The following is a 57,671-nucleotide window of genomic DNA, read 5'->3' as shown; positions in this document are numbered from 1 at the left end:
AACAAAACCCAGGAGGGCAAGAACGTGCAGAAGATTAAAATGAAACGAACAAAAATGGATAAATTTCTGCGTAAGTTTGAAATTGTAAGACTCTTGATTGCTGTTGTTATTGCATTTGGTGTCTCGTTTGGAATTCTAGCAATGTTTACACCCCATCCAGTGCAAGCCATTATTGATTTAATTATTGGTCCACTAACATCTGTACGTCGCTTTAGTACGGTTATTGAAAAAGCAATTCCGCTCACATTTGCAGGTTTAGCAGTGAGTGTTATGTTTAGAGCCAATCAGTTTAACTTAGCAGCTGAGGGTGCGCTTTATTTTGGTTCTTTGGTTGCAGCAACCATTGCCATTTTTATGGGTGGTCATCCTATCTTTGTAACGATCGTAGCAATATTGAGTGCTGGGTTGGTCGGAAGTATTATAACCGCAATTCCAGGATATCTAAAAGTTAAGTGGAATGTCAGTGAATTGGTGGTATCCATCATGTTAAATACGATTATTTTATATTTTGGAACGTATCTCTTCAACCATTATATTCGGGATATTAATTCTGCCTATGCAGCATCCTATCCATTCCGTGACGGCGTCGGTTTGCCAGTACTCTTAAAAAACACACGCCTTCACCTAGGAATCGTGATTGTCGCAATCTTCGTGATTGCGGTTAACTTCTTTATTAATAAAACAAAATGGGGCTATAAAATTACAGTTACTGGTAATAATGAAGAATTTGCGAAAAGTGTAGGAATGAATACACCACGAATTATCATGTTAGCTCAACTTGTTGGAGGATTTGTTGCAGGTATTGGTGGTGGTGTTGAAATGCTTGGGTTGTATACGCGTTTTCAATGGATGGCGTTGCCAGGATTTGGTTTCGATGGTGTTGTTTTAAATATTATTGCTAAAGGTAATCCAAAATTCATTCCACTTGCAGCAATCTTTGTTTCTTACATCCGTATTGGTGCTGACTATATGTATCGTCAATCCGGTGTAGCACCTGAAATTGTCGCAATTATTGAAGGAATTTTAATCATTCTCATTGCCGCAAACGCATTCCTTGCAAAATGGCGTCATAAGATGACCGTTGATATTTCAACGCGTGAGCTAAGTAAGGAGGTTGCATAATGGAATACATTCAAATGATCTTTACCACTTCATTTTACGATACCATTATTCGTGTTGCGACTCCATTATTACTTGCGACGATGGGAGCTGTCATCACTTCAAATGCTGGGATTACAAATATTGGGCTTGAAGGGGTAATGCTTACATCAGCACTTGTCGCTGTATTGTCCAGTGCATTTGGGCTTGGACCTTGGTTTGGTCTCCTGATTGCTGTCATTACGGGAATCCTAGCATCATTATTTATTGGATACGTTTCACTGAAACTCAAAACGGACAGTGCATTAACGTTTATTACTTTTAATGCCATGGCTTCCGGTGGAACCATCTTCTTTATGTATTCGATCACAGGAGATAAGGGCACAACCAGTTCCTTAAATTCAGGGGTACTACCAAATATAAATATTCCAATCATTAAGGACATCCCTGTATTGAATACGATATTTTCGGGACATAATGTCGTTGCCTATATCGCGGTGATTGCTATTATTGCTGTATGGATTTTACTTTATAAAACACCAATGGGACTTCGAATACGTGCAGCAGGCGAGGCACCGCAATCTTTGGAGTCCGTAGGTCAAAGTGTTTTTAAAACAAAAATGATTGCACTTGCCATTAGTGGGATTTTAGGTGGAATCGCCGGTGCTTACATGTCAATGGGCTATGTAAGTTGGTTTTCGAAAGACATGCTAGCAGGTCGTGGATTTATTGCGATGGCAGCTGATGCAATGGGGAAATCAACACCTCTTGGCGCAAGCTTAGCGGCAATTCTCTTTGCTTTCGCAGAAGCATGGTCTTACGCTTTACAATTAACCTCCATTCCGACGGAATTGGTTCAAATGATTCCTTATGTTGTGTCTGTTGTTGGACTGGTAGTATTTAGTATTCGTGTTAAACGCGAAAATGAAAAGAAAAAAATGAGATTAGCACTTGAAGGGAGCATTAAGCATGAAGCGCAAAATAATTATTGACTGTGATCCAGGTCACGATGATGCAATGGCCATTATGTGGGCACTTGCATCACCTGAATTAGATATATTAGGTATTACTACGGTAGCAGGAAATCAAACGTTAAGTAAGGTTACAGAAAACACACTTCGTATTCTAACCTTATTAGGACATCATGAGATTCCGGTTGCGGTCGGTATGAGCCAACCCCTTGTACGTAATTTAGAAATTGGTGGCGAATTAGTGCATGGTGATTCGGGACTTGAAGGACCCGAACTCCCTGAACGTGGTTTTGATCCAATTAAAGAGGATGCTGTTTCATTTATAATTCGTACTCTTGAAGCAAGCAAGGAGCCAATTACATTGGTTCCTCTAGGACCTTTAACGAATATCGCATTGGTTTTACGTATGAGACCTGATTTAATGGACAAGATAGAATTGATCGCGTTGATGGGTGGTGGAACGGTTGGAAACTATACGCCAGCTGCTGAGTATAATATCTGGGCAGACGCTGAAGCTGCAAAAGTTGTCTTCAACAGTGAGATTGAGATTTTAATGGCCGGTTTAGATGTTACGCAAAAAGCATACGTAACACGAGAAGAAAATGAAATATTAAGAGCCCAAGGAAATAAAGGATCTGTATTCGCAGCGGAGTTGATTGATTATTTTAGTAAATATCATTATGAGGTTGAAGGTTTTCCAGGTTGCACACTCCATGATCCAACTGTAATTGGAGCACTTGTTCATCCTGAAATGTTTGAATCCATTCAATGTAATGTGGATGTTGAAACACAAGGAACGTTAACCTATGGAATGACCGTTGTAGATACGATTAACTATCAAGAAAAAATCTTTGGCGTAAAACGCCCCCAAAATGTCAAATTCTTAAAGGGTGTCAACCGAGAAGTCTATGTTGAAAACTTCTTTAAGGCAATGAGTCGATTATGAAACATAAAAAACTACCGATACGTATCTTGATTGCAGCAATTGGATTGATGATTTCAGGAATCGGTGTCGGAATCTTTATTTTTAGTCAATTAGGTGTTGACCCAGCAAGTGTTTTTCAACTGGGTCTCGCCAAACAACTTGGGATCCGTTATGGAGATGCATCCGCTTTGATGAATCTGGTTATTCTAACCATCGTTTTCATCATTGATCGCAAGTTTATTAACATTTCATCTTTTTTAGCGATTTTTTTAATCGGATACACAGCAGATTTTACCAGTACAATCTTAATGGGGATTTTACCATCAGATTTTTCAGTTGGTATTCGGATGGTGTTGATGATTATCGGATGTGGGATTATGGCATCGGGAATCCCCATATACATTCGTGCTAATTTAGGTGTCGGTGCAGTTGATTTGATTTCCGAAATTATTTCGGATAAAAGTGGTGTCGCTTATCGTATGGTTCGCATTATTGGCGATTTAACCTTGGTTATTGTAGGTTATTTTTTGGGCGGGACAGCAGGCGTTGGTACCATCGTGGCAGTTGTTATGACGGGCCCGATTGTACAATTCTTAAGACCCCATACCAATAAGATGGTAGATAGGATAATAGGTGAATATGATGAATAGAGTGATATTGGATATAGATTCTGTTGGCGATGACATTTTAGCTGTAATCTTTGGTGTTTTAGATCCGAAAACGCATCTTGAGGCGATCACGACAGTTTGTGGAGCAAGTGGCGATATTGAACAGGCTACATGGGTTGCATTGAATACGGTTGCCCTTACACACCGTCACATTCCTGTGTATGCAGGTATGGCTCAACCGATGAAACCTGTTTCCACTGAACACGGAGATCCTGTTAACTTCCATGAGTTACTCCGGGATAAGTTGGGTTCACGTTTGGATCGCTTCAATGAAGCGCAAACAAAACCAATTCAAGAAGCAGAAGCAATGAATGCTGTCGATTATATCATTGAAACAGTGAAAAATAACCCCAATGAAATTACGATTGTGACAACGGGACCAATGACAAATCTCGGCGTGGCATTACAAAAATGCCCGGAAATTGCGTCCGAAATCAAGCAAGTTATTGCGCTTGGGGGTAATTTCCAAATTGCCGGAAACATCACACCTTTATCAGAATACAATATTTGGGCAGATCCTGAAGCCGCAAAGATTGTACTTAATGCAGACATCGATGACATCACTTTAGTACCACTTGATATCTGTGAAAACAATGATTTCGCAGCGTCGATGCTTTCAAGAGATGATTTATACGATCTCGAAACGTACGGAAAACGTAATGATGTAATCGAGTACATGATTCACAAATTTCCAGTCTATATTGATATTTGGCGTGAGTTCTTTGATTTATCTGGATTCCCTATGGATGATATCATCACGCTAGCATTGGTTGCACACCCACACTTGTGCACTTATTCCGACCCCGTTCATGTGGATGTTGAATTGGAAGGAAGCTTGGCACGCGGTGCAACCGTCGCTTACTTTGGTAAGCAAATTATGTACAATCCATTGAAAGAACATCGCAATGTTCGCATTGCACAATCTGTCGATGGGAGAGCGTTTATGAAACTGTTTGTAGACACAATCATTGATGACTCTCATTTGTAATTAACCTCTAAGAATAGAATGATTCTCAAAAAAGACTGGTGCTAAAGTTAGAGTCCCCGCATGGTGGGACTCTAATAAAAAATAAGCTGGGATTTGTGACTCGCGGTATTGTACCGGAGACATGAATCCCAGTTTTGCTTGAATTCGAGTGTTGTTGTGATGTTTAGTGTATACACGATGTATAGAGCGAATTTTGATTATTTGAATTGTGCACTCACTCATAATCTTTGGGAGTTGAGTGGCTGTATTTGATACAAATTCAATATCTTGAATTGTTCTAAGTGTATAAGCGATAATTTGGCCGTCATATAAATCCATAATCGACGACAAGTAAAAGTTAGTTTCTCCCCAAGGAAGATCAGTAATATCTGTGGATAGTTTTTCTAGTGGACGCGTTGCTTTGAAATTTCGATTCATAACATTATTCGCGACAAGAGCTTCTTTTCCTCTATAGAGATTTTGACGTTTTTGCTTAACGCGACACTGAAGATTGAAATGTTGCATAATTCTTTGAAGCGTGTTCTTTCCAATAGGATATCCATCTCTTTTAAGTATCCCTGTAATCATGCGATAGCCGTAGTTGAAGGTTGTATCATTACAGAGTTTAATGATTATCTCTTCATTTTCAGTAAGACTTGTTTCTACTGATCTTTGTTTCCAACGATAATAAGTTGATTTTGAAATGTTGAAGAGCTCTCGTATTGATTTGACTGGAATGATACTTTTAAATTCATCGACAAGTTCTAGGAATACTTCGCATACCACTTCCTTTCCATCTTCTTGTACTTTTTTAGTATCTTTACTTGCTGCTCCAAAATCTCATTACGTATCATCAAAGATTCTTCGGTGGTAGATCCTTCAGGGCCTAAGCCATTACTATATTGTTTCCCAATGGGTTGTGACAGTCTATGATGTTCACCATCTCGATACCAATACCCCCATGTATATACCTGTGATTCACTTTTGATATTTAATAACTTTTGAATTTCTTTAACACTATACCCTTCTTGTCTCAGCCTAATTGCTTCCAATTTAACCTCAAGAGGATAGACACTTTTTTTGTGGAGACCCATTAACAGTGGTCAGTTTCCAAATTTGTTATGATTTTCTGTCTATAAAATAATCGTCGTGAATAAGGTGTTTTTTAGCTCTGAAGTTATTGGATTTGATGAAATATGCTTGAAAAATTGTGATATAAATGAAAATAAAATTTAGTTAAAAAAGATTTGTGTTATGGTAGTGATAAATAAGGAGCGTGATATTTAACTGTAGGATTCTCAATAATCGTAGAATTATAAGTTATTACCCCTTTTAATAAATGGGGTAAAAATTTTATATCGATGTTTATTATTGCTTCAGAAGTCATGTTAGTAGTTGATGAGGAGAAAATTATGAAAAAAAGAAATAGTTTGTTTTTACTTACGCTTTCGTTTTGTCTGTTAATTTCACCAATTTTCGCTTTTGCGGATGAGACTAAACCTATCAATGAGTGGTTTAAAAGACCCTCTATTGCTCAATTTGTTGCTGATAAATTATCGTTAACAACGTCAGATCTTGTTTCACAATCACAGTTAGATGAGATTAAGACATTTAATCCAGCTGTTGGTGAATTAGTTGATATGGAGTCTTTTCTTGAGATTGCAAGTCTTAGAAAACTAGAGAATATTTATCTACGGAAACAAAGTCTAAAGAATTTTGAAGGAGTAGAAAATTTCAAGGAGCTCGATAGTCTTATGGTGGTCGAATCGCCAATTGAGAGCATATCAGGAATTGAGCAATTACCCGTGCTAACTTTGTTGTCTATTGGATACAATTACTCACCTGTTTTTATAGAGAATCCAAGTGCTCTAGCTCCAATTGATGGAGTGCCATCGTTAGTAAATATCGACTTAAGAATGTTAGATCTGACAAATGATCATTTAAGTAAGCTAAAAAACAATAATCAAAACTTGAGAAATATAAATTTACATGGAAATAATCTTACGAGTTTTGAAGGTCTAGATGTATTCCCGAATCTAAAAAATCTTAGAGCTTCACAAAATAATCTGACAAAAATGGATGGTATAGAATCTTTAAAGCAATTAGAAATGCTTGATATAAATAATGAAAACTTTGATAAAAGTTATGGTAATGGAATCGTTGATTCGTCGCTTTTTACTATGTGTGATGAGAGTTGCCTTTATTATGACATGGACCGTCATAAAGTAATATTAGATATGGAAAAAGGAATCGATGATAAATATTATATTGATTTAAATCAGTTCATAGTTCCAAGTGTAAGTAATAATGCAGTCAAGAAGTTCCATTTTAAGCTTACCAATATTGCTGCTGGTAAATATGACGAGGGTAAAAATATCGTAGAGTTTACTACTGAAGAAATAGAAAATATTAATTTTTCCGAAGATTTTCTAGAAGTAACTCTAAAAGATCAAAATAATCAGAGTTATGGTAGAATTTTTATTTATAGTGATAAACCTAATGTGAAAAGAGATGTATTCAAAGTTGTGTATCGAGATGGTATTCAAGATGAACACAGCTTTAAAGACCAGGTGTATGAGGGTATTGAAGAAGGGAGTCTTACCCCTAAATATGTTGGAACTCCACAAAGAGAGGGTTATCGCTTTAGGGGTTGGAGTCCAGAAGTATCCGAAACTGTTACAGAAAATACTGTATATGTAGCACAGTGGGAAAAGAATATTGAAGTGAAAAAGACATATGAAGTAGTATACCGAGATGGTATTCAAGATGAAGACAGTTTTAAAGATCAAGTGTATGGAGGTATTGAAGAAGGAAGTCTAACGCCTGAATATGTCGGAACTCCACAAAGAAAGGGTTATCGCTTTAAGGGTTGGAGTCCAGAAGTATCCGAAACTGTTACAGAAAATACTGTATATGTAGCACAGTGGGAAAAGAATATTGAAGTGAAAAAGACATATGAAGTAGTATACCGAGATGGTATTCAAGATGAACACAGCTTTAAAGACCAAGTGTATGAGGGTATTGAAGAAGGGAGTCTTACCCCTAAATATGTTGGAACTCCACAAAGAGAGGGTTATCGCTTTAGGGGTTGGAGTCCAGAAGTATCCGAAACTGTTACAGAAAATACTGTATATGTAGCACAGTGGGAAAAGAATATTGAAGTGAAAAAGACATATGAAGTAGTATACCGAGATGGTATTCAAGATGAAGACAGTTTTAAAGATCAAGTGTATGGAGGTATTGAAGAAGGAAGTCTAACGCCTGAATATGTCGGAACTCCACAAAGAAAGGGTTATCGCTTTAAGGGTTGGAGTCCTAAAGTGTCCGAAACTGTTACAGAAAATACTGTATATGTAGCACAGTGGGAGTTAAGCGTTAGTATTGCGAATCCGACAGCACTTCCTCCAACAGGTTTATCAAATAACAATTTATTTTTAATTGGAATTGGATTAGTGCTCACATCGTTAGCTCCATTAAGTATCAGAAAAAATCGAAATTGAACTCTTAAATCAAAGGTAGACAAGTAATCAATCTTGTCTACTTTTTTCAAAAAAAGGTAATACATAATATTGCTTCGTATGTTGGCAAAAAAATATAGTTACATGGGTTTAAAGATCTTGATAGGATACAGAGTATCTTTTTTATTTTTTGTATTGAGGTGTATTCGTGAAAGATTAAGGAGAGTGTAGAGATGCTTTTCACTATATGAGGATAGCGTTCAAAACTAGATTCAACTCATAGATTATATTCTTTTTAAAAATAGACTGATAGACTGATTGTAAATGGTCGTAAAGAAGAGATAAAAATCAATTTAAGCCTATAAAACTTATAATGAAATTTTAGATTGAAAGAGGTAGTTATGAAAGAAAATATATTTTATAAAATCAATTTTTATTTTAAAAAATGGTTTGCAATTAAATTGTCTAAGAGTATTTTTAAAAGTTTTGATTGGCTATTTTATTTACAAGGTAGTGAATTCAGAGAAGATGTATCGCCAAAATATCAAGGACAGTTTTGTGCGACAGAGTTATACTTTGATATACAAAAGCGAATAATAAAACACATTCTAAGCGCTGTAGAACGTCTATCAAAAATTAACATTGCTATTAGTTGTGAGTAGAATACAAATCATGTTTTATTTCGAACTGTTTTTAAAGCTTATTGTAAGTTTTTTTTCTGTCCTTGTTTTTTCAAAATTACTTGGTAAAAGAAATATTTCACCAACCAGTCCAAGTGATCACATAAACAACTATGTACTCGGTGGACTCGTTGGTGGTGTTATATATAATTCAGAAATAGGCGTTTTTGACGTTATATTAGTTTTTGTACTTTGGGGAAGCTTCATTAAAATTCTTGATTTTATTAAAACTTGGGTAAAAAAAATTCGAAAAATTATTGATGGAGAACCAATATTACTTTATTATAACGATAATTTTATAATAACTAATCTTAAGAAATCAAATTTGTCTGTCGCAGATTTTTATTACAGCATGCGAATGAAGGGTATTCAAACAACCTCAAAAATTTCCAAAGCAGAATTATTACCAAATGGACAGATTGTTTTTATAGAATCGAAGGTAGATGAACTTAATTATTTGGTAATTTCAGATGGTAAATTTAATAAAAATGAAGTTGAACTGGCAGGACTACAGGAAGAATGTATACTAAATGATATTGGGATTCAAGATGTGAAGGAAATAAGCTCTTGCGAGTATACTAACGGTACATATCGTTATACCAAATATTGATTATTATACGTTCAATCTGCACGGCATGTTTTATAATGAGGTTTTTTGTAAATTAGTGTTGGTGAGATTACCCGACATATGTAGAGTCAAAACCATCGTCATAGGAATATGATGATGGTTTTTTATATCTTAGTGTACCCGTATGGTTGTAGTGGTCAAACTTTTTTGTAACTCTGGTGGATAAATAGATTTAAGTATTTCTAATTTCATTTGGAATTCTATAATCATTTGATGCATGTGGTCTAATCTAGTCATACCATCTAAACAAATATTATGATATAGCATTTTCAAGTTGTTTGTCACTATTAAATTGGTAACGGTTGATAAGCACAAATTTCAAAGTTCTAAAGAATCGCACTATTCCTTAATTATCATAAGGGCATCCGCCTTTGCTCATACTTTGAGTCACTTCATTTTCTACACAAAATTCTTTGAAATTGTATGAAGCAAATTGACTTTCTTGATCATTCTAAAGACTTAAATGCTTTGGTTGTTCATTTTAGGTTAATAATGCTTCGGTCTGAGAGGTCTAGAATACTGCAGTTCTATTGAGACTTTACATTCAAACCTTGGATATATGTGAAATCAGTACACTAAAATGTTTTTTGTTGCTCAATATTTAAGTCTTGAAGCGATTAGGAAAAAGTTCGTGCTTTGTTCCTTCGACGTAGAGTAGATGATTCTTAGCCGGTACGCAGTAGATCTGAAGCTCTTGATTCATAAATTTGTGAACTGTGGTTTTGCTAAGTTTAAGCCCTTGCCGCCTGTTGAATGAAAAAATCTTTAATTCTATCTTAAACCAATTTCTTCTTTTGATAATAATCACTGCTGATATTATTGAGATAGTTATATTAATCATCGGCATCAACACCACACTGCTAAAATAATTAACATAAGCCAAGGTGGCACTTATACTGATTAATGAAATCATAAATTACTTGCCTATTTTCTTCGCGGAATCCGAGAGTTTTTGTTTGAGTTTACGGTTCTCTTCCATCAATACGAGTTCACTTTTTGCTTCAGGCGTTGTTGGAAATTTTTGGGGTAATCACGAATTGAGTTGTTAAATATTCAATATACCATTAAACGCTCTCTTTCATTTGAGGTAAAAACATTGCTTTAAGTTTCTAAAAGCAGTTTGTGAACTTAGGATGAATGAAAACGAAATCATAGTGATATCGCAGCAGATAAGTCGATATATTTTATGTGTTTGATAGAATTGGTTTGTAATGTCATATTTTTCACTGATTTAGGTTGCTATATTAAGGGAGGGGTTACCTATAAAGTCTATGAATATGCAATAAAGAATAACTTAATCTTATAGAGTACATTAAGGAGGAACAATGAAAAAAACGTTAAAAAAATTTTTACATATAGCTTTTTCTTTGACACTAATTTTAAGTAATGCTTTTATTACAAATATCAATGCTTCGACAGTGAGCGATGGTGATATTATTACTCTAACGGACCCAAACTTTAATAAATCCAACGGGTATAATACTAATATAGAGAAATATATGACTATAGAAGTTGCAGAAATAAATGAGAATCAATCTAACATTATATTATCTATAAATCGAGAAAACGGTATTTTGGCGTATACGCCCTATAATAGAAGTACTAAAACTTATGGTGAAACTGTAGAGTTCTCGAACACCAGTCTCAATGTTGAACGTAAAGTCTATTCTAGAACCAATCTTGATGTTGATCACAAGGCAGGTACGTACAAATATACTCCTGATCAGAACAGAACTGGAAACATCTATAACGGTAAATTTAGATACGATGGTTCCAACATTGCTTATACATATGGAAAAGGGTTTGCAGGAATACCAAAATTTGTGAATGTAACAGCTAAATTTATGAGTGATGGAAAAGAAATCAAGCCAGCTGTGACTAAAAAAGGAATCCAATCACAGTCCTACATTTTTTTAGAAAACTATCCAATCGAGGGATATTCACAAACAACTGTTAGCGGAACAAAATCTGGAAAAGTTGGAAAAACAGATATTACAGTAATTTATAATTATGCTGAAGACTACGATGCAGCCAAACATAATATTGTAATTGATCCAGCTAGTTCAGGAGACACGAAAATAATTGGAACTGGATTTCCAGGTGATACAATTGTATTCACGGATTCTTCGGGAGAAAAAATCGGTGAAGGTGTCGTTGATTCAAATGGAGATTATGACATTACAGTAGATAGACCTTTAATTGGTGACGAAATTATAACAGGACAACCTATTACAAATGGCATCAAAGGTAATAAAGAAAATCTTGTTGTTTATAATCGTGAGAAGCATAAAGTAACGATTGAACAACCAGTAGAAAATGATATTATTGTAAAAGGTAAGGGAATCGCGGGTGATTTATTAATTCTAAAAGATGGCAATGGAATAAATATTGGCGAAACAACTGTCAATGATGATGGGTCTTACACTATTAATGTATCTCGTCCTCTAATTGGCAATGAGGAAATTAAAGTTATACCTTATACGAATGATATAGAGGGTATGGAGACGAAATCTACCGTTCTCGATAAAGATGCCCATAAACCAACGGTGAATAAGCCAGGCTCGGGTGAAACCAATGTGACTGGAAAAGGAACACCGGGTGATGAAATCATCATTACTGATGGTAAAGGTAAAGAAATCGGAAAAGGTACGGTTGATTCGGAAGGTAACTTTGATGTGAAAACAGATCGACCATTAGAACCCAATGAAGTGATTACAATCACACCCCAAACGGATGGGAAAGCGGGAACACCAACAGAAGAAACCGTTCTCGATAAAGATGCCCATAAACCAACGGTGAATAAGCCAGGCTCGGGTGAAACCAATGTGACTGGAAAAGGAACACCGGGTGATGAAATCATCATTACTGATGGTAAAGGTAAAGAAATCGGAAAAGGTACGGTTGATTCGGAAGGTAACTTTGATGTGAAAACAGATCGACCATTAGAACCTAATGAAGTGATTACAATCACACCCCAAACGGATGGGAAAGCAGGGACACCAGCAGAAGAAACCGTTCTCGATAAAGATGCCCATAAACCAACGGTGAATAAGCCAGGCTCGGGTGAAACCAATGTGACTGGAAAAGGAACACCGGGTGATGAAATCATCATTACTGATGGTAAAGGTAAAGAAATCGGAAAAGGTACGGTTGATTCGGAAGGTAACTTTGATGTGAAAACAGATCGACCATTAGAACCTAATGAAGTGATTACAATCACACCCCAAACGGATGGGAAAGCAGGGACACCAGCAGAAGAAACCGTTCTCGATAAAGATGCCCATAAACCAACGGTGAATAAGCCAGGCTCGGGTGAAACCAATGTGACTGGAAAAGGAACACCGGGTGATGAAATCATCATTACTGATGGTAAAGGTAAAGAAATCGGAAAAGGTACGGTTGATTCGGAAGGTAACTTTGATGTGAAAACAGATCGACCATTAGAACCTAATGAAGTGATTACAATCACACCCCAAACGGATGGGAAAGCAGGGACACCAGCAGAAGAAACCGTTCTCGATAAAGATGCCCATAAACCAACGGTGAATAAGCCAGGCTCGGGTGAAACCAATGTGACTGGAAAAGGAATACCGGGTGATGAAATCATCATCACTGATGGTAAAGGTAAAGAAATCGGAAAAGGTACGGTTGATTCGGAAGGTAACTTTGATGTGAAAACAGATCGACCATTAGAACCTAATGAAGTGATTACAATCACACCCCAAACGGATGGGAAAGCAGGAACATCTACCAAAGAGACGGTATTTGATAAAGATGCCCATAAACCAACGGTGAATAAGCCAGGCTCGGGTGAAACCAATGTGACTGGAAAAGGAACCCCAGGTGATGAAATCATCATTACTGATGGTAAAGGTAAAGAAATCGGAAAAGGTACGGTTGATTCGGAAGGTAACTTTGATGTGAAAACAGATCGACCATTAGAACCTAATGAAGTGATTACAATCACACCTCAAACGGATGGGAAAGCGGGGACACCAACAGAAGAAACCGTTCTCGATAAAGATGCTCATAAACCAACGGTGAATAAGCCAGGCTCGGGTGAAACCAATGTGACTGGAAAAGGAACCCCAGGTGATGAAATCATCATTACTGATGGTAACGGCAAAGAAATCGGAAAAGGTACTGTTAAGTCAGATGGAACGTTTGATGTGAAAACAGATCGACCATTAGAACCTAATGAAGTGATTACAATCACACCTCAAACGGATGGGAAAGCGGGGACACCAACAGAAGAAACCGTTCTCGATAAAGATGCTCATAAACCAACGGTGAATAAGCCAGGCTCGGGTGAAACCAATGTGACTGGAAAAGGAACACCGGGTGATGAAATCATCATTACTGATGGTAAAGGTAAAGAAATCGGAAAAGGTACGGTTGATTCGGAAGGTAACTTTGATGTGAAAACAGATCGACCATTAGAACCTAATGAAGTGATTACAATCACACCCCAAACGGATGGGAAAGCAGGGACACCAGCAGAAGAAACCGTTCTCGATAAAGATGCCCATAAACCAACGGTGAATAAGCCAGGCTCGGGTGAAACCAATGTGACTGGAAAAGGAACCCCAGGTGATGAAATCATCATTACTGATGGTAAAGGTAAAGAAATCGGAAAAGGTACGGTTGATTCGGAAGGTAACTTTGATGTGAAAACAGATCGACCATTAGAACCTAATGAAGTGATTACAATCACACCTCAAACGGATGGGAAAGCGGGGACACCAACAGAAGAAACCGTTCTCGATAAAGATGCTCATAAACCAACGGTGAATAAGCCAGGCTCGGGTGAAACCAATGTGACTGGAAAAGGAACCCCAGGTGATCAAATCATCATTACTGATGGTAACGGCAAAGAAATCGGAAAAGGTACTGTTAAGTCAGATGGAACGTTTGATGTGAAAACAGATCGACCATTAGAACCCAATGAAGTGATTACAATCACACCCCAAACGGATGGGAAAGCGGGAACACCAACAGAAGAAACCGTTCTCGATAAAGATGCCCATAAACCAACGGTGAATAAGCCAGGCTCGGGTGAAACCAATGTGACTGGAAAAGGAACACCGGGTGATGAAATCATCATTACTGATGGTAAAGGTAAAGAAATCGGAAAAGGTACGGTTGATTCGGAAGGTAACTTTGATGTGAAAACAGATCGACCATTAGAACCTAATGAAGTGATTACAATCACACCCCAAACAGATGGGAAAGCGGGAACATCTACCAAAGAGACGGTATTTGATAAAGATGCCCATAAACCAACCGTTGACAAACCAACAACGGGTGATAGTAATCTAACTGGAAAAGGAACCCCAGGTGATGAAATCATCATCACTGATGGTAAAGGTAAAGAAATCGGAAAAGGTACGGTTGATTCGGAAGGTAACTTTGATGTGAAAACAGATCGACCATTAGAACCTAATGAAGTGATTACAATCACACCCCAAACGGATGGGAAAGCAGGAACATCTACCAAAGAGACGGTATTTGATAAAGATGCCCATAAACCAACGGTGAATAAGCCAGGCTCGGGTGAAACCAATGTGACTGGAAAAGGAACACCGGGTGATGAAATCATCATTACTGATGGTAAAGGTAAAGAAATCGGAAAAGGTACGGTTGATTCGGAAGGTAACTTTGATGTGAAAACAGATCGACCATTAGAACCCAATGAAGTGATTACAATCACACCTCAAACGGATGGGAAAGCGGGGACACCAACAGAAGAAACCGTTCTCGATAAAGATGCTCATAAACCAACGGTGAATAAGCCAGGCTCGGGTGAAACCAATGTGACTGGAAAAGGAACCCCAGGTGATGAAATCATCATTACTGATGGTAACGGCAAAGAAATCGGAAAAGGTACTGTTAAGTCAGATGGAACGTTTGATGTGAAAACAGATCGACCATTAGAACCCAATGAAGTGATTACAATCACACCCCAAACGGATGGGAAAGCGGGAACACCAACAGAAGAAACCGTTCTCGATAAAGATGCCCATAAACCAACGGTGAATAAGCCAGGCTCGGGTGAAACCAATGTGACTGGAAAAGGAACACCGGGTGATGAAATCATCATTACTGATGGTAAAGGTAAAGAAATCGGAAAAGGTACGGTTGATTCGGAAGGTAACTTTGATGTGAAAACAGATCGACCATTAGAACCCAATGAAGTGATTACAATCACACCTCAAACGGATGGGAAAGCAGGAACACCTACAAGTCTTAAAGTCTTTGACAAATATAGTCATAAGCCAGATCTTAACCCAATGAAAGATGGCGATGAATTAGTTTCTGGAACCGGAGTGGCTGGTGATGTAGTTATTATAATTGATTCAAAAGGTAATGAAATCGGAAAAGGTAGAGTTAATATACTTGGGAAATTTTCAATCAAATTAAATCGTAAACTGAGCGGTGGAGAAGAAATCTCTGCTATTCCATATACAGATGGTATGAGAGGAACTATGATTACTAAATCCGTAATGCATCAAAGTGATAGCAAAAATGTTCTTCCGCCGGCTGGAATAAGTAATAATTATTCATTCTTACTCTTAGGAGTATTACAAATAGTTTTTGGAATTAAAATATATTTGAAGAGAATGGGTGAAAAAGAATTATAATTAGACCTAAATTTTAAACAAGTGCTCATTGAGAAACCATAGGTTGGATCTCATAAGCTTAGAGAAACTTGGAAAACGCGGAGAAATTAGCGCATCCTTAATTCAATGATCTTTAATTTACAATGTAGATGAACCTACTTCGAGATTTATTAAAGCTTCACCCCGTTTATAATAACGGGGTGTTTTTTTTTGTTATCGGTTTAGAAAACCACACGCTATTCGTGTGAATGTGTGAGAACGGAACTATGTCAGTTCCAACCTATGCATATAGAATTGTAACAGAAAAAAAACTTCGTGTTATTGTAAATGTGACTGACAATCGCAAATATAAACAAGGAGGTTATTACTTGACACCAAGAGAGAGTTGATGAATAAACTGAGCATGTTATTCAGTTTTTCGTTGATAGTTAAAAGATTTATGGAACACGTAAAATAAAGAAAGTACTAGTCCAATAAATATTTGTCTTATAACGCAGACGAGTATAGGGAATTTGATGTTGGTAAACAATTTGAAGTAAGAGTCAGCGACCTAACCTATGTAATGGATGGACATAGCTAGAATTACATCTGCACCACTATTGATTTATATATTCGTGAGATTGTGGGACACAGTTGTGGTCAAAAGAAAAATAGCAAAATATTTCATAAGGCGTTTGCAAAGATAAATTCAAGTTTAATATCGATTTAATACTTTCATTCATATTGAGGAAGTGAGTTTGGTAATTACCTGATTGACGATATCTGTTCAACAGTTGGTGATTAAGTCGTAAGGCTAACTACATTTGACAATGTCATCGCTGAGACAAAATTCAAGACAAAGAGGAGGTTGTCAACAAGCACAGTTTCTCAATACTTGAGGAACTGGATTATAAGTTTGGAAAATTGTTGAGTGGTTTAATTCAAAATTACCCATGCAATAGGACACCTTTAGAATAGAAGCAACATTCTACTACTAATTTGTATATAACTGTTGCCATTTCAAGGCGAAATTTAACCCCCCCCCAAAAAAATAGAATCTTTTATAAGAGAAGAAAACGTAAAAAGAGAATGAGTGGAACAATGAAACACTTGAGATGGAACTTGGAAAAGAAAACGGGGATTCGAATTAGCCTAATAACTAAATACACTTAGAAACGTGACGAGATCGTCATTTCTTATCGATGATAGAGTCGATAAGAAACATAAATCTTTAGCGATAATACCGATTGCGGATCGATGCCCAAATATGCCACAGATTATTAAAGTAGAATATCCAAATTATTATTACACATTAAACAAAATTCGAAAATATATTGAAGAAAATAAAATAACAAACAAATCGATAACAGTAGATAATGGACTCGAATTTAAAACATTAGGGACTACAGTTAAGCGGTTGGGTGTAAAGATATATAAGTGTGACCCGTATTGTTCTTTTCAAAGTGGAACTAATAAACGCGAGAATGCAATCGCACGATGGTTTATACTAAAAGGAAAATCGATGTCAAATATTTGCTTCAAAATTGCCTCAATGACGCGACAAATATTTGAGGTCAAAAAGACTTCACAGCATTATTTTTTCTTTCTGAATCGATTTTGATTTGCAATGAGTATCAAACCAATTACAAAACAAGCGATGGCACCATAGAGGGGTGCATCGGGGAGTCCATAGGGTGGTAGCGTTTTAACACCGTTACTGTGTGCTGGAAGTTCATGATCGCTTTGAGTAGAACGGTAATTTTGACTTGTAACAAAAACTTGTGAAGAGTGATTGTTCATCGGACTTGGGGAAATAGAGATTGTAAAAATAGAAACCATGCTTAGAATCGAAAAAAATGTTTGTTTCATCGTAGACCTCCACAATAAAAGGGGATTATTAGTACCTTATATAGGTATCATACCAACGATTCTGTAAAGAATGAAACGAAATACCCTGGAAGACTTAATTGATTTAGAAGAAAATATGCCATATTTGTAATGTTTTTCTAACAATTATCATGAATGTTTCACCTAATTGTATTAATGGTGATTTAAAGGCTCTATATGTTTGATAAGGTGTTTTTATTAGCCTCTTTAAATACTTGTGTGATATTTATTTCACAAATATAACGAATAATAATGATAGGATACTTTAAAGTCTATATCATTTTCACCACGTGTACGATGTATGATTTTATGAAAAATTATTTAGAAAAGAGGAGACACTATGTTATTTACGAAGAACCGTAAAATGCGACCGGTGAGTATCGTCGCATTAGTATTCGTACTAATTGTATCGCAATTGACAATTTCTGCTAATGTACCTGAGGAGGAGCTTCCCCACGAAGCGATGCTAACTGCGGTAATTGATTCCAAACAATCGAATGTCGTGATCGAATCACCTACGAAACCTTATACAGCGAGGGTAGCATTGACATTGAATTTCAGTGATTCAGAGTGGATTAAAATTAAAGAAGAATTTAATCCTCTCATGTTTAATGTGCCCGACGAAGTTACCCTAGCCCATGTTGATGCTCCAGTACATACGGATAAGGACTTAAAGGCTGAAACCCTTCAAGATTTAACTCAAATTAAGGTCAAAGAAGAAACGAATGGATTCATTTTAGATTTTAAAGATGTAGACGTTAATCCAAAGTCGTTTAAAGTGATGTATGAAATTCTTATTAATGAAGACTTAAAGATGGTTGATGGAAAAAAATATCCAGCTATAGGAGCCATTTTAGATCAATTAAGAACTAAAATCGATTCATTAGAATCACCCACAGATTATGTAAATGATGAAGATGAAAAGACACCCCCAAATGAAGTGAGCAATCCTAAGGAAAATGAAATTGATGAAAACGTGCCAGTATCGAATGAAACAAAGCCGGTACTCACAGGTGAAATTGAGTTGAATCTTAAAGGCGAACCACACGCTAAACTTCGGTATAAGAGTCAATTAATCAGTGAAAAAAATCCTGTGAAAATGGATAGTTATACAAATGAATCAACAGATTTTAGTGTTGATATTTTCACAGATGACAAAGAATTTGTAGAAATCAGTTATAAAGTTAAATTAGACCAAGACTCACTTGATAAAATAACTGCAGATTCCACTATTTTTGATTTCCATTATTTAGAAAATGGAGAACGTGCTATATATAAATACGAACATGATTTTCCAGAAGAAATAACTCTTTTTACCGCGACCCAAGAGCAATTCATAATTAGTGAGAATTTAAAAGATTATAGTACATCAAAGTTTGTACGTAAAAACCCAACATCAAATGATGGAACATTTAAACTTGTTGTCGATGAATTACTTATATCTAATGAAGAGGCAGGTATTGAAGATCAGTATCGTTTCCAAAATTTAATCTCTTACAAAATTAATAGTTATATTTCTGATGAAATTAAGAAAGGGACAGATTTAGATACGATTAAAGAAAGTCTCAAAGAAGGATTTGAATTTGCCACCGATGAGTATATGTTTAATCAATATTCCTTTAAGCAAATGGATAAATCAGAACTTGATAAACTTGAAAATTACCCACTTGTAATCAAAGACTTTATTGTTCCAGGAAATAAAATTGAAGAAACGTTCCCGGTTCAGCCAATCGGCGGCAGTGATCACAAACTGCAGGAAGCTGGGTTTAGTGAGATTAGTGGAGGTTTAGAACTTAAATGGGAAGGGATTTTAAATTCAAGTCGTAACCATTCGCTGAACAATTTAAATCTTGCTTTCACAATTCCGCAAATTGTGAAAACATCGGGTATCGAAAATTGGGATGTTAAGACGAGAGTGGATATTAGTTACTATAATGTGAAAAATGATGGTACGTTAGAACCTTGCAATCTACATCCTTCCGTTTCAGAAGAATTTGAAAATAAATCAACTCAAGGAATTGATGCTATTAAAATTCCGTTGGTTGACAAAAATATTGTCGCAAAATATTTTGTAACGCAAACGTATATCAATGATAATCTGCAATTAGAAATTGAAGGGAATCAGCTGGGAAGACTTACAGCGTCACTTGACAATAAACAACTTCAACGTTCAGCAGATAATAAAAAAGTATATCCAAATTCAATCATCATAAAAGGTGAGAAGCGCGAGGAGGCAATGCCAACCAGTTTAATTTGGGATGTTCGATATAATAATAATGAATTGGTTCGTAAGGAAAATGATGGGTTTAATTTTAGAATAAATGCAGATACCATTAAAGCATACCGTGCAGACCAAGACGATAAGTATATCGAACTTCCGGCAACCTATGACACGATGAAGTTTAAACACAGCGTAATTGTTGATGGCAAACCGATTGAAAAGGATGGTCGTTTTGATGTGGTCTGGAATGACGAAGGCACAGAAGCGCAATTTCGTCTTAAGTCTAAAGAAACGTTATCTGAGCCCGTAATGTTTAGTATTATTCTAGAGAACGAAATCAAAGCGGAATATCAACCAGGTAAGACAATTCGTGATGAATTGATGTCTTCACCAAGTCTCATGTTTAAAGGTGACGCAGAAGTGAAGTCCTTTACAAATGGACAGGAAATCACAGGCACTGATCCTACAGAAGCTGAATTAAAGGAACGCGAAGCAACAAATTATTTAGTATTGTTGGATAAAAAACCTATTATGATTGACTATCGAACCAAAGAAGTCATTTGGGGTGCATCTATTAACACAACAACCGCTCACCGTATCGGACTACCAGGACTTTCCTATATCGATAAATTTGGGGAAGGACTTGAATTTGAACCGATGGATAGTGAGCATAAATTGCTTCTGTTTAAAATTGATCCAGCAGAGAACTCATACCGTGAGTATGAACAATTCGGCCTTGAAGTTCAAAAAATCATGGATGATTCAGAACTAGAATCAGAAAACATTTTTGCTGCTGTTACCGAATTACTAACGAAACCTTTAGTTGAAGAAGGTGAGTCGGACAAAACCTACGGTCAAGTTGCACAGTTACTCGATGATAAATTAGTGGGATATGCTTCTCTTGAAGATCGAGAATCGTTAAGTACAAAAAAATATATTGTTTCTCGACCGAAAGCAGATCCAACTTATGTCGATAAGATTAAAGGTATCGTTCTTAATGGTGATGGTAATGATGAACATCAATCGGATATAACTAAAAATGATCTTACGAAAGATGCTGATATACGTGTTGACTTTGTTGATTCTGACAAAGCAGTCGGAAATGGAGAAGGAGACGATAACACTTATTTTATTCTTTATAAAACAAAACTACATAGTGATAAGCCAATGAATAACGTATCAAATCTTGGACAATTAATATTTGCTTCATGGGTGCCAGGGGAAGGTAATAAGATAACTTGGAAAGGTGGCGGTCACGTTTCCCAACAAGATTTAGGTGAAGTTGCGAAGTATAATACAATTCCTAAAAAAGAAGGCGTTGTGAAGGTAGTTAAAGATAATGAAGCAAACCGTAATCGTTTAGGTGTTGAATGGACTGTCAACTTTAACTATGACATTGATCATCGTCGTATTGATCGTGTTCAGATGGATGTTAAAGATCGCATCGATAAAAAATTGGTTTCATCAGATCAAGCCGATCTTCAAAATGCTCAATTGAATTTAGAAAAAATTGAAAAACTTGAGTTTAAGGCTTTTACAGTGGATAAAGAAGGGAATATTACAGAAGCTAAAGACGAAAGCGGAAAACCGATTATTAAAGAGGCAATTGTAGGTGAGGATGTAAAAATCACCGAAGATGAACAGTATATTACTTACCATATTAATAAAGAAATGAATCCAAAATATGTTTATCAATTTAAGTTAATTACTTTTATTAATACGGATGCTGCACCATCACAAACGATTTCTACTAATAAATCAAAAGTAAGCATGAGCGGAAACTTTACCAATCACGTTGCTTATGATCGAGCAACTGTTCCAGATGGAGGACTCCAAGGTGATGTTGGTGAAGCGGAGGCAAATGTAACTTTTGATGAAAAAGTTCGGGTTAAAAAAGAAGGGATTCATGATCCACAATCAGGATTCCGCCAACAAATCAAATGGACACTGACTTTGAATGAAACATATGAGGCAATGTCAAATCTTAAAATTACGGATACACTCGAAAAGTTTCATACTTTCGCATTTGTTGATAATGATAACGAACTCGGAAAACTTAATGAAGGTAAAGCAACACTCAATAACTTAAAGTTTGAAAAATTTGAGTCGGGTCGTTGGGAAACTGTTAAACCTCAGGACTATAATTTTAAACTTGTTAATTTAAAGGGTGAAGATAATCTTCTAGATGATTGGAACACAGGCGAAAGTGGTTTTATCCTTAGTTTTTCAGAGGAAATTACGGTGCCGATTCGCATTTCTTATGCTACATTTGGTCAGGTGGTCTCGGATACAGAACTTCCGTTAAAAAATCTTGCCAAGATTGAATACCAAACTGGGGCGAACGCGATAGAACATGATGTAGAAGCTGAAGTCAGCTTTAATATTAATGATTCAGGCACATCCTATGATGACGAGCGCATGGATTTGGGATTGTCTCTTCGTTACAACGATAATCAGCAAACAGATCCTAAGGATTTAGATGCTGGAACACCCATTAATAATGGAGAAATTGAAAAAGTAATTATAATTCTTTATCGTTACCAATCGGGATTACCGGAAAATCATCATATTTACCGTATTGGTCGACCCAATTCAGATGGTTATCTTGAGTTTAAGGATTTAGAGTCGGGAAATTATATTATTAAGCAGTATGGAACTGCCAAAGCTTATTCTGTACCCAATTCGCTTGGATTTGTTAGTTCGAACCGAAATAAAGATAAAGATCATTCAGTAATTATTGCTAAGAATGAACTTGAGTCTGGCAAGCTGGTTAATATAAATCTTGAAAAGAAAACAAATTTATTGAGTCTTTTCCGTAATGATACACAGGTTGAAAAACAAGATTTCGCAATTTATAATACGACTCCTGTTTTTGAAGTTAAAAATGAAGCGGTTACTACAAATGACCAGTTTAAACCGAAAGAAGATCCGTTTGCTAATATTGATATGACAGTAACTGATAGTTCAAATCAAGTTCAGCAATTCACTTCAAATGATATGGGTGTATTTAAGGTTGGTACGGTTAAACCGGGAGATCAACGTATTGATTTTGGTGAGTATGTAATTTCACAACCTGAGCAACCCTTGAAGGGTTTCATCCGTAATACTGAGACGGTAGAACATGAAATTAATTCAAACCCAAATGGAACTGTGGATGCAACAAGCAAAGTCGCTAAGTATCAAAATTATAATGCGGTTGCGATCTTAAATGTCGTAAAACGTGGAACGACAGATCCAATTGAAAACAGCTCGTTTAAGCTTTTTAAGAAAGACGACGACGGAAAGTGGATTGCTTACGATACGACTTATTCAGGTACTAAAAATAACGATGTCTATGAGGTTAAAAATGGTAAAGCAACATTCTACAACCTTGAGACAGGTGCTTATAAGTTAGAACAGGTTTCTGTTGATGGTCAATATTTACTCAATACGAAAGCACTAGAGTTTTTTGCATATGGACCTGAAGTCTTGACGATGAGTCATGAAGGAAAACCTGAACCCATGGAAATTCAATTCGATAATGCCTCAATGCAAATGTCCATCTTAAATAAAATTGGAGATACCTTGATTGAGGGGTCGGAATTTAAACTTGAAAAAGATAATAATGAAGTGGGTACCTTTACGATAATAGATAAAGATGCAGGTTATGACTTGCCACTTGGACCTGGAACGTATACATTGACGCAAATCGCGACAACTGAAAACCGTCCGCTCAATAAAAAATCTCAAACATTCACAATTGGTGAGGATGAACAAGGTGCAACGGAGATGGAACTTGTGTTTATGAATCATTTAGGCTCGGTTGACATACAGTCCCATGGAACCGATGGATCATCGATTGATATCGAACACGTGGTCATCCAAGGGCCTGAAGGTACGCTAACTGACGGCCAACGCGAAGAATTACATAGTGGGACATACGCAGTCAAAGAAACCAAATTAAACGAAGCATGGATTTACGTGGATACTGAACCGAAGTTTGAAATTCCGAAGGAATATAATGAACCTAAGGAACTCGATCAGGTTGTATCCATTTATGGAACCCAAGCAGAGCTAATTTATACTAATCGTGATGGGGATAATCAGACGGTGGAACTGTTAACGGATGGAGAATTCAGCTTGACAAACATCGCAAATCAAACTGCTATCATGAACAGTAATCAAACATTTAAATACGTAACACCAGGAACTTATGAACTCCAACAAACCAAAGCCCCAACAGGTTATGGCTTGAACACGGAAATTCATGAAACGATTACTGTACCGGGAACTGTTAATGCAGATGAGGTTAAAATCGATCCAATAAAACACACTGTGGAGCCTTGGGTCTATGATCTCAAAGATTTTAAAAACTATCGTGGAACGGTTTCGCTTGTAAAAACATCAGGTGAAGATGCTACCGTCCTTGAAGGCGTCGAGTTTGATCTCTATCAAGACAACACACTGTTAATTGAGGGGTTAAAAACAAATGCTTTAGGAGAGATTAATGTGGGTGCATTGGCACCGGGTAGTTACTATTTTATTGAAACGAAGGGAGATGGCAATCACACCATCTCAGATCAACACTACGCATTTACCATTGCATCAGAAAATAAAGGTGTTTATCCAATTCATGAAGTTGGGGTCAAAAACTACTATGCGAATGCAGTTTTCAAAAATACGGACCCAGCTCTAATGGAAACCTATACAACGGGACACTTCAGCCTGTTTGAAAAAACCGATTCGGGTTGGGTTGCATACCCTGAGTACACTGATTTCACAATAGAAACAGGCAAGTCGTTGTTTGCAATTAAAGGGATTAAGCCGGGTGAGTACAAGTTACTCCAAACACAGGCTCCCGACCAAACAATTCGCAATACCTTTGAATATGAATTTGAAATCCCAACATTTAAACCTTCAACTGAGGCAGAACGTGTGAATATTACCTTAGATGATTACATTAATTATCAAGGAAGTCTAGAAATAACGTTTGAGGATGAAAAAGGTTCTTATAAAAAGGACGTTGCAGGTACTTATGGTGATTTACAAACACCTATAGTCGGTAAAGATGGTAGTTTAGTTCTTACACATCTTAGCCCAGGAAATCATGTTCTTACATTTACGAAAGCCGAAGATGCAATAGTGTATGATGAAAATATAAGCGAAGTTATTCCATCCGAAGCGATGAATGACGAAAAGATTGACATCAAAGCAATCGTACGTGTTGTGTATGGCCGTCTTGAAGTTAATTTAGAAGACGGTGACTCCCATGAACCTCTAGATTCTGGAAGTTATCATCTTAATGAAGTAAAGCATGATGTCAATTCAAAAGGGATGCTACAAGTTAATGATCTTGGTCCAGGTTCATATACACTATCACAGATAAAAGCAGCCGACGACTACATTTTAAATTTGGAAAATAATGTAGCGTTTAGTTTGCCAAATACAGTACATGAACTGGAAAATGCGCAAATTAATAATACGGGTAGATTCCCATATGTTGCCTTGGATCCGCTGACACATGTCAACTATCAAGCACGCGTGGTCATTCACAAAACAGATGACCAACATGTTCCTTTAGAAGGGGTTACCTTTACGATGATGAAAAACGATCAAGCAAACACCGTTAAAACCAATGCAGAAGGTATTGCAATGATAAGTCATATAAGTCCTGGATCCTATATTCTAGAAGAGACTGAAACTCTTGAAGGCTATCAACTTGTTACGGATACGATTGATATTATTGTTCCAAGTAGCTTTGCGGGGAAACCAGACGATTTCGAATTTAAAGTGATTAATAATCGAATTGAGGTATTACCTCAAGCTGGTATTGGATCAACACGATTTATGACTGTTGGCGGAGTTATCGCTTTAGGTCTAGGTCTCATTGTATTTAAAAAGCATCGACGTAATCTCAAAGATAGAGATGATGCGAGCTCTTAGCCAAAAAATGATTTAGGAAATATTGTATTAAAAGGGATCAAACTTGATTAAGTTTGATCCCTTTATTCTATTTTAAAACAAAACATTTTGTATTTTAGAATAAATATTTGTAGAGTTGGCATTATCCCCCACATTTATTATAAAGTTAACTAATGAGTCGAATCCATAAATGAGAGAAATATTTATGTGTGGAGTATAGATTGTAATCTAGAAATTGTGAATTTAAATAAACGGTAATGTAAAATCAACGCTCAAAAAACAGATTATATTTTAGCTCAATGTAATACCCCTAACAAAAACGTCTATAATCCAACATAGATTGTCTTGGTCGTTTTTATTAGGAACTGATGTGATATAGGTCGAAAGAATTCGTAAAAACTGATAAACGATTTGGTTAATCATAAGATCATCACGAAGTAAATTTTCGTGCAGTTGAAATAAGTTGAAAAACGGTTGAAAGTAGTTTTCTTGCCAAACTAAATAGAGCGTATCACGCATTGATTGAGATTTTAGGGATTCCATATCATGAATCAGTAAATTAAAATTCATGGGATGCTTTTCTTGAATAAATAAACTCATGCATTTTAAGTGGGTATTCAAATCCATATTACTATTTTCGGCGATATTTCTTAAATCATCACCGATTTTTATTGCAAAATCATTGAGAACCTCAAAATAGAGAATTTCTTTACTCTTAAAATAGTGATAAATAGCTGGTTGTGTGATTCCAAGATCACGTGCAATATCACGAGTAGAGGTTTCTTGGTACCCAAATTTCATGAAATATATGTGGGCAGTCTCAAGTATGTGTTTTCTTATCGATTTCATATAATCACCCTGACATTATTAAATCAAAAAAAGGGTACAAATACAATCATTAGGCAAATTACTTATCAGGTGATAAATAGTTTGGTAGAATATACTTATCACCTGATAAGGAGGGAATATGTATTTAGCTATTAAGGAAATAAAAAAAGAAAAAGGACGTTTTGCAATGATTCTTATCGTCATGACCTTCATTGCTTATTTAGTGTTTTTCCTGTCTAGTCTAGCATACGGTTTGGCATCAATTAATCGTACCGCTCTTGATCAATGGCAGTTTGATTCAATAATATTAAATAAAGATGCAAACCAAAATGCACTTGCATCTTTTATTACGAATCAACAAATAGAATCGATGGATTGGAATGTCAAAGATGCATTGCGAATTCGTGGTATTACAGCTACGTTTGGTGATGAGCAAGACGATGCAATTTTGATTGGTGCAGATGCATCGCACTTTTCAGATATAGTTACACTTCAAGAAGGTGAATATCCGCAAACACAGCACGATATTCTTATCTCAGCTGACATTCGAAATGACAAACAATTAAACATTGGTGATAGCGTCAGAATCTCTAAATACGGAGATTATAAAATTATCGGGATTACAACTTCTAGCAATTATAATACGAGACCCGTTTTTTATACTAACCTAGAAGGATCTGAATTGGAAGATGACAATCTTTACAACGTGATTTTGGGAACAAACTCAAGTGAAGACTTTGAGACCTTATCAAAAGCTGAATTAATTGATAATCTACCAGGATACAAAGCACAAATTTTAACATTTGGTTTAATGATTGGGGCACTATCGATCATATCAGCGCTTATAATTGGTGTTTTTATGTATATACTCACAATGCAAAAGAAACCAATTTTTGGTATCTTGAAAGTACAAGGATTTAAAAATAAAACCATCATTAGTTCGATCATTATTCAAACATTTATTTTAACTGGAGTTGGACTTGGTCTGGGTTTTATTTTATCCGAAATTACTTGTTATGCCTTAAAAAGTACGGTTCCCGTTGCGACATATGTGCCTCTTTCCATAGGGGTAACCATTGCAATGATTGTGTTCTCTCTTTTGGGATCGTTATTTTCATCACGGATTATTCTTAAGATTGATCCATTGAAATCATTGTAGGAGGAAATGTTATGATATATTTAGAGTCTGTAACCAAATCGTTTAACGACGGAAAAAATCGCGTTGAGGTATTGCATCCAGTAACATTACACGTAAATCGAGGTTCTTTTGTTGCTATTGTGGGTCCTAGTGGTTCTGGTAAATCCACACTCTTAACCATTATGGGTGCTTTACAAAAACCGACACAAGGTACTATTAGCATCGATAATCATCAACTTTCACACCTAACGGAAAATGAATTGTCTTCATTGCGATTTAATACACTTGGATTCATTCTTCAAACCGCCAATTTAATTCCATTTTTTACAGTTTATGAACACTTTCAATTTAAAATTAAAGAATCAAAGCAAAATATTGCAGATTATGAAATTCGCAAACTTTTAGAGTCGTTGGACATTGATAAGCTTCGTGATCAATATCCAGAAAGTCTTTCGGGTGGTGAACGTCAACGAGTAGCAATTGGATTAGCGCTGATACTAAAACCGAGTATTATACTTGCTGATGAGCCAACCGCGAGTTTAGATACTGACCGCGCATTCGATGTGGTAAAGTTATTAAAACGTATTACCAATGAATATAATACCTCTGTCATTATGGTGACACATGACCTTCGCATGATTGAGGAATGTGATGAAACGTATGAAATGGTTGATGGTACACTGAAGCAAATTTAAAAATCTTAGAAAGGAAGTCTATGAAAGCATTATTAATAAGTACGATTCTATTTAATATTTTTGCCTATCTGACGATTATTATTCGCCCGAAACTATACTCTGTAAAGACCTTTAAACCGATGATTTGGAATTTAAAATTATCATTAATCCCTTTTGTGATCATTCTTATAACAACAGCAGTTACCTTAGGGACACGGTATGTTTATGCTCTCACGCATTCTCAAATCATTTTGTACCTATCAAATATAATTTTTATAATGGGATCCATTCTTTGGTTGGTCTTGCTACCTAACGCAGCATATTTACTCACTGAGTTAAATTTGACACACCGAGAGATTGATGAACATGAAGTTCCAATTTGGTTTGATATTATTTCGGTAACCTCGCTTGCATTGTCCGGTATCTTAAATACGATGATGAATATCACGATTGTGCAGTTGGGATATTTAATTATTATTGATCCCATAATCATTCAAAAACGCGATCAAGTCATCATTCAATTATCAGCAGTGATTATTATTCTGTTGCTTTCGGTGGGGATTTATCTTGGCCGTGAGGTGAGGTTTAATTCATGGGATTTATTACATCCCAAAGAATTTATTGCAAAACTTAGAGAACACTTCAATCAATCAGGAATATGGAAAAACTTTATTTATTTTGTGTTTTTTCATCTAATTTTCTTATTACTTATTTATAATCTTCTAGGACTAAACAATATTTATTCTTTTTTCACATCACATTAGGTTTCGTTAATGTGATGTGCAGTTGTTAATGGATAACATGATTTTGGGAAAATTATATACTTGCAACCATTTGGTTGCATTTTTTGTATCACCCATTAATTTTCATTAAGAACAGGTTATTATTTATTGACAGTTATTGCATAAAGATGGAGAGATTTTATGTTAAATTTATTGAATACCTTAGATCGTAATCACTATCAACTGATTACTTATCTTAACAGTGACGCACAGCCACATGCATCAGTGGGAGATTTGTCGAGTCACTGCAAATGTTCTGAAAAAACAATTTATACCTACCTTGATCAAATTGCTCAGGAGTGGGAACCATTACTAATTATAGAAAGCCATAGTGGACGCTATTATGTTGATGAGTACAATCAAAAAACCAATGAGCAGATATTAAGGACGTTTTTGATGCGGTCGTTATCAATTACTCTTTTCATTGATATTGTAAAGAATCCAGAAACATTAAATGAAGATCGTATGAAGCAGTTTTATATTAGTGAATCAACTTTTTATCGAACTTTACGTATGATGAACAAAGAATTTGGATCAAGCGCAATTCAGTTTAAGCGAAATGGTAGTAGACCTGTCAGTATTGTATCCGAACAAGAGCATTATATCCGTAAGTTTGTAACCTGTTTAATTCTAGAACTTTATGGTACGAAAGATTTGGATGATATTTTAAAAATTAATTTAGAAGAAGCGAAATTAGTGATTCAAGAAGTTTTTGATTGTAAAGGGATATACTATGACAGTCTTACATTGATATTCAGTGTGACTCTATTTGTGGTTTCTGAATTGAGAGAGCAACAAGGGTTTCACAGTAATCTATCCGCGATACCCGCGACAATGGTGAAAGGGGTCGATTTCTCAAAGATTTTTAAGGGCTATCGTGATTATGACGGAACTCACTGTATGCAAAGCTTGTCCGAAGTACTGTACTACCATACGCCAATTTTCGATCCGAGTGAAACAAAGTCGTTTTCGGATGCTTTTCTTGACGAACTTATGACCAAACATGGTTATATTCTGAGTAATGATACTCAGAATTTTATAAGTTTAATTCATCAAACCCTTTTAAATAACTACAATCTATACCCTTTTAAAACATCTTTGTTTATTGATCGGATTGCAGATTTTATGCATGGATTTTATGAAGAACATCCAAAGATTCGTAGGGATTTTTACCAATCACTTAACGCCTCGCAGACAATCTCGCTCAATCCGGATTTATATCTCGATGATTTATTGTATTGGTCAATTATGAATTGTCCAGATATTTTAGAACAAAAACCAAAGATAATGCGCATTTTAATCTACTCGGATTTAGGCATTCAGCACGCGATGTACATACGAAACAATTTGATGTGTCGATTTAAGTTGGATGCGACCCAAATTCAAATTGATTGCATGAGTTACTTTGAACTGACTTCGATGGACTATGACCTATGCATCGGTAATACCCCAACCACGAGTGATGTTATTTTGATTGATGACTATCCAAGTCAAAAACAATATATAAATATTTTAAGGAAAATCATTTTTTGATGTGATTTTCATCACAATTAGATAGAACCAACATCTACAATATGATTGTAAATCGTGAATGTAAGACACCCCTTTGCTTCCGTTATAATAATAAAACAAAGGAGCGTTATGATGAAAAAGAAATTGATGATTGCATTAGCGAGTTTTTTATTAATTCTATCTATAATTCCGTTAAGCGCAAGTTTTGAAGCGTTTAATTTAGAAAGTCATGCACTCATGACTTATGATTCATTCAATAGTGGTCAGAAAAACAGTATTGAATTTAAACTTAAAGCAACCGGAGCCCATACAACCTTTACCAATTTAAAAGTTGATGTATCGATGCCTCAGTTTGTTCAGATGGACATAACGTCAATAAAAAATTCTCTTGGAGCTGATTATAATGTAACTCGGACAGACCAAGGATTATCGATTACAAAAGCAATTTTTGAATCAGGAACATATTTGGAGTTGCCATTTATTTTTTCAGTTCCAAATGGTGTTACCCCTACAAGTACGCCATTAACATTCAATGTGAAAGTAGCCACGGACCAAGTAGAAAAAACAGATCAAGTACTAACGACAACCGTTGAGGCAAGTAGTCCTCTTAAAGTAACGAAAGCGTATGAAGGACTTAAGGATTCAAGGTATAGTGGATCTTTAGGTTTAAGTCCTGGTATGGAAAGTGTTTGGGTTACTAAAGCACAAATTGATCGGCAAGATCAAGGGCAACTTTATATTAAAGAGGGAAGCCGAATTATGATTCAAGAAACTTATCATGAATCATTAGAATACCAAGGTATGATAGAAGGACCAAATCCTGATGAAGTAGATCGAGATACTCGTACGCTTATATGGTATTTTGATGCACCGACGTATCTTGAACAAGATCAAATGGATGCATTATTATTTCAAAAAAATTTAAAAATAAATTATAAAGCGAACCCTAGACCTTTAGATGTACCCATTCCTGAAGTACGAGTCACAACGCGTTTGAAGTTTACGAATGTTGATGATGTGGTTCTTGAAGATACTTCGTATGCGGAAACAACCTTGTATCCATCAGAAAGTGAAACACCTGAAGTTGATGGAAATTGGTATGTTCCCGGGCACTTTAGTCCGATTGATCCATTCGGAAATCATTCTACGGATTTCCAAGCGCTTAATAAACGTCCAACGGTATACCCTTGGGCAACGTTAACGTATGCACATCAGATGACGGCTCTAGAGCATGGTGCAGATGGTCGATATGTGGAGTATAAATGGAACTACTATATTAATAAGCATTTACGTCTTGAATCGTTTAAAGCACCAGGACGTTTTGATTATCGCCCAACGACAGATTATGGTGATGCGACGCCACTGCATGAACAACCTATCCTGCATGCACATGTTTATGATAGTCAAAAACAACTTATCGCAACATTTAAAGATTTAAAACATGATCAAATTATTACTCGTGAAGAAATCTTAGAGCAAAATCAATTACCAGAGTCAACACAGATTGCAAAAATCCAATATGATTTTGAGACAACAGTACCTGGAATGATGATTGATGAACCCCTACCACAAGAACATAATGGGCTTTCTCGCATGCCTACGTATACATTTAGTATCAAAGATACATGGCGCGATGATGCGAAGGATAATATCACTGAATTAAAGAATGAGATAGACATTGAAACTGCTTTTAGTTACGGCAGCAGTTCTAAATTAGTACGAGAACTTTATGATTTCAAAGACAATGCAGAAAATGACTACACTATTCGATTCCCAGATGGTCGTGTTGATGCGTGGTTTGAAGGATTTCACTTCTTGGCAGCCCCCCGATGGGCTAATGTAACCGAAAATCCGGAAGCATACCATCCAACTGTTACAAATAGTATCGAACTCCTTGATCAATACAAAGGACAAATTTATAAGGGTACGAATAAATTAAAAGTTCAAATAGTAAATGAACCTTCGTCTGTAGGTGCTGTTAGGGACAATGTTCATTCGATCATATATGTACCAAAGAGTTTACAATTTAAAGACTTAACGCCACAAGGGAATATTAAGTCGATTAAACGTCTTGGTGAGAGTCGCGGCAATCACGATGTTTATCATATAGAGTGGAACATCTCTCAATTGGCCCCTTATGAATTAGCAAGTCACTCTTTTGATGTGGAAATTTCGGGAGTGTTGCAAGACATTAGTTTAAAAATATTTACGTTACTTGAAGTAAACGATACGTTTGAAACACTTGCAGTCTCAAATCCTACAATTCAAGACACGCTTGTGATTGACTACGATCAATACACAACCCAAGCTACATTTGAATCAAAGAAAATGCTTCAAAGTCAGAACCATTATCAAATGATTTCAGATTATCAACTCAAGATTAAAAAATGGGTAAAGAATGAAAATGATACCCTGTATGATACACAAGCATATATCGAGTTAAACGATAAGATTGATTATAAATTACACCTTACAAATCATACGGGGAAAGTGATCAATGAATTCGTATTGATGGATATTCTACCAAATATTGGTGATCGTGGGATTACAGATTTTACACAACGCAACAGTGAATTTGATGTAAGTCTCAATGGTCCAGTAGGTGTTGATGAAACATTGTTTGATGTATTTTATAGTACTTCTTCCAATCCAAGTCGTGAAGATTTAAATCGTGTCCTTACAACTGAAGGCTTTGATGTAATCGAGGATAAGGATACTTCTGAACCAAATTGGATCACCGTAGCAGATGTGACGGACTGGAAGATGATTAAAAGCTTTAAAATCGAATTGAAGGATCAAAAAGAGCTTTCGGAACTTCAAAATTTTGAATTCACTTTCCAATCTAAAATTACCAATCCAGATGTGGTTACTCACAAGTTGGAAAGCACACCAAATCTTACTGCATGGAATTCATTTGCGGTCGCAATCAATGGTCATCCTACTATTGAACCGTTAAAAGTTGCGGTTCGAACCGGTACCACAATACCCGAAGACAAGCCAAATGAACCTTATGAAGAAGATCCAAAAGAAACACCAAAAGAAACGCCGAAAGAGTCAGAAAATCCGACACCGGCATTACCTAACACAGGAATTGCATCATCAAAAATGCCTTACTTAGCAATTGGGTTAGGAAGTTTCTTTGTATTTAATGGATATAAGAAGCGACGAAAATAAATATGGGATAAAAGCAAACAGTTTTTTTTGAACTGTTTGTTTTTGCTTTTAGTTACATGATAGAATGAAGTTAATATAATGGAGGTGATTCAAATGGAATATCTATGGCCCATTACAGGTGTTTGCTCTGTTGTGATTGTGTTGTTGAATCTCTTTAGGAGTTTAACGGGACGCATGAAACATTGGTATCTTTTCTATTCTTTATCGTTTATATTTCCAATCTTGTTTTTATTGAGTGAATATTATCTTATAGTCCGTTTAGTGAATCACGATGATTTTGGTACAATTGCGGATGTAGCACCAACAATGTTCACGATTATTACGGGTTGTTGTCTCGTGGCATTTATTCTTAACGGTATTTCATTATACTTTTATGTCAAACACTATAATTTAAGAAAAAACTACTCATAAGTAGTTTTTTTTGTCGCAACCAAACGGTTCTAGGCTAAAAAATGAGGTTATGATAGGATTTGGATAAAAGGAGCGGTGATCATGATTATAAATCAACAAATTAAATTTTATCGAACAGAACAAAAGATGAGTCAGGAAATGTTAGCGGAAAAGCTAAACATTTCACGTCAATCAATTTCTAAATGGGAACGCGGCGAAAGTCTACCTTCTATCGATAACCTCATTCGCTTGAGTGAAATACTAGGGATTCCCTTAGATGATTTGGTGAAAGGAAAGGAAAGTTTTCCAATACCCTTTCGCTTCGGTCAAAACACATCGAAAATCTTTTTCGTAGTGTTTGTCTTTTTGACAGCACTTGTATGTTTTGTGACTTACGCCATCAAACCAAATATCATAGTTGTGCTACTTGTTTTTGGGTATTGTTATGGGATGGTAAGTTTAATAGGATTTCGTCATTTCCAAGACTACTATGACTACTTTGTAGTTTGGCATCAAGGCATCGAGGTGTACACAGGAACGAAATTCAAACTAACAGCTACATTGTTAAGCTTCATGGGTAAACGTAAGACCAAGCAAATTCCTTATGCTTCAATTGAGTCAATGAAAATATACTTTAATAATAAAGGGTATGATCCAGCGAGACATGAAGGATTAAACTATCGAAGAAGACAAACAGTTGTGGGAAGAGAAACGTTTAGTCTTATTCTCACAACAAACTATCAAGAAAACTATACCTTAAATCTTGATCGTCTCTTTTACCCACAAAGCGATGAATATAAGTACTTTTCCGCAATTATGAGTTTTTTTGAAAAACATGAAGTAAAGATTAAAGATGCTTATGGAATCCTAACAGCAATCTCAAATGAATATGACTTAATTGAAGCTGCATATCGAAACCGATAATCGGCTTAAGCCTTACCCTAAGTATTTGACAAGTACGTAAAATTCAAATCTTAGATACATTATAAGTATTGCCTATAATAATATGGTATTATAATATTGGTATTTAACAAGATTATTACCCAATATTAATGTAGTAGTTTAATGAATGTGAGGAATTTATTGTGTATTATTTTAGTTTTATTTACTTATGTGCATTTTTATACTTTGGGAAGCATTTAGACTCAAAGAAAAAATTCATCGTAGCTGCACTACCGTTTATCTTGATTATCTTTTTAAGGTTTGGTGTAGGGGCAGATTATTTTTCATATCAAACGATATACGAGTCCATTGATCCTCACCGGATTAATGAATCTTTCGCAAGCCTACCTAAAATTGAAACTTTGTTTAAGGTATTAATGCTTGGTGGTCGTGCAGTCGGTATGAATTATCATATTTTTTCAGGATTACTATGCACGGCAATTCTACTTGTAGCATTATTTTGGATTAAGGACAGTTCTGATAACTTTGAGATGGCAACGTTACTTTACTTCTCAACATTTTTCTTATACTGGAATTTGGGTGCGTTAAGACAAGTTATTGTTATTGTGGGATCGATGTATGTTTACTTTAATCGAGATCGAGATTTTGACTGGAAAATCAAGGGATTAACAACAGCTGTTTTATTCTTTATTCATGGAACTGCACTTGTTGTTCCAGTTATCTATATAGCTACAAAGATAAAATGGTCGTTTAAGTGGTTTATATTAATTTTTGTGCTATTTCCACTGACCCGTTTAATATTCACACCTGCAGTTTTATCAATTTTTCAGAACATCCCAATACTATCGAAACTGCTTCTATACTCAGATGCAGATCATATTAAAATTTTAAGTGTACCCTTTTTATTACGATTCGCAATTTTTGCGGTAACGATGGTTCATTACAATAAATTAACTGAAAAATTCGCAAGTCAGAAGAATCTAATTGATTTTGTATTATTGAATATGTTGCTTTACTTCTATCTTCCGTTTTCAAAAGTATTGGGAACGCGTATTACGATATTTGGGTACTATGCGATTGTAATTATTTTACCGATGATTCTGAGCCTTTATGAAAACAAGAAAATTTATAAATTAGCATTTGTCGTGCTATTAGGCTTTAATGGAACTCAATTCTATAATGAATTAGCGAAACAGGTGAAACGTACGGGTTATGAATATTCACCAACTCGATTAAATCTCGAAACTATTTTCCAAAAGAATTATGCAAGCTTTAATAACATGTATGCTTTTGAAGTTCAAAATGGTGAATTGGTAAAGGCTCAAGTTAAGGATTATCAGCAAAACAAGATGCGCACTGTATATGCTCAAGAAGCGCTCTATGATGCAAATCTTGCTCATTTATCTGTGAAGTTCCCAGAAAGTGAAAAAGTTAAAAAAGGTGAAGATTTCTTAACTTATGGTATCGTGAATGAAAAAGGACAAATTGTGGAATTACCTACAGCCAAAAGTCGATTTAAGATCTATGGGCCTTTTGTGGAAGAAACAATCGGTGAAAGATCCTATTCAAGTAAATTGTATCGTAAGATAGGAAATCCATTAGTTGTAGACTATAAAACGGTGAAACCAACAATCGATGCACGAAATGAGTTTAACAGTGAAAGAGATGCAAAGCCATTCCCATTGACAATGGTGCCAAAACATAAAGTCATTGAGTATGATGCACTGAATGAATATAATAAAAATACGGTTTGGAGAGGATCCATTTATAAAGACTTAACGTTTACAGATAGATCTTATTTTATGATTCAAACAGAACACTCTAATTATTTCTCAATCATTGATGAAGAGGGAGCGATTCTTACAGATAAGTTCTATTCATCAATCAGTCCATTTGATGCCGATGGTATCGCAGTAGGAACGACAAAATACTCTCGTGAATACTTAGACTATAATGGAAATATAATTTGGATGGAATTGTACGAATAAAATCTGGCTTTCACTGCCAGTTGCTAGGGAGGTATAGCCATGAAATCGTTAAAAATTGATTTTGTTGTCCCGTGGGTGGACGGAAGTGATAAAGATTGGATTCGTGATCGACTCCAACTCGAAGGTAAAGATGTTGAAATTACAGAAAGTGATTATCGAGATTGGGATATCTTTAAATACTGGTTTCGTGCAGTAGAGAAGTATGCACCATGGGTCAATAATGTCTATTTAATTACCTATGGACATTTACCGGAATTTTTAAATGTTGATCATCCTAAGTTGAAGATTATTAATCATACGGATTATATTCCAAAGGAATACTTACCAACATTTTCATCTCATGCAATTGAATTGAATATGCATCGTATTGAAGGTTTAAGTGAACACTTTGTATATTTCAATGACGATATGTTTCTAAACAAACCGGTAACTCCAGAAGATTTCTTCAAAAAGGGTCTTCCGTGTGATACTGCAGTTATTAATCCAATTGTACCTGCACGCTATGATACAATCTCGAATATTATGATCAATGATATCGGAGTGATTAATCAAAATTTCAGTAAACGACAGGTCATTAAAAAGAATTTGGGAAAATGGTATAACTATCGTAATGGTGTGCTCAACGCATTAAACCTAATCTTTACACCATGGTCACGGTTCCCTGGACTTTATCAACAACATCTCCCAACGTCATTTTTAAAATCAACTTTTGAAACAATTTGGGATAAAGAATATGACGTATTACATCAAACATGTTTACATCAAATACGTGACTACAAATATGATGTGAATCAATGGGTCATCAAAGAATGGCAAATGTGCGAGGGTAATTTCATGCCAAGAAGCCATAAAATTGGCGATCGTTTCCTTATTGATAGTCTTGAAGAAGCTCAAAAAAGTGCTGCAGCCATAAAGTCTGACAAGTATAAAATGATTTGCCTCAATGATCATTATAATGGTGAAGATCTTGATGAAATCATTGAAACGCTTATAAAGGCTTTTGAATCTAAACTATCAAAGATAAGTGAATTTGAAAAAAATCAATATAACCTGAATAAACAAAAAAAGTGAGCTTTCGAAAAAAGAGCTCATTTTTATTTGTTTCAATGCGATAGTTAAAATAGGGTGAAAAGGCACTATTATGCAAAGGGTATGAAGATTATGAAATATAATGTCACACTGATAAAACGATATTTAATGATATTATGTGATATAATATTTCCGTTATATAAATGCATAAAAAAGTAATAGGGGAAGGTTTGGGGAAATTAATGAAAAAGAATAAAGTTTTCATGGTGTTTTTTGATATCTTAGTTTTGATTCTTTCAATTATCTGTGGTTTATCAATCTTGAATAATTCGAGTTATATCATGAAATTATTGTATCAGCGAGTTGGACTCTTCGAAGTAGGATTAATAGTTCTCGTATATCTTATTTTTTATAAATTGTTTTCACTTGATAAGATGGTGTGGAGAAAGATATCTATTCATGAAACAATTCGTATTGGGATGGCAAATACTATGGCGTTTTTAACCTGCATGGTAATAATAATTATTCGTAATAACGAACTCATTGGAATACGTGCTATGATCATTATTACAGGGCTAAATGTCTTATTACAGCTTGCAGTTCGTTTTGTTGTTCGTTACTATTATGACAAAAAAGAACGAGTCGCAATAAAAGGAAAAAAACTCCAGTCAATTCTGATTTATGGTGCTGGTAGTGCGGGTCAAATGATACTGAATGAAATAAGTCGAAATAATGAATATGGATATAAAGTTATCGGATTCATTGATGATAATCCAAACTTGAAAAATAGTATTATTTATTCAGTGCCAGTTCTAGGTAGCATTGAAGATATCGAAAAAGTTGTTAAGAAATACACTGTAGAGTGTGTTTTTGTTGCGATGCCATCTCAACCCTTAAATATTCAAAAAGGAATTATTAATAAACTTGTAAAGATTGGTGTAGATGTAAAGACTGTGGAATCAGCACAAAAATTAATTCAAAACAAAAACCTTAAAAATAGTCTTCGCAAAATTGAAATTAGTGATTTACTTAATAGACCTGAAATAGTTATAGATGATATAGGAATTTTTAAACAATTGGATGGTCAGAGAATTTTAGTGACAGGAGCAGGTGGATCTATTGGGTCTGAACTTGTTCGACAAGTTATTAAATATTCTCCTGAGTCACTTATATTATTGGATATTAATGAAAATAGTCTGTATGAAATCCAACAGGAATTGAATATGCTTATGCGCTCTGGAGATATTCCCATAATAGAAATTAAAGCTGTAATAACATCGATACGTGATTTAGATGCGCTTGAATCTCTATTTGAACGAGAAAAGCCAACAGTTGTCTTTCATGCCGCAGCTCATAAACATGTACCACTTATGGAATATGTTCCAAAAGAAGCTATTAAAAATAATATATTTGGAACGAAGAATTTAATTGATTTATCGGATAAAAACAACGTGAAGTTGTTTGTCAATATTTCAACTGACAAAGCTGTCAATCCTACAAATATTATGGGTGCGACAAAGCGGTTTAATGAAATGATGCTTCAGAGCAAAGATGCTAATTCGAAAACAAAATATGTTGCTGTACGCTTCGGAAATGTATTGGGATCAAATGGATCCGTTGTTCCTCTATTTAGAAAACAGATTGAGCAAGGGGGACCAGTCACAGTAACTCATCCGGACATCATTCGTTACTTTATGACAATACCAGAAGCAGTAAGTCTTATTCTTCAGGCAACTGCTTATGCCAATGGTGGAGAAATATTCGTTTTAGACATGGGAAAACCAGTGAAAATTTTGAATCTTGCAGAACAAGTAATCAAATTGAGTGGATTTCAACCATATACGGAAATTGAAATTGAATTCACTGGATTACGTCCAGGAGAGAAACTATATGAAGAATTACTTATGTCTGAAGAAGGTCTCAAAAAGACTGAAAATAACTTAATCTACGTAGCGAATCCAATCGTAACTGATTCAGAAACGATAGATGAATCATTGGAAACATTAGCGACGCTACTTCTAATGGAAGATAGCGAAATTTCTAAGAATTTATATAAGGTCGTTCCGACATATACTCATAAGGAGAAAAACAATGAAAAATAGAAATATTCCATTTTCACCACCTGATATTTCTGAGAAAGAAATTGAACTTGTAGTTGAAGCGATGCGTTCGGGCTGGATTACTACAGGACCTAAGACCAAGCAATTTGAATCACAATTAGCTAACTACTGTGATACCGATAAAGTTGTAACAATGAATTCTGCGACAGCTGCAATGGAAATGACATTACGTCTATTAGGTGTAGGGCCGGGAGATGAAGTAATTACGAGTGCCTATACTTATACAGCATCCGCAAGTGTAATTCATCATGTAGGGGCTAAAATCGTTCTTGTAGATATTCAAGAAGGAAAACCTGAAATGAATTACAAGTTATTGGAAGAATCAATTACTGAGAAAACGAAAGTTATTATTCCGGTGGATATTGCTGGAATAATGTGTGATTATGACAAAATATTTGAAATAGTAGAAAGAAAAAAAGAACTCTTTACACCAAACAATAATCTTCAATCATTATTTGGAAGAATAGTTGTTATGGCGGATGCTGCTCATTCATTTGGCGCTAAATATAAAGGGAAAATGTCGGGGCAAGTTGCGGACTTTACAGCTTTCTCTTTTCACGCTGTCAAAAACTTAACCACGGCAGAAGGTGGAGCTGTAACATGGAGAAATCAAAGTTTTATTGTTAATGAAGAACTATATAAAGAATATATGCTTCTCATTTTACACGGTCAATCGAAAGATGCTCTTGCGAAGAATGTTCCTGGTTCTTGGGAATACGATATAATTGCACCAAATTACAAATGTAATATGACCGATATTCAAGCAGCAATCGGAATTTCACAACTTGAACGATACGATGATATTCTTGAGGTTAGAAATCATCTTGTAAATTCATACAACGAGCAAATCGATCGTGAATTTAATAATATCCTACATCTTGATCACTTGAACGAGTATCAAGATTCTAGTTCTCATCTTTACTTTATTCGTATAGTAGGCATAAACGAAGAGGAACGAAATAGCATCATTATTAAATTGGCGGAGCGTGGAATTTCAACAAATGTACACTATAAACCACTTCCTCTATTAACTGCTTATAAAAATTTAGGTTTTGAAATCAATGATTATCCGGCGGCATACAATTTCTATCAGAATGAAATCACATTACCACTAAATAGTTTGATGGTTCTTGAAGATGTAGAATATGTTGTTGAAAATTTAATTGAGGTTCTAAATGACTAATTACCAAAGTATTATTGATAGTAAAATAAATTTAGTTACTAGATCCGAGCGAAAAATATCATTATTTAAACAATTTACAAAAAGAACTTTTGACTTACTTTTTAGTCTGTTAGGAATCGTAATTTTATCACCAGTATTAATTTTTGTTGCAATATGGATTAAATTATCAACAAAAGATCGAATTATTTATAAACAACAGCGAATGGGGAAAAACTTAAAATTATTCAACATTTATAAGTTTCAAACAATGGTCCCGGATGCGGATAAGATTGGTCCACTTGTTACTGTAGGAAATGACCCAAGGGTAACTAAGCCAGGACGAGTTCTAAGAAAGTACAAAATTGATGAGCTACCACAATTATTTAATGTGTTATTTGGAACAATGTCGTTTGTAGGTCCACGGCCAGAGGTTCCTAAATATCTACCATATTATAGTGATAAGCATTTGAAGTTATTCACGATTAAACCTGGCATTACGGATATCAGTTCAATAGAACTAAGAGATGAAGAGTTATTTTTAGAAGAAAATTCAAATCGTATCGATTATTACGAGACGGTATTGTTGCCACAAAAATTGAACAATTCATTAACCTACTTAGAAAAATACTCGGTTTTATATGACGTAAAGTTAATATTGAAAACCATAAAAAAAGTTGTTTTATGTTAAGTTAGATTTAATTTAGTCTATGATTGTAAGTTGAAACGAAAAGAGGTTGAAGTTTGTGGAAATTTTTGATTTACTCGATGTTAAAGAAGAAGAATTGAAGGCACTACAACAAAAGAATTTAGAAATTTTGGAATATTTTGATGCGTTTTGTACTGACCATAATTTACAGTATTCTTTATTGGGTGGAACACTGATTGGTGCGATTCGTCATCATGGCTTTATTCCGTGGGATGATGATGTAGATCTTATGATGCCACGAGATGATTATGAAAAATTATCAAAAATATGGAATCAAGAGTCTACTAATTCACAGTATGTACTTGTAAGATCAGATTTAAAATCTAATTATCATGATGCTGGAATTGGGATAAAAGATACGCAAACAACATTTATAAATAAACATAGTATTAATGATGATGTTATTCATTCTATTGGTATTGAAATAATGCCGATAGATGGAGCACCAAAAAGTAAAGTAAAAAGAGTGCTTCAACTTTATAATGCTTTTATATTTGCTTTGTTTAATACTCAGAGACTTCCTGATAACAAAGGAAATGTTATTCGAAAAGTGTCGGCTTTTATCTATGCAGTAGTTCCTTGGAAAAAGACTCGCTACAATATTTGGAAACGTGCTGAAAGACGAATGACTCAGTATCGGTGGGAAGACTCGGATGAAGTTACTGAATTAATTGGTAGTATCCGAGGAATGACAACATTACATCCTAAGGATGATTTTGAGTCTGTGGTTAGAGTTCCGTTTGAACACCTTAGCTTACCTGTGATTAAGGGATATGATCGATACTTGACTTTAATCTTTGGTGATTACATGGCGTTGCCACCAGTGCAAGAAAGAATTGCGAAACATAATGTTGAATATATTAATACTGAAGAGCCATATCACAAGTTTAAAAATAAATATTACTGTATTAAAGATTAAAGAAAGGAGATGATTGTTTGAAATATTATTTAATTGTTCTCATTCGTAATGCTTTAAAGATTTTTTTTGTTTTTCCAATTCAAAAAAACAGGATTATTTTCAATGCCTACAATGGTAAGCAATATGGATGTAACCCAAAGTATATTTATGAATATTTAGAGGATTATTCTAATAAATTAGATTTAATATGGGCATTTGAGAGCACTGAAAAGTTTCATTTTGATGCCCCTATTAAAAAAGTTAGATATAAGAGTTTGAAGTACATTTATTACGTTTTAACTGCAAGTATTGTAGTTGAAAACTCCGAGAGTTGGTCAATAATACCGAAAAGAAATGGTCAGACTGTAATAAACACTTGGCATGGTGGAGGTTCTTATAAAAAGGTTGGGACATCTCGAAAAGATGGAAATTCTTTCAATACCAAAAATGTTCGAGATAAAAACCGTAGGGTTGATTTATATTTATCAAGTAGCAAAGCATTCTCTATTCAAACAATACGTGAATCCTTTGATTATTTCGGAGAAATAATGGAAAAGGGAATGCCAAGAAATGATATCTTAGTCAACAGAAATGAATCGCTAGCTCAACAGGTCAGAAACAACCTCAATATAGGAAATAAAAAGGTGGTATTAATAGCACCTACATTTAGAAATGTAACTGATTTTGCACTCGAGCGTTTTGATTTTGACATGCTTCTAGATGCACTTGAAGCAAAAATGAAAGGGACATGGGTTATTCTATATCGAAGTCACTATTATGAGACATCTAAGGTTAATGATTCGAGAATCATTGACGTGTCTAATTATCCAGATATGCAAGAATTACTCTTGGCAACTGATGTTCTTATTACAGACTTTTCGTCATGTATGTGGGATTTCTCGCTTTCTTTTAAACCAGTTTTTCTCCTCTCGTCAGATATTGAAGAGTATCAAGAAAAAGAGAGAGAATTTTATACAGATCCGTATTCCTGGCCATACCCATTAGCACTCACATTTGATAAATTAATTCAAAATATATCTAATTTTGACGATGATGAGTACCAGCAGAAATTGGTTTCACACCATGAGAATTTACAGTCCTTTGAATCTGGAAAAGCAACAAATGCAATTGGTGAGTATATATTAAGAAAAACGATAAGAGAGGATTTTCATGAATAATTTAGTTTTAGGATTCAAAGATTTTGTAGGAAAACTCAAGGATTATCCCCTTACAATCATTTCAGTTTATTTTGTTACTTTTTTTGTTTATAGAGATTTTGGTGTAAGAATGATTTATGGACAAATTTTCTTGACATTGTTACTTGTTGTATTTTTAATATATCATCTCAAAGAAAATAGGAAGATATCTTTCCTTAATATAAAAGTGCCCTATATTTTATTATCATTAGTTACCTTAATTATCTTCATTAGACCTGATTCTTTAAAAGATAAACAGAATATTGCTTATATTATTTTAATGCTCATTACAACTGGATTTCTTGTCACAACAACTCAATCAAAAGATGATGTAAGGAAATCGTTAAAAGTATTTATATTCTCGTCAACAGTCTTTAGTATAATAGTTATCTTTTTTCAAATATTTAAGAAGCAGTTTTGGGATTTTGTTTTTCCAATGCTTTCCCATACCGCTCAAATTTATGCGAAAAAGTACTTTTTTTCCGGATATAGTATGTCTCTAGGTGGGATATCATTTACATTATATGTGGTTATATTTGGGTTATTGAGTACGGTATCCTTGTTTCTTTTTATGAATCCTACCAAGAAAGAAAAGTATATTTACGCTGGTTTGACTGGATTATATTCAATAGTAATTCTTCTTTCAGGTCGCAGAGGAGAATTGGGGGCGTTATTAATTTCGTTTGCATTATTTTATATTATCAAAGGCGATAGAGAAACAAGAATTTCTAGGCTGAAGTGGCTCGTTCTTGGAATTATCGTTTTCAGCATTGCGATTGTGATTTTTCTGCCGTTTTTAAGTAAATTAAAGTTTTTACATCGATATACTATGACACTAAATGCTATCCTGCACGGATCGCAAGTTGCTGGCGGTGTTTCTTCCGGGCGTGTGCAGCTTTATCAGAAAGCTTGGGAACTATTTCTGCAAAATCCTATTTTCGGTATTGGTCATGGTAAGTTTACGATTATTTCTTCAGCAATACATCTATCTGCCGAAGGAAAAGGAATGGATGTCCACAATAGTGTTTTGCAGTTACTTGCTGAGACAGGGATTACTGGATTATTCTTAGTGGTAACACCTTTTATATATATTTATTGGAATACAATGAAAGATACATTCACACTTTGGAATGAAAATAATAACGAAGAGTGTCCTTATGTATTGATTTCAAATTCTATATCCTTTGTTATGCAAACTTTTATTTTGATAACTTCCATGGTGGATCCAATCAATTACAAAATTGTATTTTGGTTACTTTACTACATTTCATTTTACTTGTACGTTTATAGTCACACTAAATTAAAAAGTGAGACATTTGAATTCGAGAGTAAATTTTTGTGTATCCATAAAGATTAGTCATTATTACGTTTATAAATTATATAAATAACATAGGAGGAAATAATGAAGAATATAGCACTTATATTTGCTGGTGGAACCGGTAGTAGAATGGGAAATACTGAAAAACCTAAACAGTTTCTTAATATTGATGATAAACCAATAATTGTTCATACATTAGAAAAATTCAATAACTGCTCTGCGATTGATGGGATTGTAGTTACTATCCTTGCAGAATATATAGATTACATGAATGAACTTGTCGCTGAATACTCTCTAGATAAAGTAAAGTGGATTGTTGAGGGAGGGGAGACTGGACAGCTATCAATATTTAACGGACTTGATGTTGTATATAAAGATGATAGAACTTGCGAAAATACTGTCGTGTTAATTCATGATGGAGTACGCCCTATAATAACAGAAAATCTCATACTAGAGAATATAGTTACTACAAGAACTCACGGAGCGGCAGTTACAGTTGCCCCAGCCACCGAAACTGTATTTAAGAGTGAAGATAAAATCAAAATTATGGAAGTCTTAAAGAGAGAAGATTTATTTTACGCAAGAGCACCTCAGACATTTTTTATGAAAGATATCTATAATACACATCTCAAAGAAATGGATCTGGGTATTACAAATAATATTGATTCATGCAGCATGATGTATAAATATAATCATGCAATGTCATTTGTTTTAGGAAATAGTTCAAATATCAAAATCACAAACTATGAAGATTATTTTATTTTTGAAGCACTATACAATTTGAATAAGAAAAGAGAAGAAGGACAGGTCTTATCTTAAAAATAACAAAACATCCCTTAAGAAATGGGGGATGTTTTGTCATTTGATATGAAATGTTCGACATAACTAAAATTTATGTCGATTTTTGATGAATAGTAGATTAAGGCTATTAAAAAGATATCTTTCATATTGATTTTGGGTTTATGAGTCTGATTATATTTGATTAATATTGTCTTATATTTGTTAAATCCACGGTTAATTTGTTAAAAAACCGACGATAATTCACATAGTTTAGCAAATATGGTTTAAATATGTGATAATTGACTCAAAAAGTTTATAATACTTTTCGTTATCGCACCATAAGTCTACGTTATGGGAGTATTATGTTTATACCAAGAAGCGCTGGGGAAGCAAATGTGCTTTTTGAAATATCAATTAACGGAGGAGAAATTAATGGATATTATAAAACAAGTCCTGTCTGATCAGGCATTTCTAGGTGCGATATTCTCAACAATATCAATTATCCTTTTAGGTTACTACCTAAAGAAAACAAACAAAGTTACAGATGATGCATCAAAAGCATTAACTGCTGTATTGCTTAATGTTGCGTTACCAGCATTAGCATTCAAAGCATTTATGACTGATATTAAACCAGAAACATTTACTGTTGGCTTAAACTCATTCATCTTTGGTTTTGTGGCATATGTACTTTTAATTCTTATCACATTAGCTTATACAGCAAAATATAAAGGTGATAAACTCGATGCAATGCGTGGGCTTACAATTTTTGGTTCCACAACATTCTTCGGTATTCCTATCATTTCTGCTTTCTTAGGAAATGAAGGAGCACTTTACGCAAACTTATTTAATGTAGCATACCGTGTATTCCTATACTCATATGGCTACATCTTATTCTCAGGTTTAAAATTTGAGAAGAAAAATTTAAAACAAATTATTCTTAATCCAATCATTATTGCGACATTCTTAGGATTCTTAATCTGGATGTTCCAAGCAAGATTACCACAAGTAACAGTAGGTGCTGGTGAAACGGCTAAGACAGTTGCATTCTTACGTTTAGATGTTACACTTCCATGGTTCATGAAAGCTGTTGGTTACTTAGCATCACTATCATCACCACTTGCATGGTTAGCAATTGGTATGACATTAGCAAAAATCTCACTTAAAGATGCAACTAAAGATGTGAATGTATGGATCTACTCATTCGGAAAACTGGTTGTAGTTCCAGCAATTATGCTACTTATCATGATCTTTTACAAAAAAATCGGATTCTTACCATTAGACTACGTTGCGATTACTGGCGTTATCATCATGTTGGCAACTCCACCTGCAACCGTTGCAGTAAGTTATGCAATTAACTTTGATAAAGAAGCATTATTCTCGTCAAATGCATCACTTGTTGCTACAGTATTATCGATTGTTGCAATCATTCTATGGTTAGTAATTCTTACAGCATTACATGGCGTAGGAATTATCTAAGAATCAAATAAAGGAGATTTAAAATGAAACTATTATGCTACGGTGTTCGACCAGTAGAAAAAGAATTCTTTGTAGAATTAAATGAAAAATTTAATTTCGACTTAGTTTTAACAGAAAAAATGCTCAATGACGAAACAGTTCATATGGCAGAAGGTTGTGAAGCCGTAATGCTTCGTGGGAATTGCCCAGGAAATCGCCAAAATTTAGAAATTTATAAAAATTATGGCGTTAAGTATGTCTTAACACGTACAGTAGGATATAACCATATTGACTTAGAAGCTGCTAAAGAATTTGGCTTGAAAGTTGCTTATGTACCTTTCTACTCACCAAATGCAATTGCTGAATTAGCATTAACACTTTCATTAACACTTGCACGTCATACTCAATACACAGCGAATAACACTCATAAAGGAAACTTTAAAATTGATGATTTTATGTTCAGTAAAGAAATTCGTAAATCGACAGTTGGGATTATTGGTTTAGGTAAAATCGGATTTACCGCAGCTACAATCTTCAAAGGTGTTGGTGCGAATGTTATTGGATACGATGTTGTTGAAAAGGACTACCTTGGTGATATATGTACTCAAGTAGATCTTGAAACACTTTTAAAAGAGTCAGACATTATCTCAATGCACATGCCTTACTTCAAAGGTTCAAATGATGAATTCTTGAATGCAGAGAAAATTGCACAAATGAAAGATGGCGTTATTGTTGTGAATACTTCACGTGGAGAACTTCAAAACATTAATGACATTCTTGACACAGTTGAATCTGGTAAAATCCAAGGCTTTGCAGCGGACGTTCTTGCGAATGAAACAAAATACTTCAACAAAGATTTGTCTGGAGAAGCATTCGATGAATTACAAACACGCTTAAATAATCTTTATCCGCGCGTTCTTGTAACACCACATGTTGGTTCATATACGGATGAAGCTGTAAGTAATATGGTTGAATATTCATATGAAAACCTTCAAGAATTTATCGAAAAAGGCGAATCAAAAAATGAACTAGTTTAAACGTAAATTTAAAAACCAACATATTCGTATAGAATATGTTGGTTTTTTTATCGTTATTTGTGAACATGACTTGAGAATCTGTAAAGCTTTTATATTTAGTTGATTGGACATTAACACTTAGATATAATAAATACATTAGGATAAGTAATTAACCCGCATTTATAGTGGGTGCTTACTCACAAAACCGATTTTAAAATTTGTGAAATTCATAGAGGATAGGGGAGACATTATGAAAAATGTAGAATATTCAGATTTAATGGAAATAATAGACTCAGAAGGAATAAAATGGAATCAATTGGAAAATAGTACATTTCTAATTACTGGAGGGACAGGTCTTATTGGAAGTATGATGACCAAAATGCTCTTATTAAGAAACGAATTATACGGATCTAATATAACTATTTATTTATTGGTTCGTGATATTGAACGATCAAGACGACAATTACAAAAATACAAAAACTCGGATGAAATTCTATATATTGAATCTTCTGTAGAAAATGCAGATTTTACTAATCTCAATGTTGATTATATTGTACATACTGCAGCACCTACTAAATCTTCTTTTTTTGTTAACAATCCAGTTGAAACTATTGAATCAATCGTTTTAGGTACAATGAATGTTTTAAAATATGCAAGCAAATCATCTGTGAAAAGCATGGTAAATGTTTCTTCGATGGAAAGTTATGGAACGATTGAAAGTGACAGTGTTTCTGAAGACCATTTGGGTATAATTCCGCTAAACTCGCTTCGAAGTTCTTATCCGGAAGCGAAAAGACTTACTGAGCTTTTAGCTTACTCATATAGCCAAGAGTATAGTACAAATGTAACATCATTAAGACTTGCTCAAACATTTGGTGCTGGAATTACTGAAAATGAGAATCGTGTTTTTAAGTACTTTTGCGATTGTGTTCTAAATGGAGAAAATATTGTTTTAAAAAGTACTGGGCAGACGATAATTAATTTTTGCTATTTAAGTGATGCGATAAAAGCAATACTTATTCTTTTAATCGATGGAGAAAGAGGGGAAACATATAATGCATCAGGAGAATCTTATGAAATGACCATAAAAGATATTGCAGAATGGTTAATTAAGACACATGGAAATGAAAATGAAGTCATTTATGATATTGATGAGACCCAAATGTTCGCTCCAGTAAATAAAATGATCTTAAATAATGAAAAGATTAAAAAACTTGGTTGGAATCCTAAAGTTGATGTTAAGGAAGCGTATTCGCGTCTATTGTTATCCATAAGTGAAACAATAAAAACTGAGGGAAACGATGAATAATGATAAGAAAATATTGACCTGGGGGACACTTAGTCAATATAGAAGTCAAATCTATGGATTTACAATTATTTGGATTGTTCTATTTCATATTTGGGAATCTTTCAGCAAATATATTACATATAATTGGGTTGCAGTCAATTTCATTAAACGAGGAAATATGGGGGTTGACATATTTCTTTTTCTCTCTGGAATTTCACTCTATTATTCGATGAAAAAACATCCGCAACAATCTACAAAAAGTTTCTATAAGAAAAGATTCAATCGGTTGATTAAAATTTATATACTAGTCTGTATACCTTTTTTTATTTTGATGAAAGCAACAAATAATTATAGTATTGAAGAACTAATCAAGCAATTATTGTTCATTAATAAAAATGTTAACTCATTTTGGTTTCTTCTTGTTATTGCAATTTGTTATTTGGTTTACCCAATACTGTATAGATTAATTCAAAAGAATAAAAAGAGCTATATCTATCTGGGAATAGCCCTATATACAGGCTTGGTGATAATCTTTATGACTGTTAATATGGATGGTTACAAATATTATGAAATTCTGTTATCTCGAATCCCAATATTTTTTATCGGTGCTTCTTTAGGTGATTTAGTATACGAAAATCAACAAATATCAGAGAAGGTAATTTTTGGAGCATTATTGGTCATAATTCTTTACGGCCGTATGAATTTTTTGTTTTCAAAAATACCATTCACTAATTATTACATGCCGTTAATTCGAAGATATGAGCTTGGTATACAAGGTTTTTCATTTATGATACTATTTGTAATCATTATTCAATATTTAACAGAAAGTAGAACTTATAGTTTTCTAGGTAAAATAGGAGCAATAACATTGGAAGTCTACGTAACTCATATTATTTTGAGAAATGTACTTTTGAATATAATAAAGGTTCCTGTATCGACACCACCACAAATCTTTTTGTTTTCACTGTTCTTCGTACCAATTTCATTGTTCCTAGGGAGATTATTGTCACGAGTTTTGGATAAGGTTTAACAAGTCTATACTCTTTACTAATAAAACAATTGGCAGAAAATCATTCCTGAGTTGATTAGGTAAAGTTAAACAGAAACTTCCGGATAGAAATTTTAAATCGGAAGTTTTTTTATTTGTGATTTTGCTAAGAACTCTCACAATTCTCACAAGATTGTCTCATATGATTCTGGATTGAACTAATTTGTGAAAAAAAGTTTAAATTATGCAATATGGAACTATGAAGTTCAAGGTACCCGTGCTAGACTTGATACGGTGATAAATATGAAATCAATATATGAATATGATTTAAATGAAATGGGCGATCTTTTTGAGTCTTATGGAGAGAAACGTTTTCGCGCGAAACAACTTTTTCAATGGCTCTATCAAAAACGTGTTAGCTCATTTGATGAGATGAGTGATTTAAGCATCACTTTACGCGAAAAGTTAAAAGAAGATTTTGTTTTGGATACATTAAATGTTGTAATGAAACAAGTCGCTTCGGATGAAACGACTAAATTTTTGCTTGAGTGCCACGATGGCGCCCTTATTGAGACAGTTATGATGAAACATGACTATGGATATAGTGTCTGTGTAACATCTCAGGTGGGCTGCGCAATGGGCTGTAAGTTCTGTGCATCCGGTCTTTTAAAGAAAAAACGTAATCTCACTACAGCTGAGGTTGTCAACCAAATTATGTTTGTCCAACGTCATTTGGATGAGCAGGATAAACGTGTAAGTCATATTGTTGTCATGGGTATTGGGGAACCGTTTGATAATTATGATAACATCATGCGTTTCATTCGTATCGTGAATCATGATCATGGTTTGGGGATTGGTGCACGACACATTACGGTTTCAACTTCTGGTGTTGCTCCAGTGATTCGAAAATTCGCAGATGAGAAAACGCAGGTAAACCTTGCGATTTCACTTCATGCACCTAATGATGCACTCCGTTCGGAAATTATGCCGGTTAATAAAATGTTTAATCTTGAGAAGTTGTTTTCAGCTTTAAAATATTATCAAGATCAAAGCAATCGCCGTTTGACGTTTGAGTATATTCTAATTGATAACGTTAATGATCAGTTAGAACATGCCAAGGAATTAGTACAGCGAATCCGAGGTATGAATGCATATGTAAACCTCATCCCTTATAATGAGGTGGATGAGAATCCATTCCGTCAAACGAAACCGGAACAAGCTGCGAAGTTTTATGATTACCTTAAACGTAATGGTATTCAATGTACCATCCGACGTGAAAAGGGAAGTGAAATTGACGCCGCATGTGGACAGTTGCGTGCCAATGTGGAGAAGCAACGTAAGACATCGTAATAACCAAGGGTCGGTGCATAGCGACCGCTTGGTTTTTTATTGCGTGAAGTTTTGATTTTATGTTAGGATTTGATTAGAAGCTAAAGGAGTAGCGTATATGACGCATCAAAACACGATTTTAAAAACGTATCGTAAAGAAATTTGGACCCCTTTTATGAAGGGGGTTTCAACCTATAATTTAATTCAAGAAGGGGATTGTGTCGGCGTCTGTATTTCAGGTGGGAAAGACAGCATGCTCATGGCGTTATGTTTTAGTATTCTTGTCAAGTACTCCAAGATTCCATTTACAGTTAAATATTTGGTGATGGATCCAGGGTATACCCAATCTAATTGCGACCAAATTCAGAAAAATGCGGATGTGCTCGGTTTGGATATCACGATTTTTGATGCAACCATTTTTGATTATGTTGATAAAATTGAAAAGAATCCTTGTTATCTGTGTGCGCGGATGCGACGTGGATATTTGTATGAATTTGCTGAGTCTTTAGGTTGTAATAAAATTGCATTAGGGCATCATTATGATGATGTGATCGAAACGATTGTGATGAATATGTTTTATGGCGGTCAGGTCGGAACGATGATGCCACGGTTGAAGTCTACAAGTCATCCAAGTATTGAGTTGATTAGACCACTCTATTTGGTTCGTGAGGCTTCAATTGTACGATGGGTTAATTATACTGGTCTTACCTTTCTTCAATGTGCCTGTCGCTTTACTGAGCATAGCCTAGATCATGAAACAAAGAGTAAACGCAAAGAAATTAAATCATGGATTCAAGAATATAAGAAGATTAATCCTTTTATTGAGGCAAATATCTTTAGAAGTGTTGAGAATGTTAATTTAAACAAAGTAATCTCATATTATAATGATGAAATGTCACATCATTTCTTAGAAGGATTCAATGAGGGTGATGATTAGTCCCAGTCGTGGTATGATAATGTAAAGAATGAGAGGTATTAGGATGTATGATTATTTAAAAGTAAGTCAGGATGCTTCGTTATTTTATATTAAAAACAGTGTACCAAAACCTCGAGGTGTGGTGGTGATGTGTCATGGATTTACGAATCATTCGGGTGATTACGATGTTTATGCACGTTTACTTAATGAACACCAATATTCGGTTTATCGTTATGATATGAGAGGTCATGGTAAGACTAAATCTGAACGTGGTGATATTGATTCGTTTGAGACCTATGTGAAGGACCTTCATACTATCATTCGTCTTGCTACTCGGGAAAACATACATATTCCCTTATTTACCCTTGGATTTAGTATGGGCGGTTTAATTTCAGCTTTGTATGGTGTTCAATATCCCAACAGTTTAAGTGGTCAAGTGTTTTTAGGTCCTGCCGTAGGGTATGTGAGTGCAGTTCGGGGTCCGAACAAACTTGCATTGAAAGTAATGAATAAGATCGCGGATGATCTTCTTGTTAAGTTTTCAGGGGATTCTTTAGAGCTGAATAATCCGGTCCAAAAAGAGGCGCTTGAACGTGACTATGCGTTTACAAGCAAAAATCCGCTAAAACTTTCCTATTTTACTGTTCGATTTGCGAAAACAGTTTTTATTGATGGAGCTGAAACTATTTTGTCTCAACTTAAGTATTATCGATATCCCGTATTGATTGCGCAAGGAGAGAATGATCCGACCGTACCTAAAGATATTTCGGAAACTTTTTATGATAAAATCCGTTCTAAAGATAAACAATTAAAAATTTATCCCAATATGAATCATGTTTTATACGATGAGCCAAATGGTATGGTGGTGATGCAAGAGAGTGTTGATTGGTTAAATGATCGAACTACGCCACGAGTCTAATATTTTTAGTAGATGTATTTAGTGTGCAATTTGTAATTAAAGGTAGCCATAATTTCCAGAATTATGTTTTGTTTGAAAAGGGTATGTTTATGGTTAATAGTTATAGTAAACATTTAGGACTATTACGTTATAGTGCATAGCTAATTCAAAAATCATCAAGGAGATTTAATCTAGATTTCACGATTGAGCTGTACGATGAAATAAGGGAGGTGGGGGAGATATGAAAATTGAGAAAAAATGGTTTCAAGATTTAACCAAAGAAGAACTGTTTGAAATGTACCGGTTGCGTATCAATGTTTTTGTGGTGGAACAAGAATGCGCCTATCAAGAGATTGATGATTTTGATTTGGTAGCACTTCATATATTTGTTCGTGACGATAATGGTGATTTAGTGGGCTATGGTCGCGTCTATGATGCAGGAAGTTTTAATACCTTTGGACGTGTTTTAATCTTGCCAGAACTACGCAAACAATCGTTGGGTTCAGTTTTAGTCGAAACTTTAATTGATACAATTAAGACAACGCTCAAAGACAAACCAATCCAGATTCACGCGATTGCATCCCTTAAGAGTTTTTATGAAAAACGTGGATTCAAAGCTATTGGACCGATTGTGGTTGAAGATGGAATTGAACACATTGATATGGAATATAATTCATAATTTCATCAAATCAGTTATTAGCACTTTCTTGCTATTTGCTACATAAAAATCACAATAATTGCACAAGTACAATTTGTATATTTGCTTATTTGTTATTTTTCATATTTGAGCATTGCATATTCCTAAAACCTAGCGTATAATAGGAAACATCAACAGGGATTATGTTGAAACACGATGCGCCCGTAGCTCAACTGGATAGAGCACTTGATTACGGCTCAAGAGGTTATGGATTCGACTTCTGTCGGGCGCGCCAAATATTAAATAAAACACCTACGCATGTATGGAGTAGTAAACTAAAAGTAGACAAGTAAAAAAGACTTGTCTACTTTTTTTGTGTAATAATAAAATCAGAGATAAAACGGAGGTATTAATGATGGGAAGACCCAAAGGTGGATTAAATAATAAATGGACTTATGAGGATCGTATTAAAGTCGTTACACGTCATATTGATGAACATATAAGTGCTGCGAAACTATCACAAGAAACAGGAATACCTAAAGGAACGATTAATGGTTGGATTGATCGATTCATGCGCGATGGTAAAGAGGGTTTAAAAAACAAGAAAAAGACAGGAAATCATTTTTCTGCGCTTCATACGAGTAAATCATTAACTGAGATCGAACGACTTCAACTCGAAATTCTAAAACGAGATATTGAGATTGCACGATTAAAAAAAGGGTACCAGGTGAAAGGAGTTGGTGTAAACAAGGAGTTCGTTACTTTAAAAGACAAGAATTCCAAATAGCACATGACTTATCTTTTAAACATCCGATTACGTTCATTCTTAGATTTATGAATTTGAACCGATCTGGTTATTACAAGTGGTTAAAGCATAAGAATGATCTCAATATTTATGAACAAAAAAGAGCGATTCTTAGCTTTGTGATTAAAGACTGGCATCGCCGATTTCCAAGTTATGGTTACCATGATATCGCTGCAGTCATGAGAAAGCAAAGTGATTTAGGGATTGAATTTTCAGATAATTTAATCCACAAGTGTTGCAAGTTTTTAAATATTAAATCAAAAGTTAAACACTATTCCTATAAAAAATCTGGAACACAAAGTCGAATTGATCCTAATATTATAAAGAATCAATGGAAGGCAACCAAACCTTTAGAAATTATTGTTTCAGATATGACACATATTCGAAACAAAGGGATTAATTATGAATGGACCTTAATGGTTGATACCTTCAACAATGAAATTATAAGTTCTGCATTATCGCGTACAACTGGTGATCCTAAGCCTTACTACAAGTGTCTCGAGGATCTCCTTGCGCTACTTAAGGATAATAAAAAAAACAGCTCCCACGATTCTTCAAACAGATCAAGGAGCTGTCTACCACTCTAAAGCTTTCGCTAAAGCGCATGAAAATCATAACATAATTAGATCTATGTCGCGAGCTGGAACACCTACAGATAATCCAATTATCGAATCATTAAATGGATGGATTAAAACAGAAATGGCGTGTGATTATCAATACTGGTCCGTAGATAACTTTGAAAGTTTTAGCGAAGAATATGTACATTATTTTAATTTTGAAAGACCTGCTTATTGTTTAAATTACAAAACCCCTATCCAATATAAAATGGATAAGGGTTTCTAGTCTTTTATTAATGTCTACTTATGTTTGACAACTCCAGCATGTAGGTGTTCTTTTTTTATTGTTCCTGAGATCTAAAGAGACGACTATAAATATAGAATAAGAATCGATCATAATAAGAAACAATACGCTTGTTTGACAGAGTGTATAAAATTATACCACACCAACTTAAGACAAGTGCTAGTCTTAAGTAAAGATTATCAAGATTAAACGTAATTGGTGCCATTAAGACAAGAAGATATGTATGAAACATATAGATATTTAAAGAGTTTTTCCCAAAACGATTAAATGGTGTCTTACGGTCAGGAACAAGGTTTAATACAACATAAATTCCCATAAATCCAAGACTATAGCGAATTAATGACAAGAGAATAGGGTATCCCATCGTGGAAAAGAGTTCATGATAAGAACGATCTCCCCATAAAAATTCAGCAGGCAGGTTGAGTATGAAGGTGAATAGGTATGCTGCAATCATGAGTAATGCAACGACAAGGAATGGATACTGTCTCGGTTGTGACTGTATATCCTCAACCGTTTGGTGTGAGGTGAAATATCCTGCCAGGAAATAGGGCAAGAAGACAAGAACACGGGACAGGGTTAAATAGTCACCAAACTCTGTAAAAAGTCCCCCTATAACGCCAATAAACAAGCTGAGAGCGAAGATATCCTTGACTTGCAACAATGAGGGTAAGAGTAGCTTCCAAATAAACATAGCTAGAAGAAACCACATGGCCCAACCCGGTGTTAGAAAACTAAAAATTGGAAGTGCATCTGAAGTTTGCATTCCAAGTGGTAGCATCTTCAACAAAGCCCATAGCGTATTAAAGATAAAGAACGGGATAAAAAAATTGCGGAATGCGTCATTACGTCCTTTTTCAATATTCTTAGAAAGATACCC

General features: G+C 34.9%; 43 protein-coding genes, 1 tRNA gene and 2 pseudogenes (2 of these 46 running past the window's edge). 40 read left to right on the top strand and 6 right to left on the bottom strand.

Annotated elements, in window-relative coordinates; genetic code table 11:
- The 6 genes in view from AAG186_RS07625 to AAG186_RS07600 are tightly spaced (each overlapping or abutting the next) and all read left to right on the top strand, a layout consistent with a single transcriptional unit that may run on beyond the window.
- Positions 1-38, top strand: the end of a protein-coding gene (locus AAG186_RS07625) for an ABC transporter ATP-binding protein (protein WP_342621576.1). It extends 1,516 nt beyond the left edge of the window; 38 of the gene's 1,554 nt are visible here — the last part of the coding sequence; its start codon lies beyond the left edge, outside the window; the stop codon is at positions 36-38.
- Positions 25-1,122 carry an ABC transporter permease gene (locus AAG186_RS07620; RefSeq protein ID WP_342621575.1) on the top strand — a complete coding sequence of 366 codons (1,098 nt, stop codon included), beginning with the start codon at positions 25-27 and terminating at the stop codon, positions 1,120-1,122. Before AAG186_RS07625 ends, AAG186_RS07620 begins: the two co-directional genes overlap by 14 nt.
- Entirely contained in the window at positions 1,122-2,090 is a 969-nt protein-coding gene (locus AAG186_RS07615) for an ABC transporter permease (RefSeq protein WP_342621574.1), read from the top strand. The genes AAG186_RS07620 and AAG186_RS07615 overlap by 1 nt, the downstream gene beginning before the upstream one ends.
- Positions 2,068-3,015, top strand: coding sequence for a nucleoside hydrolase (locus tag AAG186_RS07610; protein WP_275159090.1), 948 nt, complete (start codon positions 2,068-2,070; stop codon positions 3,013-3,015). The genes AAG186_RS07615 and AAG186_RS07610 overlap by 23 nt, the downstream gene beginning before the upstream one ends.
- On the top strand, positions 3,012-3,644 hold the full coding sequence (locus AAG186_RS07605; RefSeq protein WP_342621573.1) for a membrane protein: 633 nt from the start codon (positions 3,012-3,014) through the stop codon (positions 3,642-3,644). Before AAG186_RS07610 ends, AAG186_RS07605 begins: the two co-directional genes overlap by 4 nt.
- The gene (locus AAG186_RS07600) at positions 3,634-4,650 is read left to right on the top strand and encodes a nucleoside hydrolase (RefSeq protein WP_342621572.1); all 1,017 of its coding nucleotides are present in this window, start codon (positions 3,634-3,636) and stop codon (positions 4,648-4,650) included. The genes AAG186_RS07605 and AAG186_RS07600 overlap by 11 nt, the downstream gene beginning before the upstream one ends.
- Here AAG186_RS07600 and AAG186_RS07595 read toward each other — a convergent pair whose 3' ends face one another.
- Positions 4,651-5,415 (bottom strand): IS3 family transposase, encoded by a 765-nt coding sequence (locus AAG186_RS07595; RefSeq protein ID WP_342621571.1) that lies wholly within the window; start codon positions 5,413-5,415, stop codon positions 4,651-4,653.
- Positions 5,394-5,723 carry a helix-turn-helix domain-containing protein gene (locus AAG186_RS07590; protein WP_342621570.1) on the bottom strand — a complete coding sequence of 110 codons (330 nt, stop codon included), beginning with the start codon at positions 5,721-5,723 and terminating at the stop codon, positions 5,394-5,396. The genes AAG186_RS07595 and AAG186_RS07590 overlap by 22 nt, the downstream gene beginning before the upstream one ends.
- 318 nt (positions 5,724-6,041) lie before the next feature.
- Between AAG186_RS07590 and AAG186_RS07585 the strand changes: the two genes are divergently transcribed.
- From AAG186_RS07585 to AAG186_RS07575, 3 genes are all read left to right on the top strand, one after another.
- Entirely contained in the window at positions 6,042-8,129 is a 2,088-nt protein-coding gene (locus AAG186_RS07585) for an InlB B-repeat-containing protein (protein ID WP_342621569.1), read from the top strand.
- A 359-nt stretch (positions 8,130-8,488) separates the two neighbouring features.
- Entirely contained in the window at positions 8,489-8,749 is a 261-nt protein-coding gene (locus tag AAG186_RS07580) for a hypothetical protein (RefSeq protein WP_003774594.1), read from the top strand.
- Positions 8,742-9,377, top strand: coding sequence for a YetF domain-containing protein (locus tag AAG186_RS07575; protein ID WP_342621567.1), 636 nt, complete (start codon positions 8,742-8,744; stop codon positions 9,375-9,377). The genes AAG186_RS07580 and AAG186_RS07575 overlap by 8 nt, the downstream gene beginning before the upstream one ends.
- Before the next feature lie 247 nt (positions 9,378-9,624).
- On the opposite strand, the pseudogene AAG186_RS07570 reads toward AAG186_RS07575, so the two are convergent.
- Positions 9,625-10,442 (bottom strand): annotated as a pseudogene (locus AAG186_RS07570) (IS3 family transposase); the annotation flags it as partial.
- Positions 10,443-10,894: 452 nt separating this feature from the next.
- Here AAG186_RS07570 and AAG186_RS07565 point away from each other — a divergent pair.
- Positions 10,895-16,036 (top strand): Ig-like domain-containing protein, encoded by a 5,142-nt coding sequence (locus tag AAG186_RS07565; RefSeq protein ID WP_342621565.1) that lies wholly within the window; start codon positions 10,895-10,897, stop codon positions 16,034-16,036.
- A gap of 1,008 nt (positions 16,037-17,044) precedes the next feature.
- Positions 17,045-17,615 (top strand): annotated as a pseudogene (locus AAG186_RS07560) (IS30 family transposase); the annotation flags it as partial.
- Here the strand turns inward: AAG186_RS07560 and AAG186_RS07555 are convergent.
- Positions 17,588-17,863, bottom strand: coding sequence for a hypothetical protein (locus tag AAG186_RS07555; RefSeq protein WP_275164773.1), 276 nt, complete (start codon positions 17,861-17,863; stop codon positions 17,588-17,590). The pseudogene AAG186_RS07560 and the gene AAG186_RS07555 sit on opposite strands and share 28 nt — an antisense overlap.
- 358 nt (positions 17,864-18,221) lie before the next feature.
- Between AAG186_RS07555 and AAG186_RS07550 the strand changes: the two genes are divergently transcribed.
- The gene (locus AAG186_RS07550; protein WP_342621564.1) at positions 18,222-26,024 is read left to right on the top strand and encodes a SpaA isopeptide-forming pilin-related protein; all 7,803 of its coding nucleotides are present in this window, start codon (positions 18,222-18,224) and stop codon (positions 26,022-26,024) included.
- A gap of 270 nt (positions 26,025-26,294) precedes the next feature.
- Here the strand turns inward: AAG186_RS07550 and AAG186_RS07545 are convergent, their stop codons facing one another.
- Entirely contained in the window at positions 26,295-26,852 is a 558-nt protein-coding gene (locus AAG186_RS07545) for a TetR/AcrR family transcriptional regulator (protein WP_342621563.1), read from the bottom strand.
- Positions 26,853-26,970: 118 nt separating this feature from the next.
- Between AAG186_RS07545 and AAG186_RS07540 the strand changes: the two genes are divergently transcribed.
- The 28 genes from AAG186_RS07540 (at position 26,971) to AAG186_RS07405 (ending at position 56,776) form a co-directional block, all read left to right on the top strand.
- Positions 26,971-27,990 carry an ABC transporter permease gene (locus AAG186_RS07540; protein WP_342621562.1) on the top strand — a complete coding sequence of 340 codons (1,020 nt, stop codon included), beginning with the start codon at positions 26,971-26,973 and terminating at the stop codon, positions 27,988-27,990.
- Positions 27,991-28,001: 11 nt separating this feature from the next.
- A complete protein-coding gene (locus AAG186_RS07535; protein ID WP_342621560.1) occupies positions 28,002-28,664 on the top strand; it encodes an ABC transporter ATP-binding protein in 663 nt (220 codons plus the stop codon).
- Between the two features lie 20 nt (positions 28,665-28,684).
- Positions 28,685-29,407, top strand: coding sequence for a DUF1361 domain-containing protein (locus AAG186_RS07530; RefSeq protein ID WP_342621559.1), 723 nt, complete (start codon positions 28,685-28,687; stop codon positions 29,405-29,407).
- A gap of 159 nt (positions 29,408-29,566) precedes the next feature.
- Complete coding sequence (locus AAG186_RS07525; protein ID WP_342621558.1) at positions 29,567-30,958, top strand: helix-turn-helix domain-containing protein; 1,392 nt, start codon at positions 29,567-29,569, stop codon at positions 30,956-30,958.
- Positions 30,959-31,066: 108 nt separating this feature from the next.
- Positions 31,067-34,111 (top strand): peptidase, encoded by a 3,045-nt coding sequence (locus tag AAG186_RS07520; protein WP_342621557.1) that lies wholly within the window; start codon positions 31,067-31,069, stop codon positions 34,109-34,111.
- 93 nt (positions 34,112-34,204) lie between these two features.
- Positions 34,205-34,522 (top strand): hypothetical protein, encoded by a 318-nt coding sequence (locus AAG186_RS07515; protein ID WP_342621556.1) that lies wholly within the window; start codon positions 34,205-34,207, stop codon positions 34,520-34,522.
- Between the two features lie 81 nt (positions 34,523-34,603).
- Positions 34,604-35,425, top strand: a complete 822-nt coding sequence (locus tag AAG186_RS07510; RefSeq protein ID WP_342621554.1) for a helix-turn-helix transcriptional regulator — start codon at positions 34,604-34,606, stop codon at positions 35,423-35,425.
- A 161-nt stretch (positions 35,426-35,586) separates the two neighbouring features.
- Complete coding sequence (locus AAG186_RS07505) at positions 35,587-37,392, top strand: EpsG family protein (RefSeq protein ID WP_342621553.1); 1,806 nt, start codon at positions 35,587-35,589, stop codon at positions 37,390-37,392.
- A 39-nt stretch (positions 37,393-37,431) separates the two neighbouring features.
- Positions 37,432-38,463, top strand: a complete 1,032-nt coding sequence (locus AAG186_RS07500) for a stealth family protein (RefSeq protein WP_342621552.1) — start codon at positions 37,432-37,434, stop codon at positions 38,461-38,463.
- A 161-nt stretch (positions 38,464-38,624) separates the two neighbouring features.
- Complete coding sequence (locus AAG186_RS07495; RefSeq protein WP_342621551.1) at positions 38,625-40,523, top strand: nucleoside-diphosphate sugar epimerase/dehydratase; 1,899 nt, start codon at positions 38,625-38,627, stop codon at positions 40,521-40,523.
- On the top strand, positions 40,513-41,724 hold the full coding sequence (locus AAG186_RS07490; protein ID WP_342621550.1) for a DegT/DnrJ/EryC1/StrS aminotransferase family protein: 1,212 nt from the start codon (positions 40,513-40,515) through the stop codon (positions 41,722-41,724). Before AAG186_RS07495 ends, AAG186_RS07490 begins: the two co-directional genes overlap by 11 nt.
- The gene (locus tag AAG186_RS07485; protein WP_342621549.1) at positions 41,717-42,391 is read left to right on the top strand and encodes a sugar transferase; all 675 of its coding nucleotides are present in this window, start codon (positions 41,717-41,719) and stop codon (positions 42,389-42,391) included. The genes AAG186_RS07490 and AAG186_RS07485 overlap by 8 nt, the downstream gene beginning before the upstream one ends.
- 55 nt (positions 42,392-42,446) lie before the next feature.
- The gene (locus AAG186_RS07480) at positions 42,447-43,328 is read left to right on the top strand and encodes a LicD family protein (protein ID WP_342621548.1); all 882 of its coding nucleotides are present in this window, start codon (positions 42,447-42,449) and stop codon (positions 43,326-43,328) included.
- A gap of 17 nt (positions 43,329-43,345) precedes the next feature.
- Positions 43,346-44,485, top strand: a complete 1,140-nt coding sequence (locus AAG186_RS07475) for a CDP-glycerol glycerophosphotransferase family protein (protein ID WP_342621547.1) — start codon at positions 43,346-43,348, stop codon at positions 44,483-44,485.
- Positions 44,478-45,860 carry an O-antigen ligase family protein gene (locus AAG186_RS07470; protein WP_342621546.1) on the top strand — a complete coding sequence of 461 codons (1,383 nt, stop codon included), beginning with the start codon at positions 44,478-44,480 and terminating at the stop codon, positions 45,858-45,860. The genes AAG186_RS07475 and AAG186_RS07470 overlap by 8 nt, the downstream gene beginning before the upstream one ends.
- Before the next feature lie 45 nt (positions 45,861-45,905).
- Complete coding sequence (locus AAG186_RS07465; RefSeq protein ID WP_342621545.1) at positions 45,906-46,640, top strand: IspD/TarI family cytidylyltransferase; 735 nt, start codon at positions 45,906-45,908, stop codon at positions 46,638-46,640.
- Between the two features lie 393 nt (positions 46,641-47,033).
- On the top strand, positions 47,034-48,077 hold the full coding sequence (locus tag AAG186_RS07460; RefSeq protein ID WP_342621544.1) for an AEC family transporter: 1,044 nt from the start codon (positions 47,034-47,036) through the stop codon (positions 48,075-48,077).
- A 23-nt stretch (positions 48,078-48,100) separates the two neighbouring features.
- Positions 48,101-49,093 carry a 2-hydroxyacid dehydrogenase gene (locus AAG186_RS07455; RefSeq protein ID WP_342621543.1) on the top strand — a complete coding sequence of 331 codons (993 nt, stop codon included), beginning with the start codon at positions 48,101-48,103 and terminating at the stop codon, positions 49,091-49,093.
- 229 nt (positions 49,094-49,322) lie between these two features.
- Positions 49,323-50,381: an NAD(P)-dependent oxidoreductase gene (locus tag AAG186_RS07450; protein ID WP_342621542.1), complete on the top strand. Its 1,059-nt coding sequence runs from the start codon at positions 49,323-49,325 to the stop codon at positions 50,379-50,381.
- Positions 50,374-51,390, top strand: coding sequence for an acyltransferase (locus AAG186_RS07445; protein WP_342621541.1), 1,017 nt, complete (start codon positions 50,374-50,376; stop codon positions 51,388-51,390). The genes AAG186_RS07450 and AAG186_RS07445 overlap by 8 nt, the downstream gene beginning before the upstream one ends.
- Positions 51,391-51,651: 261 nt before the next feature.
- On the top strand, positions 51,652-52,698 hold the full coding sequence (gene rlmN, locus AAG186_RS07440) for a 23S rRNA (adenine(2503)-C(2))-methyltransferase RlmN (RefSeq protein WP_342621540.1): 1,047 nt from the start codon (positions 51,652-51,654) through the stop codon (positions 52,696-52,698).
- Positions 52,699-52,795: 97 nt separating this feature from the next.
- A complete protein-coding gene (locus AAG186_RS07435; protein ID WP_342621539.1) occupies positions 52,796-53,614 on the top strand; it encodes an ATP-binding protein in 819 nt (272 codons plus the stop codon).
- Positions 53,615-53,657: 43 nt separating this feature from the next.
- Entirely contained in the window at positions 53,658-54,512 is an 855-nt protein-coding gene (locus AAG186_RS07430) for a lysophospholipase (protein WP_342621538.1), read from the top strand.
- Positions 54,513-54,732: 220 nt separating this feature from the next.
- Complete coding sequence (locus tag AAG186_RS07425; RefSeq protein WP_342621537.1) at positions 54,733-55,170, top strand: GNAT family N-acetyltransferase; 438 nt, start codon at positions 54,733-54,735, stop codon at positions 55,168-55,170.
- A 176-nt stretch (positions 55,171-55,346) separates the two neighbouring features.
- A tRNA-Arg gene (locus AAG186_RS07420) sits at positions 55,347-55,423 on the top strand.
- A 117-nt stretch (positions 55,424-55,540) separates the two neighbouring features.
- Positions 55,541-55,915 carry a helix-turn-helix domain-containing protein gene (locus tag AAG186_RS07415; RefSeq protein WP_181950053.1) on the top strand — a complete coding sequence of 125 codons (375 nt, stop codon included), beginning with the start codon at positions 55,541-55,543 and terminating at the stop codon, positions 55,913-55,915.
- Between the two features lie 47 nt (positions 55,916-55,962).
- On the top strand, positions 55,963-56,520 hold the full coding sequence (locus AAG186_RS07410; RefSeq protein WP_342621528.1) for a hypothetical protein: 558 nt from the start codon (positions 55,963-55,965) through the stop codon (positions 56,518-56,520).
- Between the two features lie 43 nt (positions 56,521-56,563).
- A complete protein-coding gene (locus AAG186_RS07405) occupies positions 56,564-56,776 on the top strand; it encodes an integrase core domain-containing protein (protein ID WP_342621529.1) in 213 nt (70 codons plus the stop codon).
- 55 nt (positions 56,777-56,831) lie between these two features.
- Here the strand turns inward: AAG186_RS07405 and AAG186_RS07400 are convergent, their stop codons facing one another.
- Positions 56,832-57,671: the 3' portion of an acyltransferase family protein gene (locus AAG186_RS07400; RefSeq protein ID WP_342621536.1), read on the bottom strand. 171 nt of this gene lie beyond the right edge of the window; 840 of the gene's 1,011 nt are visible here — the last part of the coding sequence; the start codon falls outside the window, past its right edge — the gene reads right to left on this strand; it ends in the stop codon at positions 56,832-56,834.

The organism is Erysipelothrix sp. P66 (assembly GCF_038682365.1).
Classification (GTDB): Bacteria; Bacillota_I; Bacilli_A; order Erysipelotrichales; family Erysipelotrichaceae; genus Erysipelothrix; species Erysipelothrix piscisicarius.
This window is presented reverse-complemented; position numbering and strand designations above follow the sequence as displayed.

Coding starts and splice junctions, on each gene's coding strand:
- AAG186_RS07535 (WP_342621560.1), top strand. CDS start 28,002: ATGATATATTTAGAGTCTGTAACCAAATCGTTTAACGACGGAAAAAAT.
- AAG186_RS07580 (WP_003774594.1), top strand. CDS start 8,489: ATGAAAGAAAATATATTTTATAAAATCAATTTTTATTTTAAAAAATGG.
- AAG186_RS07615 (WP_342621574.1), top strand. CDS start 1,122: ATGGAATACATTCAAATGATCTTTACCACTTCATTTTACGATACCATT.
- AAG186_RS07500 (WP_342621552.1), top strand. CDS start 37,432: ATGAAATCGTTAAAAATTGATTTTGTTGTCCCGTGGGTGGACGGAAGT.
- AAG186_RS07545 (WP_342621563.1), bottom strand. CDS start 26,852: ATGAAATCGATAAGAAAACACATACTTGAGACTGCCCACATATATTTC.
- AAG186_RS07410 (WP_342621528.1), top strand. CDS start 55,963: ATGAATTTGAACCGATCTGGTTATTACAAGTGGTTAAAGCATAAGAAT.
- AAG186_RS07465 (WP_342621545.1), top strand. CDS start 45,906: ATGAAGAATATAGCACTTATATTTGCTGGTGGAACCGGTAGTAGAATG.
- AAG186_RS07470 (WP_342621546.1), top strand. CDS start 44,478: ATGAATAATTTAGTTTTAGGATTCAAAGATTTTGTAGGAAAACTCAAG.
- AAG186_RS07605 (WP_342621573.1), top strand. CDS start 3,012: ATGAAACATAAAAAACTACCGATACGTATCTTGATTGCAGCAATTGGA.
- AAG186_RS07445 (WP_342621541.1), top strand. CDS start 50,374: ATGAATAATGATAAGAAAATATTGACCTGGGGGACACTTAGTCAATAT.
- AAG186_RS07460 (WP_342621544.1), top strand. CDS start 47,034: ATGGATATTATAAAACAAGTCCTGTCTGATCAGGCATTTCTAGGTGCG.
- AAG186_RS07495 (WP_342621551.1), top strand. CDS start 38,625: ATGCATAAAAAAGTAATAGGGGAAGGTTTGGGGAAATTAATGAAAAAG.
- AAG186_RS07455 (WP_342621543.1), top strand. CDS start 48,101: ATGAAACTATTATGCTACGGTGTTCGACCAGTAGAAAAAGAATTCTTT.
- AAG186_RS07590 (WP_342621570.1), bottom strand. CDS start 5,723: ATGGGTCTCCACAAAAAAAGTGTCTATCCTCTTGAGGTTAAATTGGAA.
- AAG186_RS07600 (WP_342621572.1), top strand. CDS start 3,634: ATGATGAATAGAGTGATATTGGATATAGATTCTGTTGGCGATGACATT.
- AAG186_RS07555 (WP_275164773.1), bottom strand. CDS start 17,863: ATGAAACAAACATTTTTTTCGATTCTAAGCATGGTTTCTATTTTTACA.
- AAG186_RS07565 (WP_342621565.1), top strand. CDS start 10,895: ATGACTATAGAAGTTGCAGAAATAAATGAGAATCAATCTAACATTATA.
- AAG186_RS07425 (WP_342621537.1), top strand. CDS start 54,733: ATGAAAATTGAGAAAAAATGGTTTCAAGATTTAACCAAAGAAGAACTG.
- AAG186_RS07405 (WP_342621529.1), top strand. CDS start 56,564: ATGTCGCGAGCTGGAACACCTACAGATAATCCAATTATCGAATCATTA.
- AAG186_RS07525 (WP_342621558.1), top strand. CDS start 29,567: ATGTTAAATTTATTGAATACCTTAGATCGTAATCACTATCAACTGATT.
- AAG186_RS07585 (WP_342621569.1), top strand. CDS start 6,042: ATGAAAAAAAGAAATAGTTTGTTTTTACTTACGCTTTCGTTTTGTCTG.
- AAG186_RS07485 (WP_342621549.1), top strand. CDS start 41,717: ATGACTAATTACCAAAGTATTATTGATAGTAAAATAAATTTAGTTACT.
- AAG186_RS07435 (WP_342621539.1), top strand. CDS start 52,796: ATGACGCATCAAAACACGATTTTAAAAACGTATCGTAAAGAAATTTGG.
- AAG186_RS07415 (WP_181950053.1), top strand. CDS start 55,541: ATGATGGGAAGACCCAAAGGTGGATTAAATAATAAATGGACTTATGAG.
- AAG186_RS07540 (WP_342621562.1), top strand. CDS start 26,971: ATGTATTTAGCTATTAAGGAAATAAAAAAAGAAAAAGGACGTTTTGCA.
- AAG186_RS07490 (WP_342621550.1), top strand. CDS start 40,513: ATGAAAAATAGAAATATTCCATTTTCACCACCTGATATTTCTGAGAAA.
- AAG186_RS07450 (WP_342621542.1), top strand. CDS start 49,323: ATGAAAAATGTAGAATATTCAGATTTAATGGAAATAATAGACTCAGAA.
- AAG186_RS07430 (WP_342621538.1), top strand. CDS start 53,658: ATGTATGATTATTTAAAAGTAAGTCAGGATGCTTCGTTATTTTATATT.
- AAG186_RS07610 (WP_275159090.1), top strand. CDS start 2,068: ATGAAGCGCAAAATAATTATTGACTGTGATCCAGGTCACGATGATGCA.
- rlmN (WP_342621540.1), top strand. CDS start 51,652: ATGAAATCAATATATGAATATGATTTAAATGAAATGGGCGATCTTTTT.
- AAG186_RS07520 (WP_342621557.1), top strand. CDS start 31,067: ATGATGAAAAAGAAATTGATGATTGCATTAGCGAGTTTTTTATTAATT.
- AAG186_RS07510 (WP_342621554.1), top strand. CDS start 34,604: ATGATTATAAATCAACAAATTAAATTTTATCGAACAGAACAAAAGATG.
- AAG186_RS07550 (WP_342621564.1), top strand. CDS start 18,222: ATGTTATTTACGAAGAACCGTAAAATGCGACCGGTGAGTATCGTCGCA.
- AAG186_RS07515 (WP_342621556.1), top strand. CDS start 34,205: ATGGAATATCTATGGCCCATTACAGGTGTTTGCTCTGTTGTGATTGTG.
- AAG186_RS07530 (WP_342621559.1), top strand. CDS start 28,685: ATGAAAGCATTATTAATAAGTACGATTCTATTTAATATTTTTGCCTAT.